Genomic DNA, 57,671 nt, shown 5'->3' with positions numbered 1-57,671 from the left:
GCGCTCTGTGGCTGCGGAGACTGTGTCCGAGGCTGCGGTTGCGGAGACTGTGTCCGAGGCTGCGGTTGCGGAGGTTGTGCCTGTGGCTGCGACTGAGGCTGAGGTTCCTCTGCTAATGACTGCTGTGATTCTGCTGGTGGTTGCGGCTGCTGCCCCCCCCCCGGATTTTCATTTCCTAAAACTGCCGTACTCGTCATCAGTAGCGTCCCGACTGATACGAGTCCAACAGACATTTTTGTCAGTTTATACTTGCAATGTGACATACTTCTTTATAATCCCCTTATATCTTTATTCTTAATAATTATATTATAAAGGAATTTCTTATTTTTTAAAGGTCTTCTCTTAGATTTAAACTAATAAAGAAGCCTCTCTGTAAAGAAAAGATTGACGCTTACAGTAGCGACTTATCTCCACAGTTACTCGCTTTCTTAGCGGATAATACACTCTCGTAACCCCTAAAAAAATAATATTAGTCATAACTCTATTTCTGATCATAAACTGATCTTAAGCCGATTCTATGACCTTGTTTATATATATATATATATAATGAGTCCGATTCAGGATCACTATGTGGTTTTGAGAAAAAATATAAAATGGAGTATCGCTTATGTTATTTAAAAAACATTCAACCATAATGATGAGCCTTTTTTCATGCAGACAAAAAGTCCCATATGACTTATCATGAAAAGCGACAAAACAACTCATTAGAAAGCATCATATGGAACACCTTAAGAATACCACAGAATTAATCGGAATTAAAGACAAAAATATAGCGTTAGACAACGTTTTTAAATGGGAAACGCACATTGAAGTCTATACAAGGCTGGATTATGAGCCTAAAGGGTGTCCGACTTGTGGTGGAAAACAGATAAAATACGACTTCCAAAAGCCGTCGAAAATCCCATTTCTTGAAATTAATGGCTTTCCTAGTCTGATCAGGCTTAAAAAACGTCGGTTTCAATGCAAAAGCTGTCGTAAGGTTACTGTTTCTGAAACCAATTTGGTGCGAAAGAACTGCCAAATCTCTGAGCCTCTTAGATTGAAGATCCCCTATTCCTTGAGTTCTCACTGCCATTATAATGTTATTTAACACGCCTATACCCCTAACTCCGTTTTGGCAGCCTAGCTTTATATGGTATAATGAGTAAGTATTAAAACTTAGGAGAAGAAAATCTTATGATGAATATGCAAAACATGATGAAGCAAGCTCAAAAATTGCAAAAGCAAATGGAGCAAAAGCAAGCGGATTTGGCTGCGATGCAATTTACGGGAAAATCAGCGCAAGACTTGGTCACTGCAACCTTTACTGGGGATAAGAAATTAGTCAGCATTGATTTTAAAGAAGCGGTTGTTGATCCAGAGGATATGGAAACGCTGCAAGATATGACCACACAAGCCATCAATGATGCACTTGCGCAGATTGAGGAGGCGACCAAGAAAACGCTCGGCGCTTTTGCTGGCAAATTACCATTTTAAGGAAATAAAAAACTAGTCTGATGCACATGTACTGACCCCCAAAAGTTAGATTTTTTCTGTCCAACTTTTGGGATGCAGTTCAACATTTCAGGCTAGTTTTTGCTTTACTAAAAATCTGGTTGTCTTTTTTGAGATCCATACAAAGGGGTCTCCTCTGCTAGCTTCTTTGGATTTTCCTGCATCCGCTGCAACGCTGCAAACTTTTCTGGCATCTATGGAAGCGCTGTCACACCCTGCCCCCCCTTGCAAGCGGCTCGGGACACGGTCTACCAATAATTTCTTGCTCTCCACACACAGGCAGGCAAGACTCGCTCAGCCCGCTTTTACCTTTTGGAGGGAAAATAGCTGCGCTTTTAATCAAAAAAGGCGCCCAAGACAGCAAAAGGATTATCAGTGGCAGCTTCTTCTTGCTGGGTGAGATAGGCTTTGTTGCCATCTAACTCTAAAAAAGTTTCATAGACACGCGCTGTCATCCTGGCATCTTCTAGGCTATTGTGGCCACGGCCTTTTATTCCTAAAAACTCGGCTACAGTGGTTAATTTTAAATTGGCAATGCCATTTAAGTCAGTGCTACGACGGTCAAAGGCTTCATCGTACAGGTCCACCTGGTATTGATCAGCGACATCTAAGCCATTTTCTGCCAAGATAGGTAGATCCGATTTGTGAGAATTATAACCAATCAAGGCTAGGTCCCCTACGAAGCGGCTAAAATCAGCAATAACCTGGTCAACCTTGGGAGCATGCGCAATCTTATCTGCTGTAATCCCTGTTAGGCCATTGATAAAACTCTGCAAAGGAACATCGGTATAAACAAAACTATCAAAGGCGGCTATTTCTTGATGATTATGGTATTTGACGGCCGATAGCTGAATGAGATGGCTTTGCTCCTTGACCGTATTGAATTCTAAATCAAAGGCAACATAATCAGATAATGTAATCATTTTTCTTCCTTATTCTTCAAAAAAATAAGGAACCAGGTACAAAGAAAAACCCGGCTCCTGTGATGTGTACAAGACAATAGTATCTGGCAGTTAGTGGCGAACTGGCTTTTGCCTCATTAAAGCCACCTACTGCTGCACCAAGTATGAGGAGGGGCCAAAACCTGCTGGCTTTTATCTAACTCCCTACACTTTATTCTTTAAGAAACGGCTCAAAAAGCGCTTCTTGCCAGTAGCTACGGCCTGAACTTCTTCCACCTGGTTACGGGCCTCGGTGGCCTCTGCCTTAGCTTCTTCTAATTCTAATTTGAGGGTTTCTTTATCCGCCATAGCTTTAGCGGTTAATTGCTGCTGCTGATCCAGTTGCTTGTCTTTTTCAGCAATTTGCACATCCTTAACCCGCATCTGCTCATCTTTAGCTGCTAGCTGTTGGTCCTTGGCCTTTAGCTGATTGTAAAGTCGGGTAATCTCCGTGTTTTTTTCGTCCACTAAGATTTCCAAAAGCTCGCGTTGCTTGGTTTCTTCACTAATAGGTTCGTCATCAAAGATGGTTTTTTTGTAGATTTCTTCCAACTTAATAAGGCCACTACGTTTAACCACAGTGACACCCTTATCGTTTTTATCAAGGTCTTCTTCTGGAAGTGATTTGACACGGTTATTAACCGCCTGGCGGCTAACCCCCAAGATCTCAGCTAGTTCGCTAACTGTCTTTTCAATTGCCATAATGCCCTCTTTATTCCTGGATATTCTTATTAAAAATAGTATCACAAACCCCTTATTCTGTCAATTTGGCCTTGTTTTCAGTTGAGGCTCGACGTATGAAAAAGCTCTCGCGGTGTTTTTGTACTCTAAAGCCATTTTGAAATTGGTCAAAAAGCTAGCTGGCGATCTTATCTAACCTCCTTTTTCCAAATCATTGTGGCAAATAGCCCCCTAGACGAACTAAAGCATACCTTGCTTACGCGACAACTCAAGACTTTCTTTTGAAAGGACATCACTTTCAAGAAAATATCATTATTTACTTCTTAAATGCTTCATAGAGCTGTCGATACAACGCTTTATTTTCTTTTTTCTGAGAATTAAATGCTTCTTTGCCGTAGTCAAAATTGGCTACTACAAATCCCTCATCAACATCAGAAAAAGTGATAACGTCTATTCCAATTAATTTGTTATGCTTAGCATCTTCTATCGTGCTATCTAAGTTATGGTTAAATTGTTTAACATCTTCTTCGCTAACTCCAAAACCCACAGCCGTTCCATCTGCAATGATGTTTGCAAAGACTTCTTTTGAAGAGGCGGCTTCTTTTACCTTTACTTGATATATGGCTTCTTTCGTTTCAAATTGCTTTACTTTATTCCATTTTTTGGTATCACTAGACGAAATAGTATAGACTGTTAGAGCTACGCTAGGTTTATTTGGATTTGCTTTTTTTATGACTTGTGTTCCAAATAAAAACACAGCGATTATTCCAGCAATTAATAGTAATGCTATATACATTTTCTTTTTCATATGTGACTTCCTATATCTTTCATATCAATGATAACATCCACTTTATTATAGACAGCTGGATCATGTGTTGCTATAATAACATAGTTATTTGCGGCTGTTTCACTCAATAATAACCTAATGATTTCTTCTCCAATCTCGCCATCCAAAGCCCCGGTGGGTTCATCTGCTAAAATAATGTGACGTGGCTTCATTAACATTCTTGCAATCGCTACACGCTGAGCCTGTCCTCCAGATAATTCATAGATTTTTTGATTTAAATAATCACTAGAAAGTCCTACTTTTTCAAGTGCCTCAGATATTACTTTTTTGTCTTTAGTGATGAGTCTTAAATTATCATATACTGTTTTGTTGTCTATTAAAGAATAATTCTGAAAGACATACCCAATGATATTTTTAAAGAAGGTTCTTTCTTTTATTTTCCAAATATCCTGTCCATCAACCAGAACTTTTCCACTGTTTATTTTTTCGAGTCTTCCGATAATGTTCAGTAGTGTACTCTTACCTGAACCAGAACCCCCAATCAAGGCATAGCTCTTTCCCGCTTCAAATGTTACATTCAAATTGGTCACTATCTCTTTTGAACCGAATGTTTTTGTAACCTGCAACAGTTCAATTGCCATTAGTCATCTCCTTTTAAAATGTGCGTGTATGTTTCAGATAATTTTCGAAAACTCATTAGTGTCGAAATGATTACAACGATTAAAGAAACAATGCCAATATACAATAACTCTATTTGTCCTGTCATCATAAATGTCAATAGGATAACCATTGTCATCGTCATTATAAAATATTTGAGGCTTGAGATAGCTATCCGTGTTTTTGAGAGGCCTAAAATGATTTTTTTCACATAGTCATTTTGCTTTGAAGAAATAAAGAGTTGAATATATTGGTAAATGAGTAGCAATACAAGACCGTAAATCATCTTCTGCAAGATTTTTGACAAGAAAATTTGGTGCTTTAAGGATTGAATATTCAGTTTTACAATTTGGTAAACGTCTACTGGATTGATTGAAAAATGCAACTTAACGCTCAAATCATTAATGCTCTTTATCGCTTTCGGGCTAAAAAGGGAGTTGTTTACGATATTGCTAGCCAAAGAAAAATCGTTGTTTGCGATCATTTATCAGTGTCTAGCACAACGACTATATTATCTGTACTGTCTGCTGCACTTGCCAAAGGTAACGGAGTTTTCGTTTTTCTAATAGTTGTCCCATTCTCATTGAAATAAAACAATTTTTTCCCATTAGGAATGATTTGCACTGCAAGGTTTTCTTTTGTATAGTTTGTGCCAGTAAATTGTTCTGCCACAACGGTATTTTCGATCGATTTCTTATTCTCTTTATATTTATGAGGAATATAGTTTGTTTCTTGTAAAAAAATCCCTGAAACAATTATGATAGTAGAAATAATGACAAGCCATATGACAAAAATGAGTTTATTTTTTGCCTTGTTTTTTATGATTTCAATAGGTTTTTCAACCTTAATAGTCAGCCAAAATAGAACAAAGCTAATCAGGTCAATGATTTGAAACAAAATCACATTCGTTAACAGCATCGAAAAGACTAACTTAGAACTGTAGGTGAACAAACCGCTACCCCAAAAATGACTATAAAAGATCATCAGTACAGCAACCATAACCAATTCAAGGGTAAACGAACTAACATAATCTTTTCTGAGATTGCATACAGGTAAGCCCAAAGACCGTCTTATCACCCCTTCTTTAATCTGTCTCATTCTAACAACAACTAAAACCACTAATAAGGTTAAGTAAAGTGATAGCATTAACAGTAACCTTAAAGTACCAGTGAACGGTAACATTCCTCCTATATACCAGGGATAAGCCATATATACCGTTTGCAATCCGGTAGCCTTAAGGAGCTTTAAACTCGTTGCATCAATTTTCCCTAAGGTATAGTACATCCCTGTTATCGGCACAGACTTTAGCTGGTCAGAGTTTGTATCAGCGACATTTAGATAAGCCACCTGACCCGAATCTTGAACGATGGGCTTATAAATGGCTACTTTTTTCATTTTTGAGAGGTTACTAATCGTTTTGTATATCTCGTTATTAGAAAGGTTACTTTTCCCTTGAATTGAAAAGGCACCATCAATTGGTAAAGGGACAGGTTTTTGCGTATCACTAATATTGATAGCACCTATTGCAGCAATTAAGCAAAAGAAGAATCCAATGGCACATAATTTAAATTTCATAAGCAACTTCCTATATTACAAAAGACCCTATAATCATCATTTATTGGGTCTTTAGTTTTCATACACCATTTTTAAAAATTAAGGCAATTACAATGTTCGCTTAATGTTCATGTCATCATACAGCGTTTTTATTAACATCGTGTCATATTTTATGCAATATTGCAAGACGGTTCATTAACGATAGATTGATGAAATTAAGCCTTTATCGAACTGTTTTTGTGCTCTAAAGCCATTTCTGAATTGGCAAAAAAGCGGGCTGGCCATCTCATCTAACCTACGTTCCAAATAGATGATTTCACAAGAGACAAGCTCTTAACCAAGCTAAAGGATCAGTCAGCTTACTAGCAGCAGTCATCGCACTTGCCTTTTTGCCCACGTTTACATTACTATTAAATCCCCTATCTTTATGCTAAAATAAGGCTATGACAAAATACGACACAATTATTATTGGTGGTGGTCCGGCTGGAATGATGGCCTGTATTGCAGCTAGTTCTTATGGCGATAAAACCCTCTTAATTGAAAAAAATCGCCGACTGGGTAAAAAATTAGCTGGTACTGGCGGTGGGCGCTGCAATGTGACCAATAGTGGCAGTCTTGAGGATCTCATTGCTGGTATTCCTGGTAATGGACGCTTTTTATACAGTGTCTTTTCCCAATTTGACAATCATGATATTATCGCTTTCTTTGAAGATAATGGCGTCCAACTCAAGGAAGAAGACCATGGACGGATGTTCCCGACAAGTGATAAATCCAAAACCATTATTGAAGCTTTGCAAAGCAAAATAACTGAGCTAAATGGCCAAGTCTTAACCAATAGTGAGGTCGTCTCTGTCAAAAAACAAGAGGACGACCTATTCTTAGTCAGAACAGCCAAGCAACGTTTTCACTGTTCAAAATTAATAGTGACCACAGGGGGCAAATCCTACCCCTCAACCGGCTCTACTGGCTTTGGGCACGACATCGCACGACACTTTAAACTAGAAGTAACTGAGCTAGAAGCTGCTGAAAGTCCCCTTTTGACTGATTTTCCCCACAAGGCGCTCCAGGGTATTTCCTTTACCGATGTCACCTTATCGTGCAAACAGCATCACATTACCCATGATTTGCTCTTTACCCATTTTGGCTTGTCTGGCCCTGCCGCCCTGCGTCTGTCATCCTTTGTCTCGGGCGGCGAAATCGCACAGCTGGACATGTTACCCCAGCTCTCCTATGATGACTTAGCAGCCTACCTGGTTAAACACCGTGACAAGTCAATCAAGAATGCTTTAAAAGGCTTGGTGCCAGAACGCGTTGCCGAATTCATTGCTTCAGCTTATCCCGACAAAGTCAAGCAGCTGACCAAACACCAAGAACGTGCCATCCAAGACAAGCTTAAGGCGCTAGCCATTCCGATTACGGGAAAGATGTCTCTGGCCAAGTCCTTTGTGACCAAAGGCGGCGTCAGCCTCAAGGAGATTAACCCCAAAACCCTAGAGAGCAAGCAAGTTCCTGGCTTATATTTTGCCGGTGAGGTGTTAGATATTAATGCCCATACTGGTGGCTTTAACATTACTGCTGCCCTTTGTTCAGGCTGGGTTGCAGGCTGCCCTCATGCTTAAACCTATTGAAAGAAAACTAGGCTAGGTTTTCTTTTTGTATCTGCAAGTCCATAGCAATGGCTAGCTTTTGCTTGCATTCTACGGCAAAAGGTGTATAATAAGGGTATGTTTACCTTAACCGGTTAATTACCAGTTAAGAAAACTAGGAGTCTTGATAACACTCCAAAGTGATGACATTATTAGAAGGAGAAACAAATGGCCAAAAAGTCAAAAATTGCAAAATACCAAAAGCAACTGCAATTGATCGAACAGTACGCTGACCTACGTCACGAACTTAAAGCCAAAGGGGACTATGAAGCATTACGCAAATTGCCACGTGATTCAAATCCCAATCGTCTTAAAAATCGTGACAGAATTGACGGCCGTCCACATGCTTACATGCGTAAGTTTGGGGTAAGCCGGATTAATTTCCGTGAGCTCGCTCATAAAGGACAGCTACCTGGCGTCACTAAAGCAAGCTGGTAACAACCCCTTTGACCTTTACCCATTCTTTTCAAAAGACTAGTAATTAGCAATCATCATCGCCAATTTCGTTATCATAAAATAGCCCGGTATGCCAAGATACCGGGCTATTTGCTGCTTAAGATTATTTTAGCTGGCTTGGGAATTAGGGCTGAAAATGAGCAAAGGTGAGGCTTGGTATGGCATTAAGGTTTAAATGCGCAAAATGACCTTGTTGATACTCAATCGCTGCGGCTAAAGCAATCATGCCAGCGTTATCCCCACACAGGCGAAGGGGCGGAATCACCACTTCTACCCCTTTTATCTCCTCAGCCAGGCGTTCACGTAATCCCTGATTAGCAGCTACACCACCAGCTACGACCAACATTTTTGCGGGATATTGTGCGAGAGCCTTTTTGATTTTGGCTAGAAGGACGTCTAACACAGCTGCCTGGAAAGAGGCACATAGATCGGGCACATTGAGCGTTTCACCTTTTTGCTGGGCCGTATGATGCACATTAATAAAGGCTGATTTGAGGCCTGAGAATGATAATTCTAAGTTATCGTCTTTTATCATAGCCCGGGGAAAATGGTAGTTATCCTGTCCTTGGTGGGCTAATTGGTCAATTTCACGACCAGCGGGATAGCTTAGACCCATGACCCGACCAACCTTATCATAGGCCTCACCGACAGCGTCATCACGTGTCTCACCCACAATCTGGTAGTTGCCTGGTTCTGTCACATAGACCAACTCTGTATGACCACCTGAAACCAAGAGGGCCAGCAAGGGATAGCTGAGCTCTTTTTGTTCTCGGGCAGCCATCAAATGCCCAGCCATATGGTTGACTGGAATAAGGGGAAGCTTGTTAGCCCAAGCAAAGGCCTTAGCGGCAGCAATTCCTACTAAGAGTGCTCCCACAAGACCTGGTCCGTAAGTCACAGCTACAGCGTCTAAATCTTTGGCCCTAATACCAGCTTGCTTGAGGGCATCATCAAAACAAGCTGTAATGACTTCAACGTGATGGCGACTGGCAACCTCAGGCACTACTCCACCAAAGCGTTTATGGCTTTCCACCTGGCTAGCAATAATATTACACAAGAGCTGATCGTCATTTTTCAAAATGGCCACACTGGTCTCATCACATGAACTTTCAACAGCTAAAATATATCTATCTTTCATCGTTTCCTTCTCGTTTCATGATTACCGCTGGCTCACTTGGGTCATGGTAGTAAGCTTTACGTTCTCCTATTGCCTCAAAGCCGATTGATTGGTACAAATGTTGGGCGATGTGATTGGACTTGCGTACTTCTAAATAGATAGGCTGTGAGTAAGAGCTTAGGTGCTTGAGCAGTCTCCTTGCGATGCCCTGGCCCTGGTAGGCTTTTTTGACAGCTAGATTGGTCAACTCAATCTCCCCGGCTAGCTGCTGTAAGCTCATAAAACCAACTAGCTGTTGGTGGTCATAAGCATAGAGAATATCAACCGTTTCAGCAGCCAGATCACTTTCTATTTGTTTTTTATTCCATGTTGCTTGCCCATTAGCATCCTTTAAGATCTGATAGAGGATTTCTGCTTGTTCTTCTATGGTTTTCATGGTCACACTCGCTTAATGTACTTGGCCTTTGGATCTGGTTGATGGTTTTTTAGCCAATTTTCCTCAGCTTCGACTTTTTTTAAGTAGTCTGGTACGAAGGCATGGGGATTCTCTGGTGGGAGCTTGCGGCCTTTTTTGCCGATTTCGTAAGCACTAGGCAGGCTGGCTCTTATCTGGGCGTGTGGCAGAGCCTTGCTAAGTTGCTCGGCAAACTCAGCCACCTCCCCAGTAAATGTAACCTGTGTTTCTTTTGCTAATTCTGCTAGCACTGCTTCAAGGGGGCGTGCTTATCTGGTCTGATGGCTTGCTGGTCACGATAAAAGCCAACATACACGTTATTGCGTCTAGCGTTAATCAAGGGTACAATCAAGCCCGGCTCGGTAATGGGAGCCGCTAGGGCATAGAGGCTTGAGACGCCGACCAGGTCAATACTTAAACTGTAAGCCAGCATTTTGGCCGTCGCCACCGCAACCCTTAAGCCGGTATAGGAACCCGGCCCCTTAGCCACCACAATCCGGTCTAAATCAGCCGGGGTCAAATCAACTGAGGCAACCAAATAATCAATAGCCGGCATCAAAGAAATGCTGTGGTTTTTTTTGATGTTTAACGTCACATCTGCTAGTAACTGATCGTCTTCTAATAAGGCCAAAGCCAAGGTTTTATTTGACGTATCAAAGGCAAGGATTTTCATGGGTTTTCTTATCATCTCCGGAATTTTCTATGGTTCATTATATCACAAAAAGAAGGAAAGCCCAAAAGGCTAGCTAAGGAATATTCTCTTAATGTTTTTACTTGAAGCTTATAATATGATATAATTAGGGTAATTATACAGAATCAAGGACAAAATCAACTACAAAAAAGTGCGAATAATCAGCTGTCGAACCACTCGTGGTTTTGACTGCTTTCTTGTTGTTTAGAATATTGATTCATTTAAGAAAGGAACTTAAGGACAAATGATTTACAAAATCTTTTATCAAGAAAACAAAGAGCGTAGCCCACGCCGGGAAAACACTAAAGTCATGTATCTTGATGTGGATGCTCAAACTGAGCTTGAAGGCCGCATCAAGACACGACGTCTTATTGAAGAACACAAAAACTACAATGTTGAATACATTGAACGTTTATCTGACAAGCACCTCGAATATGAAAAAACAGCAGGTGTTTTTGAACTTACGGAGCTATAATCTATGCCAAATATCGATATAAAACCTCATGAAGTTGGCGTCTATGCCATCGGTGGTCTTGGCGAAATCGGCAAAAACACTTATGGTATCGAGTATCAAGATGAGATTATCATTGTTGATGCTGGGATAAAATTCCCAGAAGACGATTTGCTAGGTATTGACTATGTGATCCCTGATTATTCTTACATCGTTGACAATGTTGATCGGGTTAAGGCTGTTGTGATTACACATGGCCATGAAGACCACATCGGGGGTATCCCATTTCTACTAAAGCAAGCCAATGTGCCTATTTATGCTGGACCACTTGCTCTTGCCCTCATTCGTGGAAAATTAGAAGAACATGGTCTCTTACGTGATGCCAAACTTTACGAAATTAACCATAATACTCAGTTAACTTTCAAAAATATGAAGGTTACCTTCTTTCGGACTACCCATTCCATCCCAGAACCACTAGGGATTGTCATCCATACGCCCCAAGGAAAGGTCGTGTGTACTGGCGACTTTAAATTTGACTTTACTCCGGTTGGCGAACCTGCAGATTTACAACGCATGGCTGCACTAGGAGAAGAAGGCGTCCTATGTCTGCTCTCAGATTCGACTAATGCTGAGATTCCTACCTTTACCAACTCTGAAAAAGTTGTTGGCCAGTCCATTATGAAAATCATTGAGGGCATCCATGGCCGCATTATCTTCGCCTCCTTTGCCTCCAACATTTTCCGCTTGCAACAAGCTGCCGAAGCTGCTGTGCGCACCGGACGCAAAATTGCCGTCTTTGGCCGCTCCATGGAAAAGGCCATCGTCAACGGTATTGAATTAGGCTACATCAAGGTCCCAGAGGGAACCTTCATCGAACCAAATGAAATCAAACATTACCACGCCAGTGACATCTTAATCATGTGTACGGGTAGCCAGGGTGAACCAATGGCTGCGCTAGCTCGGATTGCCAATGGAACCCACAGACAGGTCTCCTTGCAACCTGGCGACACTGTTATCTTCTCGTCTAGTCCTATCCCTGGTAACACCACCAGTGTCAACAAACTCATCAACACAATCCAAGAAGCTGGTGTTGATGTTATCCATGGCAAGGTTAACAACATCCACACATCTGGCCACGGTGGGCAGCAAGAACAAAAATTAATGCTTCGCCTCCTCAAGCCTAAATTCTTTATGCCAGTTCATGGGGAATATCGGATGCAAAAAGTCCATGCTGGACTAGGCGTTGACACTGGAATTCCTAAAGAAAATATCTTTATCCTTGAAAACGGCGATGTCTTAGCCTTAACCAGTGACTCAGCTCGGCGCGCCGGGCACTTCAATGCCCAAGATATTTACGTTGATGGTAATGGTATTGGTGACATCGGTACTGCTGTTCTGCGCGATCGCAGAGATTTGTCCCAAGACGGTGTGGTTCTAGCAGTAGCGACTGTTAACTTTGACACTCAGATGATTCTGGCTGGACCAGATATTCTGAGCCGTGGTTTCATCTATATGCGCGAATCAGGCGATCTTATCCGCGAAAGCCAGCGGATCTTATTCAACGCTATCCGCATTGCCCTCAAAAACAAGGATGCCAGCATTCAGTCCGTCAATGGCGCGATTGTCAATGCCTTACGTCCATTTTTATACGAAAAAACGGAACGCGAACCAATCATAATTCCAATGGTGCTTACACCTGACAAAGATTAATAGCAAAAACACAAAGGATGCCACCTGTACCATACAAGGGGCATCCTTTGTGTTTAGCCTAACTTAGTTTATCAATAGGTGGCTAGGATTCTCGCTACCTATCATTTGGGGGCTGTGCACAATTCGGTTGGGGAATTTTATAGGCTCTATCACTTCTGTCAAAGAGGAAAGACTTAAAAAACGAGTCTTTCCTCTTTTCTCATTACAATGTTATCTTTATGAAGATAATAATCCATTTGGTTGAACAGTAAAAAATCATTTTCAGAGTCTGTAACCAGGTGTTAATAAGCACTGATGTAACTGTCAAATCTTTGGTGTGACATTATTAGTCTTGAAATACCACGCTCACTCTAAGATAATAATGGCATTATCTCAGTTTGTTAGCTTAAACTGCCATTTACCTAAATCCTATCTGCAATCTCAGGGCTTATCTCTATTTTCTAGATAAATCACTAAAAAAAGAAGGATGGACGGGAGGGATAAAAGATTTACAGTATGCATTGATGTTGAAAAGTAATAAAAAAATAAAAAATTTAAGTAAGAAGATGATTCCTTTATTTTACTCTTCTTTGCACTGTCAAACATGATGTAAAAAGTGATTAATATATAAAGACCTGAAAAGATAATAAATACCATCTAGTTTGCCTTATATGCCAAGTAGGCCCCACCGGCAGTAAAACCAGCTACACATACACCCTTTAGTACTGGATGAGGTACTTTACAAAATTTAAATCCTGCTTTAAGTACTCCTAATCCACCTAATACAGCATTACCAGGTGCATTTCCTCCTGAGATTTCCTGAAATTCAGCTGCTGCTAGTTCTTTATATTGATATTGTTTCATTTTCTCCACTCCAAAAGTCATTTACAATCACAGATAATAGTATGTTTTAAATGTCTAAAATCCACCTGTAGCCCCTGTAACACCTGCCCAAAGTGTAATGGCTGCTAATGGCTGCCTTAGCACCAATATACCCACAAGGTACGCCGCATAGTGGAAAGCCAAGGCCTGCCCCTGCAGCCCCTGCTGCAATAGCACTATTGACAATTGTCTGCCAATTATTTTTACCGCCTTCAATTGCAGCAAGAGATTCCAAGTCTAAACGTTCAAATTGGGAAAGAGATAGTGTATCCATTTCCGTATGTCTCCAAAAAATCTATTAATTTGTCCAGTTGCAACTGGACAAGATTAGTATACAGTATTTTTTGCAGGAGATTCCTCAAATTCCTAAACGGTCATTTAAACGTCCTGAACGGGAAATGGTTTTGCATCAGTTCAAGGTCATTTAAAAAACCAATCTCCTGTTCAATTCAAGAAATTGGTTTCATAAAGTATTTTTCTATCCCACTATGAGGCTACAGCACCTAGAGTTTTTATTAGAGAATACGGGTTTTATAAGTCATGGCTTCTTCTTCGGTAGATAAGACAAAGTGCCCTGGTGTAATCTCACGCATTTCGCGTTCTTGGCCATCCAGCTCTTGGCTTGGGTCGTAAATGTCTGCTGTCCGCAGCCGCTCTTTTGCTGGATCAGGCTCTGGGATCGCTGAGAGTAAGCTCTTCGTATACGGATGAATCGGGTGATTATAGACATCTTCTGCGGTGCCAATTTCCAGCATCTTCCCCCAATGCATGACCCCAATGCGATCAGAAATGTATTTGACCATGGAAAGGTCATGCGCAATAAAGAGATAGGTTAAGCCACGTTCATGCTGCAATTTTTGCATCAAGTTAACCACCTGCGCCTGAATGGATACATCTAATGCTGAAATCGGTTCGTCCGCAATGATAAATCTTGGTTTAACCGCTAGGGCGCGAGCAATGCCAATCCGTTGGCGTTGACCACCGGAAAATTCATGTGGATAACGGGTAACATGGTCCTTATTCAAACCAACCAAGTCAAGTAATTCTTGGACTCGTGCTTCACGCTCAGCCTTATTCTTAGTTAATTTATGAATGTCCAAACCTTCAGCGACAATATCGCGAATTTTCATCCGACCATTTAAACTGGCTTGCGGATCTTGAAAAATCATCTGGGCATTTTTTCGAAAATCATGTAAGGCTTTGCCTTTTAAGTGAGAAATAGACTCGCCATTAAAAATGATTTCCCCCTCACTAATATCATACAATTTCAAAATAGCACGGCCCACAGTGGTCTTACCAGAGCCTGACTCTCCCACAAGGCCAAAGACTTCCCCTTCATAGATATCAAAACTAACATTATCAATAGCTTTGACTTCGTTTTTCTTGCCCTTATTAAAGGTTAGCGACACATTCTTTAGTTGGACTAATTTCTTGCCTTCATCACGCATTAAGCCTTTCTCCCTTCCATCTGTTGCCATTTGGCCCAACGGTCTTGGATGGGTAATGGCGGTGTTACTTTTGGTGCTCGCTCATCTAACAACCATGTGGCCGCAAAGTGGGTGTCACTCACTTGGTACATTGGTGGTTCTGCCTCATGGTCAATATCCAGAGCATAGGCATTTCGGGCAGCAAAAGCATCCCCTTTTGGAGGATTTAATAAATCCGGCGGAGTGCCAGGAATCGCTTGGAGGCTACCTCTTGCGGTATCGGTAGTAGGCATCGAATTTAAGAGTCCCCAGGTATAGGGGTGCTGAGGATTGTAAAAAACCTCATCAACAGTACCATATTCGACAATTTTACCAGCATACATGACTGCAACGCGATCAGCCACACCAGCCACCACACCAAGATCATGGGTAATAAAGATAATGGAAGAGGAAATTTTGGATTGAATGTCCTTCATCAATTTCAAAATTTGTGCCTGAATGGTCACATCAAGAGCTGTTGTTGGCTCATCAGCGATCAAGATGGCTGGGTTAGCAGCAAGGGCAATGGCAATCACGGCCCGCTGCCGCATGCCGCCTGACCATTGGTGCGGATAATCATTGACATGTTCTTGGGCATTTGGGATGCCGACTTGCTCCATTAAAGTGAGCGCCCGCTCTAGGGCTTCTTGCTTTGTGATGTTTTCATGGGTCAAAATAGCCTCGGCAATTTGCAGACCAATCTTCATTGTGGGATCTAAACTTGTCATCGGATCTTGGAAGATCATGGCAATCTCCTTGCCGCGAATCTTAACCCACTCTTCTTCCTTCAATTGGTCCAGATGTTGTCCCTTAAAGACAATCTCCCCAGAAATATGTGCATTTTTGGCATTGAGCCCCATCAAGGTCTTGGTGGTAACCGATTTTCCGGAACCAGATTCACCAACAATGGCCAGGGTTTCCCCTTTTTTCAAATCAAAATTAATATCACGAATGGCTTGGACATCTCCAGCATAGGTTTTAAAATCAACGTGGAGGTTTTTGACATTCAAAATCGTTTCACTAGACATCTGCTTTTCCTCCTAGTCATTGCTTGCTTTTGGGTCAAAAGCATCGCGTAAGCCATCGCCCAATAAAATAAAGGCAAGAGAAATAAAGACAAGTGCCAAGGCTGGCAATAGCACTTGATATGGATAATACTGGAGGTTTTCTTGGGCATCGGTGATTAGCGAGCCAAGCGAGGCCGTTGGGGGTTTCACCCCTAGATTAATGGCTGATAAGACAGCTTCATACATGATCGCACTTGGCACAGTCATCATAATTTGCACAATGATAACTCCAGAGATATTGGGCAAAATATGCTTAAAGGCAATTTTGAAATGACTTTCGCCCAAAGCCTGTGACGCTAAGACAAAGTCACGCTCACGGTAAGATAGGGTCAGATTACGCACCTGCCGGGCCATGGAGGTCCAACCAACAATCGCAATCGAAATAATGATGGAGACCACACCATTTCCTAGTAATAAACCTAGCATTGTCACAATAACCAGGTTAGGAATGGAGGAGATAACCTCGATAATCCGTTGCATGATGGTATCCACCTTACCTCCTGTAAAACCAGAGACCAAACCATAAGTCACGCCGATAACGAGGTCAATCAAGGTCGCAACAATGGCAATCAAGAGGGAAATTCGAATTCCTACGGTAATCCGCTTGCCCAGGCTGCGGCCCAGATTGTCAGTCCCAAGTAGGAATTTTTTATCTTCGGGCACACCCTGATCGGTATAGGCATCGTTAGCTTGGCTATTGCCGGCATAGACAATCTTTCCATTCCAAAATGGTAATTGGCCACTTAATTTTGGAGGTAAATTGCGGTAAACACTGACTTTAGCACTGTTAAAATTATTGGCATCTTGCTTTGAGACTACAAAAGCCGAACTCAGTGAAAAGACTAATAAGAAAGCTAAAAAAGTCATAGCCACCACGGCTAATTTATTTTGCTTTAAACGCCGCCAGGCATCCTGAAGAAAGGAGAGGGCTGGTTTTTGAATTTTTTCTTGGGTGGCAGCACTGCTAACACCGACTAACTTAAACTGCTGTTTTTCTTCTACCATAATACCCTCCTAGCCTAGGCGAACGCGGGGATCAGCCAAGCTAATCACAATATCTGTCAGCAAAATTGCGACCATCAGCATCACGGCGTAGACAATGGTCGTTCCCATAATAACGGGATAATCCTTTGTCGGAATGGACGTGACAAACTGTTGACCAATCCCTGGAATGGAAAAGATTTGCTCAATCAAGGCTGAGCCTGTTAAAATATTGGCTGCCATCGGACCAACCAGGGTCAAAACTGGAATCATCGAATTACGATAGGCATGCTTATTGGTCACCTGGCGCTTGGTCAAGCCTTTAGCGCGAGCTAATTGAATATAGTCCGTATTTAAGGTCTCAATCATTTCGCTTCTAAAAAAGCGGGTAACTTGGGCAAAGACAGGGATGGCCAGTGCCAAAGTTGGTAAGATGGTTTGTCCAAAACTTCCCCAGCCAGATAAGGGCACTAAGCCCCATTTAAAGCCAAAATAGTCCAATAAAAGTAAGCCAATAATAAAGGAAGGGACGGAAATCCCAAGAGTTGAAAGCACACTTAATACCGCATCAATCTTATTGTTTTTATTACGAGCAGAAACTGCTCCGACAAATAAGCCACAAATAATACCGACCACCAAAGCCTGAAGGCCCAAATGAACCGATACACCCAGTCTTTGGGCAATCAAGCGCGCAACGGGTTGATTGATGGACTGATAGCTAGTCCCAAAATCACCATGCAAAATATCTAATAGGTACTTGGCGTACTGCTGCCACAAGGGCTTATCCAAACCATATTGCTGGTTCATTAGGGCAATCATTTCATCGGTTAATTTGGGATTATTAAAGGGTGTCCCTGGCATGATTTGCATCAAGAAAAAAGAGAGGGTGATGACCACCCATAGTGTTATCAGTAGAATGGCAACACGTTTTAATAAATATCTAGTCATAAGAATCCTCTAACAAAAGCAAGAACTGGCTTGACAACCAATTCTTGCCGCATTACATTTTTAAGGGGTTACGAAAGCTTATTTTTTATAAGCATAAGTAAAGTCAACATTCAACCCAGTTGAGTTGCGCACTAAGCCTTTAATGCTTGGATTTTGCAAGCCTTCCGTTAAGCGGAAGTAGACTGGGTTATAAAGCGCATTGTCATAAAGGGCTTTTTCAGCAGCCTTGTAATCTTGAGCTGCCGCATCTGAATCTAAGGCATCGGTGGTCAATGCTTTTTCATAGGCAGCATCGTAAGCAGCATTGGTAAATTTGCCGTAGTTATAAGCAGATCCAGATTTAAAGAGGCCATAGAAGGTTGACCCTTCTGGGTAGTCACCACCCCAGAGCACAAGGGCGACTTCAAAGTTTTGAGTCTTAGTATCTTCAAGACGTTGCTTAAAGGGAACAAATTTTTCTTCTACGGATAAGCCAGGTAGGGCTTTTTCCCAAGTTTCCTTAATATAATCAACCGCTGCTTTAGCCACAGGGGTATCCGCATCAGCAGTTACGGTTAACTTCACAGAAGATTTGCCTAATTCAGCCAAGCCTTCTTTGAAGAGTTTAGTTGCTTCTGCCTTGTCATAGGTATAGCCTGGCGCGACATATTTTGTTAAATCACTGCCATCTTTTAGCTTAGCTAAACCAGTTGGCGCTAGAGCTGTCGCTGGTTTTGAACCCGTATCAACGGCCGCTGAGACAATTCCCTTGCGATCAGTCGCTAAATTCAGTGCTTGACGAATCTTAAGGTTATTTAAGGCTGCAACCTTGCCAGTTTGGTTATAAACCATATAAGAAGTTGTTGCCTCAGGTACTGCTACGACTGCCTTGTTAGCTTTATTGGCATTATAGATAGCAGAAGTCCCAGAGATATTGGCAAAGTCAAGCTTACCTTGCTTGTACATTTGCACAGCAGTATCTGGCTTTTTAACGGTTTGCACATGAATCGTTTTTGTCTTAACGTGCTTTGCATCCCAGTAGTCCTTGTTTTTAACTAACTTGAAAGAACCGCTCGTGCCATTCCAATCCTTAACCGTGTAGGGACCAGAGTAAACTTGCTTGTCTGAGCTAGTCCCGTAATCCTTGCCAACTTTTTTCACAAAGTCTGCTTTTTGGGGCATAAAGTTAGCAAAAGACAGCAAACTCTTGAATTGGGGGGAAGGTTTATCTAAGGTAAAGATCACCTTGTCACCGTCTGCTTTGACTCCCAGGCTGTCTAAGTCCTTGTTTTTGCCGGTATTAATGCTCTCAGCATTCTTTAAATGAGCTTCTGTTGCCAGGTAAGCATACTCAGAGGCTGTTTTGGGATCAACCATGCGTTGCCAACTATAGACAAAATCAGCAGCACTTAACGGACTCCCATCGGACCATTTGAGGCCATCACGTAAGGTTGCTGTATAGGTTAGGCCATCATCTGATACCGTAACATTTTTAGCTAGGTCGGGTTGCAGCTTGCCCTTATTATCAACGCGGAGTAGGTTACTTCCTGAATTGCCAATAGCTAAAGCAGAGTAGCTGTCAGTATTTTTTGACACGTCCAAGGTAATAATCTCAGTAGGTGTATACCAGTTAATCTCATCCTTATTGCCACTAGTTGCAGCCTTATTACCGCATGCCATCAAAGCAGCTACTGAAGCAAGGGTGGCTGTCCCCAATCCTACACGCTTCCATCTTAAAGTTTTTGAACCTGCCATATTAACTTTCCTCCTCGTATCCCTAAATCTAAGTTGTGAATTAAATTATATCACAATTCAAAAAAAATGAAAGTATTTTTTCTGAAAATTGTGATTTTATTTTTTATACATTGTTATAGTTTAGACCATGCTATATGAAAACTTTTTATTATCATAAAAAGAATATCTTATCACAACTGCTTGAATATAAGTATAAAAAAAGCTACGGAAGGTTCTTCCGTAGCCTATGAAATTCTAATAATTCTGTAGGTAGTTATCAATTTCCCACTGGGACACAAAGGTGGCATAAGAAGCCCACTCAATCCGCTTGGCTTCGACAAAATTGATGAAGATATGCTCACCAAGGGCACGTCTGACCACCTCGTCAGCCTGCAAAGCCTTAAGAGCATTGTGTAGCGTTGAAGGTAAATCAACAATACCTGCTGCCTGGCGCTCTTCTACCGTCATGGTATAGATATTGGCTTCGATTGGCTCTGGTGCCTCAATTTTTTGTTCAATACCGTCTAAGCCTGCCTCTAAAAGAACAGCTAAGGCTAAATAAGGATTGGCAGTTGGATCAACCGAACGCAATTCTAAACGTGTTCCTTGGCCCCGCGAAGCTGGTACTCGAATCAATGGTGAGCGGTTGCGCCCCGCCCAGGCCACATAGACTGGTGCTTCATAGCCAGGTACCAACCGCTTGTAAGAATTGACGGTTGGATTCATAATAGCAGTGTAATTATAAGCATGCTGCATGAGACCACCTAAGAAATAATAGGCGTCTTGTGACAATTGCATGCCGCGCGGATCATTGGGATCAAAAAAGGCATTCTTGTTGTCCTGATCAAAAAGTGACATATTACAATGCATGCCTGAGCCATTAATACCAAATTTGGGCTTGGCCATAAAGGTGGCATGTAAACCGTGTTCTCGTGCAATGGTTTTCACCACCAGCTTAAAAATCTGGATATTATCACAAGCTTTGAGCACATCAGCATATTTAAAGTCAATCTCGTGCTGCCCAACAGCTACTTCGTGGTGACTGGCTTCCACTTCAAAGCCCATTTTAGTGAGGACATTGACAATCTCTCTACGGGTGTTATCTGCTAAATCAGTGGGTGCCAGGTCAAAGTAGCCACCATGGTCATTGACTTCAAGGGTAGGCATATCTTTTTCGTTCATTTTAAAAAGGAAAAACTCTGGTTCTGGTCCTAAATTGAAAGACTTGTAGCCAACTTTCTCCATGTGTGCCAGGGCTTTCTTTAAATTACCACGGGGATCACCAGCAAAAGGCTCACCCTCAGCTGTATAAATATCACAGATTAGGCCTGCGACAGCACCATTTTCATCACCCCAGGGAAAAACAATCCAGGTATCAAGATCAGGATAGAGATACATGTCTGATTCATTGATTCGCACAAAACCTTCAATAGATGAGCCATCAAACATAGCCTTATTTGATAAGACCTTATCTAACTGTTCGTCCGTTGCTGGGATTTCGACATTTTTCATAATCCCCATAATATCGGTAAACATCAAGCGTAGGAATGTGACATTTTTTTCTTTGACTTGACGACGGATGTCTTCAGCTGTGATTGTCATTATAATCTCTCCTTAAAACTATTCTAGAAGCAAGGTCAAATACGAAAGTTTCCCAAGGTTTGCGCAGGAGTTGAAAAGCCTCCTTGGTTGCGGAGTTCTTCACGTAAAATCTGCCGAACTTCAGCATCACTCAAGGCCTTACCTTTGGCCGCTAGCTTTTTTTGACGCTTAGCATATTCCTGCTTAATGGCTGCAATCGTGTAGCCATCACTAATAAAATCTTTGATTTCTAGCAAACGGTCCATGTCATTTAATGAAAATAAACGGCGGTTTCCTTGTGTTCGTTCCGGTTTGATCAAGCCCTGCTCTTCATAATAGCGAATTTGCCGAGCTGATAAATCCGTCAACCGCATAACAGCACCAATGGAAAAGACGGCGATGGATCGCCTTAGTTCTCTTTCTTTCATGGCTAACTCCTTTTACCCTTTTATTATATACCTTGACTAAGGAATGTCAAGAAGCGATGTCAGATAATCTTACATGATCATAGCTTGCGCCATTTTTTGCGCAGCCATTCAAGATCCGTATTGACCAAAATGGCAATAAACACCCCACAAAACGTTTCAAAAATTCTGGCAAAAACAGACCAAAAGGTATCGTCAGTCGGCAGAGATAAGCAAATAATCAATAAAGCAGCAACAGCGCCAATAATCCCTGAGCGGTTATTAAAGGCGACATTAAACATGATTGTCAGCATAGTCAAAATAGGCACCGCAACCAAGGTCACCCAAAATTGATGATCAAAAGCCATCTGTAAGAGGTAATAAATAAAGGCAAAGCTACCGCCAATACTGTTGCCAAGAATCCTTGATGTCCCAAAGGAAATAGTTTGGTCAACCGTTTCACGCAAGCTAAAAACAGCTGTTAAGGCTCCAATTTGCAAACCTTGAAAACCAAGTAGATGAAAAATAAGGAGAACTAAAAAGACTGAAATCCCTGTTTTTAATGTTCGCATGCCCACTTTTAAATGCCGCGGATCAAAATGATAATTGTTCATGTTATGATTTCCTTCCACATATAGCTTTAGTGTAACATAATTTGCCGTCTGATGTGAGAAAAGCCCCCAAAGATTAGCAAATTGCTATCAAGCTTTTGCCCGATGTATCCTTACCTCTAGGCCTCTGGTTAGCACCCGCCCTATGGCTGGCCTATTCTTGGCGCTTGCTTGACTAAAACACTGGCAAAGCCCTTTGCTCATTGGGACAAGCAACAAGCCTAACTTGTCAGAGAAAAAAACTGTCAGAGAAAAAAACGTTGGATTGATTGATCCAACGTTTCGTCTTAGTCAAGCTTTTACGATTTGGCAAATCCCAAAGGTGGCTAGCTTATTTTTCTGTTAAGGCAGCAAGGCCTGGTAATTCTTTACCTTCTAGTAATTCCATGCTTGCGCCACCCCCAGTAGAAATCCATGAGAATTTGTCAGCACGGCCTAAATTAATCGCTGCAGCGGCAGAATCACCTCCACCGATGATTGATTTAACACCTGGTTGCTTGATGATAGCATCCATAACACCGATAGTTCCTTCTTGGAAGTCAGGGTTTTCAAAGACACCCATTGGGCCATTCCAGACAACTGTCTTAGCACCTTCAAGGACTTTTTCAAACTCAGCTACAGATTTTGGTCCAATATCCAAACCTTGGAAACCAGCGTCAATATCACGGCCTTCAGTCACACGAATTTCAGTGTAATCAGCAAAGCCATTTGCTTCTTTGCTGTCGATTGGTAAGACTAGACGGTCACCCGCTTTGTCCAATAAATCTTTAGCAACATCAACCTTATCTGCTTCAAGAAGGGAGTCACCAATGGCGTGACCCAAAGCTTTGTTAAAGGTATAAGTCATCCCACCACCTATGATAACCTTATCTGCTTTTTGAAGCAGATTGTCAATGACACCGATTTTATCTGAGACTTTAGCACCACCTAAAATCGCCACAAATGGACGTTCTGGTGTTTCAACTGCTTCTTTAATGTAAGCAATTTCGTTTTCAAGCAAGAAGCCAGCTACTGCTTTAGCAACATTTGCCGAAATACCTACGTTAGAAGCATGGGCACGGTGTGCTGTCCCAAAAGCATCATTTACAAAAAGATCATCACCTAATGAAGCCCAGTATTTACCTAACTCAGGATCATTTTTTGATTCTTTTTTGCCGTCCACATCTTCAAAGCGTGTGTTTTCAACGAGTAAAACCTGACCGTCTTCTAGAGCATCAATAGCAGCTTCTAACTCAGCACCACGGGTTACACCAGGGAAAACCACATCTTGGCCAAGTTTTTCAGATAAAGCTTTAGCAACAGGAGCAAGTGATTTACCTTCTTTATCTGCTTCTTCTTTGACACGACCTAGGTGTGAGAAAAGAATGGCACGTCCGCCGTTTTCTACAATGTATTTGATAGTAGGCAAAGCTGCAGTAATCCGATTATCGTTTGTGATCACGCCATCTTTCAATGGAACGTTAAAGTCAACACGAACGAGAACCTTTTTACCTTTTACATCAATGTCTTTTACAGTCATTTTAGCCATATAAAGAGACTCCTTATTTTTTCTATGTTTGATACCTACAATTATAACATAAAATTGCTTAAAATTCTTTAGAATGAAAGGAATAAATTAATTTTTTCACAATTTTTTTCAAAGCTGACTTGTGCTAAAACGCTCTAACTCTTCTCTTGCTCTTATCAGTGCAGTTGCGATTGCTTCGCTTGGGACCTGACCTGCCTAGGGCCAGCTGGAGACGATGAGGGAGTGAAAAAAGGCAGCGCTAAAGCACTGAAATGCGGCTCTATCATTTCTGTAGTGGGTAACGCCACTCTGGAGATGATGGGCCTCTTTTCATGCAGACAAAACGTTCTATATGACTTATAATGAAAAGCAGCGTCAAAACAACTCATTAGAAAGCATCATATGGAACAACTCTATCACATACTACAGAAGTAATCGGAATTAAAGATAAACATATCACATTAGATAACGTTTTTAAATGTGAGACGCACATTGAAGTCTATGTAAGGATTAGCTATTTAGCTAACCTGCTCTAGTTGCCAACATCGCAAAAAAAAGGAAGAAAAGCTCTTCCTTTTAATTTAACAGTCTCATTATTTAGCAATTTTTGCGAAATATTCAAGGGTACGAACAAGTTGTGATGTGTAAGACATTTCGTTGTCATACCATGAAACAGTTTTAACCAATTGAGTACCGTCAGCAGCTTCAGTAACTTCTGTTTGAGTAGCGTCAAATAATGAACCATATGACATACCTACAATATCAGAAGATACGATTTCATCAGTATTATAGCCGTATGAATCGTTAGCAGCAGCTTTCATTACTGCGTTAACTTCGTCAGCTGTTACTTTTTTGCCAAGTACAGATACAAGTTCAGTTAATGATCCAGTTGGTACTGGTACACGTTGTGCATGACCTTGTAATTTGCCGTTCAATTCAGGGATAACAAGTCCGATAGCTTTAGCAGCACCAGTTGAGTTAGGAACAATGTTTGCTGCAGCTGCGCGAGCACGACGGTAGTCACCTTTACGGTGTGGGCCATCAAGAACCATTTGGTCACCAGTGTAACCATGAACGGTAGTCATTGTACCAACTTTAAGTTCAAAGTTTTTGTTCAAAGCGTCTGCCATTGGTGCAAGACAGTTTGTTGTACATGAACCAGCTGAGATAACTGTTTCAGAACCATCAAGGATGTCATGGTTAGTATTGAAAACAACTGTTTTAACATCTGAGCCACCAGGTGCAGTGATCACAACTTTTTTAGCACCGCCAGCATGTAAGTGCTTTTCAGCAGCAGCTTTTGTTGCAAAGAAACCAGTTGCTTCAAGAACGATTTCAACACCATCGTTAGCCCAGTCAATTTGTTCTGGATCGCGTTCAGCAGAAACTTTAACGAATTTTCCGTTAACTTCAAAGCCACCGTCTTTAACTTCAACTGTACCGTCGAAACGTCCTTGAGTTGTATCATATTTCAACAAGTGCGCAAGCATTGCTGGATCAGTAAGGTCGTTGATGCGTGTTACTTCAACACCTTCTACGTTTTGGATACGACGGAATGCAAGACGACCGATACGACCGAATCCATTAATACCAACTTTAACTACCATTAGTGATTTCCTCCTTATGAAAATCAAAAGAATAATATTTAAGGGAGTGACTCCCTACCTATAATGTGAAAAGATTAACTTGGAGGTGCCTCCAAAATCTTTCAACATGATTATTATATAATGATTCCCACAAAAATGCAAATAAAATAGCTATTTTCATGGCTTAAGGACTGATGGAAATTTGATTGTTTAGACCTCCTTGCCAAGTGATGAGTGACCAGATGAAAATATAAAAAGAAAAGGAATTGATCGTTTCAATTCCTTTTCAAGGGGTGGGATTACTCACCACGGTTTTTCTTGATAATTTCTTCTTGGACAGACTTAGGAACATCTTCATAGTGGTCAAATACCATCATAAAGGTACCACGTCCTTGGGTAGCTGAACGAAGAACTGTCGCATAACCAAACATTTCAGCAAGTGGAACATAGGCACGAACGATTTGGCTGTTACCATGTGCTTCCATACCATCAACACGTCCACGACGAGCAGTCACGTGACCCATAACATCACCGAGGTTGTCTTCAGGTGCTGTAATAGTGACAAGCATCATTGGCTCAAGGATAGCTGGCTGTGCTGTTTTGGCAGCTTCTTTAAGTGCAAGTGAAGCAGCAATCTTAAAGGCCGTTTCAGATGAGTCAACATCGTGGTAAGAACCATCATATAGTTTTGCCTTCACATCAACGATTGGGTAACCAGCAAGGACACCGTTTGCCATGGATTCAACAAGTCCTTTTTCAACTGCTGGGATGAATTCACGTGGAACCACACCACCAACGATTGCATTTTCGAATTCGAAGCCTTTACCTTCTTCATTTGGTGTAAATTCAATCCAAACGTCACCAAATTGACCTTTACCACCGGATTGGCGCTTGAAGAAACCACGAGCCTGTGTCGAAGCACGGAAAGTTTCACGGTAAGATACTTGAGGAGCACCTACGTTTGCTTCCACTTTGAATTCACGACGCATACGGTCTACAAGGACATCAAGGTGAAGCTCACCCATACCAGCGATAACTGTTTCACCCGTTTCAACGTTGGTTTCAACGCGGAAGGTTGGGTCTTCTTCTGCTAGTTTTTGAAGCGCGATACCCATCTTGTCTTGGTCAGCTTTTGATTTAGGCTCAACCATCAATTGGATAACTGGTTCTGGTACTTCGATAGATTCAAGGATAACTTTTGCTTTTTCATCAGTTAATGAGTCACCAGTAGTTGTGTCTTTCAAACCAACGGCAGCAGCAATATCACCAGCATATACTGTTTCAATTTCTTGACGGCTGTTTGCGTGCATTTGAAGGATACGTCCAATACGTTCACGTTTGCCTTTAGAGGTGTTCATGACATAAGAACCGCTATTAAGAATACCTGAATAAACGCGGAAGAAGGTTAGACGACCTACAAATGGGTCTGTCATGATCTTAAAGGCAAGGGCAGCAAATGGTTCTTCATCAGATGCTGGACGTGTTTCTTCTGCATCAGTGTCAGGGTTAATACCTTTGATAGCAGGAATGTCAAGTGGGCTTGGTAAGTAGTCAATAACTGCATCAAGCATCATTTGAACACCCTTATTTTTGAAGGCAGAACCACACAATACTGGGAAGAATTCAACGTTGATGGTTGCTTGGCGGATAGCTGCTTTCAACTCATCTGTAGTAATTTCTTCGCCTTCTAGGTATTTCATCATGAGGTCTTCATCAGTTTCAGCAACAGCTTCTACTAATTTTTCACGGTATTCTTGAGCTTGTTCGAGGTATTCTTCAGGAATATCTTCTTCCAGAATGTCTGTACCAATATCATTGGTGTAGATTTCCGCTTTCATTTTGATTAAGTCAATAATACCACGGAAGTCATCTTCAGCACCAATTGGTAATTGGATTGGGTGAGCATTTGCTTGTAAACGGTCATGTAAGGTGCTTACTGAGTAAAGGAAGTCAGCACCGATTTTGTCCATTTTGTTTGCAAAAACAATCCGCGGAACCCCGTATTCAGTAGCTTGGCGCCATACGGTTTCAGTTTGTGGTTCTACCCCTGATTGAGCGTCAAGAACGGTTACTGCACCATCAAGTACGCGCAAAGAACGTTGTACTTCAATAGTGAAGTCCACGTGCCCTGGTGTGTCGATGATGTTAACACGGTGACCGTTCCATTGTGCAGTTGTTGCAGCAGAAGTGATTGTAATTCCACGTTCTTGCTCTTGCTCCATCCAGTCCATTTGGGAAGCGCCTTCGTGGGTTTCACCGATTTTATGGATTTTACCAGTGTAGTAAAGAATACGCTCAGTAGTTGTTGTTTTACCAGCATCAACGTGAGCCATGATACCGATGTTACGAGTTTTTGCTAGTGAAAATTCGCGAGCCATTAGGTTTTTTCTCCTATATCTTTTTTAATAAGTCTATTATAGCACTATTTGAGAAAAAACGGATAGGCAGGACCTACCCGTTATGCTAATTATTTATTGAGAAGAGTTTGTTGGTTTGATGCGGACATAACCAGTTACAGGTAAGTGTCGTACACCTTGTAATTGAACTCAGGCTAAACGCTGTGTGAAAAAGATAACCTTTCCTAGAGACAAAAGTCTCTTCGGCAAGTTTTCTATTTTCACTATGCATTCTATGCGTCTGCGTATCTTATAACTGAGTTTGAGATACAAGTCGCTGACAAAAAGATAATAGCTCCTAGAAGCTGAAGCTTCTGCGTCACTATTCCTATTTCGTCTAACATTTGTTTCCCGCTAAAATAGCCTATATTACCAACGGAAGTGAGCAAAGGCACGGTTAGCCTCAGCCATTTTGTGTGTGTCTTCACGTTTCTTAACAGATGCTCCTGTGTTGTTAGCAGCATCCATGATTTCTTTGGCAAGACGATCTTTCATTGTGTGTTCACCACGTGCGCGTGATGCATTTACCAACCAGCGAAGACCTAGTGTGGTCCGACGTTCTGGACGAACTTCGACTGGAACTTGGTAGTTTGACCCACCAACACGGCGAGCACGAACTTCAAGAACAGGCATGATGTTGTCCATCGCTGTTTCGAATACTTCAAGGGCATCATTGCCAGTAGCTTCTTTGATAGCTGCAAAGGCATCATAAACAATAGTAGCAGCTGTACCACGTTTTCCATCAAGCATAACACGGTTGATAAGACGTGTTACAATTTTTGAATGGTACAATGGATCTGGTAATACTTCGCGTTTTGGTGCTTGATTTTTACGACTCATTCTTTCTTATCTCCCCTCTATTACCCTTTTGGACGTTTAGCACCGTATTTAGAACGGCCTTGCTTACGGTCAGCAACACCTGCTGTATCAAGTGCTCCACGAACGATATGGTAACGTACCCCTGGAAGGTCTTTTACACGTCCACCACGAATAAGTACCACACTGTGTTCTTGCAAGTTGTGGCCAATTCCTGGGATGTAGGCTGTTACTTCGATAAGGTTGCTCAAGCGTACCCGGGCAAATTTACGAAGGGCAGAGTTAGGTTTTTTAGGTGTCATTGTACCCACACGTGTTGCAACACCGCGTTTTTGTGGTGCTGAAAGTTTTGTGTGAACTTTTTTATGACTGTTGTAGCCAATATTCAAAGCTGGTGAATCTGATTTTTCAATTTTAGATTTACGTGGTTTACGTACCAACTGGTTAATTGTAGGCATCTACATTCTCCTGTGTTTTTTTATTTTTGGTTGATATAGCACTCGGTGACAGCCTATATCCGGGTGTACTTTTGCAACTATTGTCAGCACGTCTCTGTACACTTTTGAGAGACCAAAAGTAAAAAGTACCGTCTTACATAATAACACAGACGGTACTTTTTGTCAAAGAAAACTATAGTTTTCTTTCATTCTCTTTGCGTAAGCTATAAGCCGCTAGTCCAACAGCAGATAACATCACAAGACCGGCTTTAATAGCTCGTTTGGTGCTCTCATCTGGTGAAGGCATAAGGCTGCCTTGGAAGATTGAACCTGGACCATAAGAGCTGATTGACCCCTTACGTCCTGATGAATCAACGCTTGGCGCTGCGTCAAGTGCAGCTGAGGCAGCAGCGACAATATCTCTAGACACCCGTCTCACTTGGTTAAGAACAGCATCAGATGCAAGCTGAGCAGCTGTTTCTTCGACCTTGGTCAAGGCCTGAGCCAATTGGGTACCTGTTGGCGCAGATGCGGTTGAAGCGTTGCGACTGCTATGGCTGACCTTGGCGTGTGTCAGCGCTGCAAGAGCCGCAGGAGTGACGCTAGGATACTGTCCTTTGGCAAAACCAGGAGCCGGAAGAGCCAAGGCTTGGAATTTTGGTAATGTAAGCGCATGGGCTTTTAAGAGCTCAAGATGGTTTTCAGTGGCCGCAATAGCAGCTGCTAGATTGGTTTTGTGCGCCACTAAGTTAGCTAATTTTCCTGTAGCTTGTGTCAATTGCCGTTGCACAGCTGATTGTTCTGCTTGGGCAGTGGCTAAGTGAGTCGCTGCAAGATGCTTGCGCTCAGCCTGACTAGGAGTTGCTAGGAGCTTGCTTAAATAGTGCTGTCTAGCAGTCAAGCGCGCTAATTCAGCCGAGGTTGCTTGCAAGCTGACATTGGTACTATTTAATTGGGCTTTGGCTTGGGCCACATAAGTTAATTCTTGGTCGCGTTGCGCTCTGTAGGCCTTTTGGTTTTGGAGTGCTTGAGCTAACTGAGCTTGTGAAACATCCTGCGACTGCGCTAGCCGTTGAACCTGGGCTGCCAAATGACTGGCTTCACCTTGGGCCGTCTGTAATTGGGCTTTTAAGCCGGCTATGGCTTGATAAGCGGCAACGACTGGTGCTTCTTTAGCGACATTTGCTAGACGCGTATTTAAAGAATTAATCTTTTGGCTGATGCTTGCAATGGTCGTATTAAGCGTATTGATGCGCGCTGAGTGGTTGACAGGTGCTACTACGCCAGCGATTTTTTGGCTAAAACGAGCGGCATTTTCAATATTTGATTGAGGAATCAAGAGAAAATGGGTGTTTAAGCCCTGTACTGTATCGGTGGAAAAACCAAGGTAAATAGGTTTAGTAGGATTTACCTTATCCGTTCTTAAAAGGTTAACCGTATGGCCAAAAGTATTGCCATAGGTGTAGTCTTCAAAGAACATGTAGCGTAAGCTATTGTAAATACTGCGCTTTAGGCCATTGACAGTGTAAACATCATCGAAGAAACCGATGCTTTCATACATGTTGTCATCATTGGCCCGCAAACCAACAGCCTGTGCTGAGGTTTCGATGATTGTCTTATCATGAGGGCCAATCCCTTTGTGGCCAGCGATGCCCGCAACACCGAATTGGAAGTTGGGACGGGTATTATTGTGAGTAGCTTTGTAGTTTTGGGTTAACTTCCGGGCAAACTCTTGGGAGCCTTCTGTGACAGCAACTGGCGGTAAACCTAGCTGAGTCCGGACTTGGTTGATCATTGCAGCAGCAAATTGGGCCAATTCATTTTGCACGTCTTGGCTTAGATTATCTGGATTAACCACCCGGTTGACATCACTTGCAATGTCCTTGTACTGGTTAATAGTCATGCCTTGCTTAGCGCCATTGATCAGTTGGGAGCTAAGTTGGTTGTAGGTGTTGAGGTAGCTTTGTGTCCCGATGTAACCACTGGCTGCTAATTTTTGAATAGCTGCTAAAGAATAAGAACTTGGTGCCACCAGCTGATTGTTACCAGCTACGTTGACCTGCTCAGTAGTTGCATGGGCTTTTAAGGCAGACAGTTCTGCTTGCTTACTAGACAAGGTTTGCTGGTTAAGAGCAAGCTCTTCTTTAAGTTGCACGGTGGTGCTTGCTACGGTCTTATCGAGGTCTGCTTGAGCTTTATTAAGGTTTGTGTTAATGGTTGCTACTGCTGTTTGCGCAGCGGCTGCTTGCTTGGTCAACTCTTCAGGTTTATTAAGCAAGGTCGTAAGTTCTGCAACTTGCTTGCTGGCGCTTTGTTCCATTTGGCTCAAACGCTCAGCGTTAGCGCTGTGTGTTTCTAAATCAGCAGCTTGGGCTTTAGCTGTTTGTTCTAAGTTTGCTGCCTGCGCTGTGGTTGCTTGTAGGTCTTGCTCAGTACTTGCTAAGCTTGCTTGCTCGCTTGCCACCATGGCTGCATATTCTTGTGGGCTAGCATTGGCAATCGTAAGAAGACTAGCGTTAGCTTTTTCTACCGCCTGATCTTTTTGGGCCAAGAGGGCTTTTGCGTCTGCTACGGTTTTTTGACCTGTCTCCACATCGCTGGTAGCTTTGTGGAGCTCTTCTTTTTGCGTTTCCAATTTTTTTGCTGTTGTGGCAATCTCTTGATTAGTTTTGTCAAGGGTTTCTGGCATTGCTGCGCTTGAATCAGTCGTTGTCGCCCTTGTTGTGGTATGTAAGTCCTCAGCTTTCACCTCATGTTCAACACCAACAGTGGTGCCCAAAAGAGCTAAGGTTGACGTTAAGGCAAGTGTTGTTTTAACTTGCTTTGACTTCGTGTTTTCTAATTCCATTTTTTCTCCTTAATTCAATTTCACTAATCAAAAATATTGCCGACTTCGACTGAAACGTGACTGTTTTTCACATCTATTTCAGAGACTCTCAGTAACGATTTATAGGTCATTTGTTCGCGTTCTTCCTGGCTGTTTTCGGCAAAGACAGCCACACCAACTAAGGTGCTGTCAAACTCTTCCAGGAGACTAATCATTCCTGAAATGGTGCCGCCGCCCTTTAAAAAGTCATCAACAATCAAGACCCGGCTATTGGGGCGCAAGCTCCGCTTAGATAAAAACATTTTTTCAATGCGATCACTTGAAGCACTGGCATAGTTGACCGACACAGTTGAGCCTTCCGTGATTTTAAGGTCGCGGCGAACAATCACAAAAGGGACATTCAAGATGTTGGCAACCGCATTGGCCAAGGGCACGCCCTTAGTGGCCACTGTCATAACAGCGTCAATTTTTTGACCCTTAAAGGCGTTAGCAATAATGCGGCCGATATTTTGTAAGATCTTCGGGGTACTTAGCAAGTCTGATAAATAGATGTAGCCGCCAGGCAAAATACGACTGCTTTGTGATAAGCTTTCACAGAGTTCCTCAACAATGGCTTTTGCTTCTGCTTTAGCAATGGTTGGCGTAAAAATAACCCCACCGCTTGCGCCAGTTAAGGTTTCAATCTCACCAATATTTGCTTCTTCAAAGGCTTTTTTGATGATAGCAATATCCTCAGAAATGGATGATTTTGCGGATTCGTATTTTTGTGCAAAGGTATTTAGGCTGGTCAACTTATAAGGATTGTTAATCAAGTAATTTGAGATGACCACCATCCGCTCGCTGCGTCTTAACTTCATATTTTCCCCATTATTATAGTCTTTCTACCATTATACCACACATTTAGCAAAAAAACGAACGTTAAGAAAATTAACGTTCGTTTACAGAGAGATTTCAGTCACATAAAATCTTAATATTTGGGTTTATAAAAAGAACGGTTATCCATCGCAAATATCCGATTTGTCATCTCGCCTTCATCCACAAGTTTTAAGGCCGTGGTCATCATCATCATACTGGCATCAATATTATCAATCATATGGAGAATTTCGGCCTCCATAATCCGCGGCCGCACTGGACTCCCATATTCTAATTGGCCATGATGACTCAAGATCAGATGACGAAGGACGGTGACTTCTTCTTTGGTGTCGCTGATGTTGAGCTCTGCAATAACTTTGGTAATCTCCTCATTAATCAAGGAAATATGGCCAATCAAGTTTCCTCGAACCGTGTACTCTGTATTTTCTGGGCCGGTTAATTCTAGGACCTTGGCCAAGTCATGTAACATAATCCCAGCATAAAGCAGGCTCTTATCCAACTCCGGATAAATATCCCCAATGCTATCAGCCAAGCGGACCATGGTCGCAGTATGATAGGCTAAGCCAGACTCAAAAGCATGATGGTTGGTCTTAGCGGCTGGGTAGGAATAAAAAGCCTGGTCATATTTACGATAGAGCGCTCGGACAATCCGTTGCCAGGTGGCATTCTCAATTTTGAATAACATGCCTTCTAGGTAGTCCCGAACTTCCGTAACAGAAACTGGGGCTTTTTCTTTAAAAGCTTTAGGATCGTTAGGTTCTCCCTGTCTGGGATGGCGAAGAGTGATCTGATTAACCTGAGGTGTTCCATTATAGACTTCGCGCCGCCCCTTCATATGCACCACCTTACCTGCTGTAAATTCCTCGACATTGTAGGTTTGAGCGTCCCAGAGATTACCAGAAATTTCTCCTGTATCATCCTGAAAAATAAAGGCAATATAGTCTTTGCCTGCCCGGGTCTTACGAACTTCCGCCGATTTGATGAGAAAAAAGCCCTCAAATGGATGATCCTTTTTCATTTGATTAATCTTCATATGGCTCGCCTCCTTCTTTTGGTATATTTAATAGCGAAGCTGTCTCACTATCTTGGTATGATTCAACTGTATTTAGAGCCTTAATGATGGCGTTGGTCCGCGTTGCGATTAATTGGTCTAAGGTAGTATTGGCTGTGTTGATTTGCTTTTGAGCTTTAAGCAGAATGCCTCCAAATTTTGCAAATTCTACCTTGACATTGCCTAAAATCTTGCTAATATCGTCTGCATTTTTTTGAATCGTTAGTGTTTTAAAGCCGACCGATAGAGAATTTAGCAGAGCCGACAAGGTAGCAGGACCTGCGACCACGATTTGCTCATCACGGCGCAAGCTATCAAAAAAGGCCGGATTACGGACAACCTCGCCATAGAGGCCTTCTGTTGGGAGAAACATGATCCCAAAATTCGTAGTCTCTGGTGGTCTGAGGTACTTGGTCTGAATATCCTTGGCAAAACGCTTGATGGCATTGAGCAAGGCCTTGCGAGAGGCCTCGATCTGCTCCTTATCACCAGATTCATAGGCATCTTCTAAGCGATAATAGTCTTGCAAGGGAAACTTCGAATCAATTGGTAGATAGACGGTCTCATCATTAGCCAAACCGGGCAGCTTGATGGCGTATTCAACGCGTTCACTGGAGCCCTTAATCGTTGGCACCTCTTTTTCATACTGATTAACCGTCAAAATATCTTCGAGAATTTGTCCCAATTGCAATTCACCCATAATCCCACGGGTCTTGGTATTGGAGAGAACCTTGTTAAGGGTTCCAACATCACGCGCCACGCTGCGCATTTCACCCAAGCCCTGGTTCACACTCTCTAGTTGCTTAGAAACAGTCTCAAAAGAGGCATGCAGGCGATTTTTCAAGGTTGCTTCGAGCTTTTCTTCAACGGTGTGGCGCATGGCCTCTAGGCGTACCTCGTTAGAGGTCTGCATGTCCTTAACCGAGACTGCTAGCCGCTGACTCATTTGGTCCAAGCGCTGGTCGGTTCGTTCACGATTTTCGCTTAAGTTGTGATTCAAAACAGTCTTTAAACCGTCTAATTGCTGATAAACGGCTGCCTGCTGCTGGCCGATTTGTTGGGAAATGTCCAACAACTGCTGCTTGCTCATGCTCTCTATTTGATAGGTTAACTGGTCAGATAACCGATCACTAAAATCGGCGAGCTCACTTGTCAAAGATGCTTGCAAAGCTTTGATCTCACGATATTGCAAGGCAAGAGCAAGGGCTAAACCGATGAAAAGGATGACTAAAACAATCTCCACATTAGCTCCTATCTTTACTTTCAATCACAATCAGGTAACCTGACTCAAGGCTTACCTCGATTGGTTTGCCTATAAAGGCATTGCTGGAATAATTCTTGCGTTTAAAATAAGTGTCTCTGGTTAATTCGTATTTAGCCCCAATAATGCTGAATTGCTGAGCTTCTTCTGGCAAAAAAGACACATAGTCAAAACCAGGCGTCGCTATAATCTGGTGCTTTCCAGCTGGCAGGTAACGAACTAAATTGCTGGCATCCCGTAAGCAGATTTGCTGCATAAAGGGCGCAAGTTCTGGATAGCTGGGCAAAAAGATATTAGACAAAAAATGATCAAGCCGCCCACCAAAAGCACCATAAAGAGTGGCCTGACAGTGGGGGAAGCGGCTAAAAACCGCCTTGAGAGCTAATTCCGTATCTGTGTCGTCTTTTTCTGGTGCGGCCACCAGCAGTTCGCGGGCTTGGGATCGAATAAGTGCTAATTCTGCCGCTGAGACAGAGTCAAAATCGCCTACAGCCAAATCCAGCGGCAGCTTTTGGGCCAGCAAAAAGAGGCTGCCACGATCAATCCCCACAAAATAATCATGCTTGCGATCATAGTAGGAGAGCTCACCGCCAGCAAATAGGGCCACCTTAGTCATGAAGGGCATCCCGCAAGGTTTCAACTTGGGCCACTAAGTCTTGGGCTTTAAACAAATAAGATCCCGCGACAAAGACATTGGCGCCAGCTTGGGCACAGGCAACTATGGTCTGATTATCAATCCCACCATCTACTTCAATATCAAAATCCAAGTTCTTTTGCTCACGCCAGGCCGCAACCTTTCGGACCTTGTCCAAACAAGATGCAATAAAGGCTTGGCCGCCAAAGCCTGGATTAACCGTCATAATCAAGACCTGATCCACCAAATCTAGCAAGGGCTCTAAGGCACTAGCTGGTGTTCCTGGATTGATTACGACCCCAGCTTTCATGCCGGCGGCCTTGATCTTTTGTAGCGCACCGTGGATGTGCTGAGTGCTTTCTAGGTGAATTGTCATCATATCAGCGCCTGCCTGGGCAAAAGCAGACACATAACGTTCGGGATTAACCACCATCAAATGGCAATCAAAGACCAGCTTGCTATGCTTACGCATACTAGCTACAACGTCAGCTCCAAAACTAATATTTGGCACAAACTGGCCATCCATAATGTCAATATGAACATACTCAGCACTGGTCTTTTCAATGCGCTTTAGCTCCGTGGCAAAATTAGCATAGTCAGCAGCCAAGATGGATGGGGCGATTTTTAGTGTACTCATGTTTCAACCTACTTTCTTTTGATGACTTTTTTATAAGTTTCCCGGCGATTTTCGATCTCACTTAAAAACTGCAAGTAATGATCGAAACGTCCAGCCCAAATCTGGCCGGCTTGGACTGCGTCTTTAACCGCGCAGGCCGGCTCATGTGTATGTGTACAGGTACGGAATTTACACCCATGACTATAGTTTTGAATCTCAGGAAAGGCTTCGCTTAGGTCCTTGGCATTATCAACCTCATAGTCAATGGAAGAAAAGCCCGGCGTATCAGCGATTTTACCCTCATAGGCATCGTAAAAGCTGACGACTCGTGTCGTGTGCTTGCCCCGGCCAAGGCTATCAGAAATCTCCGCTGTTGCCAGGTCTAGTTCTGGCGAAATTTGATTAAGCAGGGTTGATTTCCCTACTCCGGTTTGCCCCATAAAAACAGTGATTTGGTCCTTAAGCAATGGCAGTAGCTCCTCCAAATTCATGATAAAGGGATAGCCAATAGCCTGGTATACTTTTGCAAGCTTGAGCATTTCTGCCTGATCCTCCAAGAGATCCATCTTAGAGATATAAATGACCGGCCGCATCTGCTTATGCTCCAGCAACACCAAGAAACGATCCAAAAGGTTGCTACTAAAATCCGGTTCTTTGGCTGACATGATAACGACAGCCTGATCAATATTGACAATTGGCGGTCGGACCAGACTGTTTTTGCGCTCATGAATAGCTAAAATATAGCCTTCTGACTGCTCCTTAGCTGAAAAATCAACCCAATCCCCAACATAGGGCGTCTGGCCTTTCTTTCGAAAATTGCCCCGTGCTCTGGTCTGATAGAGCTGACCCTTAGCCTCTACATAATAAAAGCCTGCCAAGGCTTTGATAATTCTCCCTTGCAAATGAACTCCTCTACACACATGAAATTATCTTTATTATATCACATGTCCGGGCATGTTTGGACTTTTAGCGGCTGCGAGCTTAGCATTTTAAGCAAAAAAAGCAAGCCAAGTCGAGCAGCAGCTTGTGTTAAAGCCGCAGGCTTCTTTGCTTGCTTTTGTGGTGCCAAAGTCTGGCACTTACTGGCTTACTTTTTTGAGCTGGCTCGTGCCAGGCACCTACTGGTCGGCTTTTTTGCGAGCAGCTGTACTATTGATCACATACAGCATCTTGACTGTGGCAATAACCACCAGTAAATTGCTATTGAAAAAGGTATCAAAAAGCGGCGTCTTAGTCACCAGTCGATCAAAGGCCGTTATGATCAGGATAATCGCAAATACAATGAGATTGCCGCGCCTCTCCATCTGCCCTTTCCACTCCTGTAAAATCTGCGACCAAGTCAAGGACCGCTGTGCATTTTTGCTCATCAGCAGATAAACGATCAGATACAGCAGGGCTGTGAGCATTACCATAACGGCCTCTTGCCAGAAATGCAGCCGAAAAAACAAGCCTAAGAGGGCCGTGATTACTAAAGAGCCTGCTACAATCAGCAGTGAACGTTTCTTATGTACCATCGCTATCTCCAAATCTCACATATGTTTTTCTAATATTTATCTTATTATATTATAAACCGTTCATCTTCGCAAGACCACAACTTAGCAAGAGGTGCTGACTCAGCAGTTCATTGGAACTTTTATGATATTTTCTGAAACTTTATCATTGACTTTCTTCTAAAAAGAGCTAAAATATAGCAAGTATCATTTAGAATGGAGGGTCGATATGAGTACTACAAAAACTATTGATATTCACGGTAGACCATACAATCGTAGTGCCATGGTGATGTTGCTCTTAATTGCAACTTTCGCTGGCGTGTTAAATCAAACCAGTTTAGGGACAGCTATCCCTACGCTCATGAAGAGTTTTGATATTAACCTTGCTACAGCACAACAAGCCACAACCTGGTTTTTACTAGCCAACGGGATTATGATTCCTGTCTCTGCTTACTTAACCACTCGTTTTTCGACCAAATGGTTATATGTATCAGCCTATGCTATTTTAATTGCAGGGCTTTTAATGACCACCTTTGCACCCAGGGACAATTGGAATATCTTCTTAATTGGCCGGATTATTCAGGCTTGTGCGGTCGGGATAACCATGCCCTTAATGCAGGTGGTTATGGTCAATATTTTCCCTGCCGAGCAACGCGGTGCAGCCATGGGGCTAAATGGCCTTGTCGTAGGGCTTGCGCCAGCTATTGGTCCAACCTTTGCCGGTTGGATTTTAAAGCAAGACTTCCACTTATGGGGCTATGATCTGACTTGGCGCGCCATTTTTATTATGCCCTTAATCATTCTTATCTTAGCCTTTTTAGCATCGCCTTTTATTGTTAAAGATGTGGTGCCTAATCATCCGATGAGCCTAGATGTGTTATCTCTCATCCTTTCGATCATTGGTTTTGGTAGCTTTTTGTGGGGCTTCACCAATGTTGCTAGCGATGGCTGGGGCAATTGGGAAACGGTTATTTTTCCTATCTTGATTGGCATAGTAGTGATTGCTTTATTCATCTGGCGGCAACTCCTTTTGGAAACACCTTTTTTGGATGTGCGGGTCTTTAAGGTCAAGCAGTTCTCTGTCACCACTGCTGCTATTGCCCTATCGATGATGGCCATGATGGGGGTGGAAATGATGCTGCCACTGTATCTGCAAAATGTCCATGGCCTATCTGCCCTTGATTCTGGCCTTGTACTCTTGCCAGGTGCTTTAATGATGGGGATTATTAGCCCTATTGCTGGCCGTGTTTATGACCGCGTCGGCGCTAGACGCATGGCTCTTATCGGCTTTTTAGTCTTAGGCATCGGTACGGTACCCTTTATCTACCTGACAGCGACAACCCCAGACCATTTCATCACCTTGTTATATGCGGTGCGGATGTTTGGAATTGCTATGATTATGATGCCACTCACTGCTTCGGCCATGAGTGCTCTGCCACCACACGAAGCCGCCCATGGTACGGCCGCCAATAATACGGCGCGGCAAATTGCCTCAGCAATTGTGGTGGCCTTGCTCTCTAGTGTCACCCAAAATATTATCACCAATCATAAGCCTGCTAAGGCACTTCTAACTACTAATCCGCTTAGCTATACCCAAAAAATGCTGGATGCCAGCCTGATGGGTTTTCACACCTCCTTTGCCCTTGGACTTGGCTTTGCAATCATTGGTTTTGTTATTGCCCTTTTATTACGAAAAGGCAAGGTTATTGAAGTCGAAAAGGAGCTCTAATATGATTATTGTGATTATTGCCTTAGCAACTATTCTAACGTTTGTCACCTGGATGTTGCTGGATAAGCCAGCGTTACGCTATCCCTTGGGGATTTTCTCTCTAGCCTTCTTAGCCTTTAGTGTCTATCTGTTGACGGACCATTTTGTCAATCACACTGGCATGAGGGTGCAAACGACCCAGACCCACAAGCCCATTTATAGCGCAGCTGATCCCAAGGCTAACTTCGGTGTGGTCATCCAAGAACCTATCGGCACCAAGTCCAAACACCATGTGATGGTCTACCGAGATCAGCCAACTGATAAAGCTCCGCGTGCGCACTTTATTCCTAATAAAAAGAAAATCAGCCAAGCTGCTAAGCAAGAGACCACCTATCGGTATGGCGATACTAAAGACGCCATGCTCACGACACGGACCAAGCGCTATCGCTTTGACTCTGACTGGGTTAAGTGGCTCTATGGTTTTGGTGGAGAGGACGGGCAATTGGTCAGCACCAAATATGTGGTCACGCTCCCAAAGAAAACCTGGTTGGTCTTAAGCAAGGACCAAGCCAAGCAATTGCAAGCTGCCTTGCCGCAACTGAAGGCCAACCTGGCCAAACAAGCTAAGCTGGATCCTCGATTTGCGATGAAGCTGCAGGAACTAGCCGCAAAAGAGCCGGACAAGCTGGCTGAACTCCAGGTGCAAAAAATCCGAGACGTTTTAGGTATTCACACGGATTAAAAGCTTGAGATGAGGCAGCAGCTCTGATGCAAAAAACACCAATCCTAAAAACAAGAGGGTCACCAGTTGGTGACCCTCTTGTTTGCGATTAGACACAGACATTGTGTCAGTAGTCGCTTGTCTTAAAATAGGATGTCGTTTGTTTCTCTTTTAGTTCTGTAAGCCAGCACACCTGCGGTTGTCATGATCGTGAGCGCAGCTGCTGTGAAGAACGGGTTGTGCGCTTCACCGGTAGCTGGGAGCTGCTGGCTCGTGTTGGCGTGTGCAGGCAGCTGAGCTAGGTTGCCAGCTGGTGCGGCTTGCGGCGTCCGGCTCGGGATGACCACCTTGTGGTCAGCTTGGTTCCTTTGTGGGGCCATACCAGCATGCTGCGAGCCGCGTGGGGCTTGTGGTGCTTGACCTGGTTGCTGCGGACGTTGTGGCGCCACTTGCGGTGTGTGCTTAGGAGCAGCCTGGTCTTCCTTGCGTCCTTGTTCCGGACGTTGAGGTTGTGGTTGCACCTCTGGTTGTTTTGGTTGGTCTGGCAATTGTGGTTGGCCTGGTTGCTCAGGCAGGTCTGGCTTTTCTGGCGTCACCTCTGGCTGATGTGGGGCTGGGGCCTGAGGAGTAGCTTGCGGCCCTTGCTCACCACGGGGGCCGGCCTCGCCGCGTTCGCCTTGCTCACCTTTTTCGCCACGCGGGCCTTGAGCGCCGTCGTGGCCGTCTTTACCATCATGGCCATCATGACCGGCGGGACCTTGGGGGCCAGCTATACCTTGCTCACCGCGAGGGCCTTGTAAACCAGTGTCACCCTTGTCGCCTTTTTCGCCACGCGGGCCTTGAACACCGTCTTTGCCGTCATGGCCATCATGACCAGCAGGACCTTGGGGGCCAGCTACACCTTGTTCACCTTGAGGACCTTGTAAACCGCGTTCGCCCGGTTCACCTTTTGGACCCCGGGCTCCGTCTTTGCCGTCATGGCCATCATGACCGGCGGGACCTTGGGGGCCAGCTATACCTTGTTCACCGCGAGGCCCTTGTAAACCAGTGTCGCCCTTGTCGCCTTTTTCACCGCGAGGACCTTGAGCTCCGTCTTTGCCGTCATGGCCATCATGACCAGCAGGACCTTGGGGGCCAGCTACACCTTGTTCACCTTGAGGACCACGTTCGCCGCGAGCACCAGTTGCACCTGGCTTACCTTGTTCACCTTGAGGACCACGTTCGCCGCGAGCACCTGCTGCACCAGTTAAGCCACGCTCACCACGCGCTCCTTGCGGCCCAGCCGGCCCCATCGGTCCTGGAGGTCCAGGGGTTGTTTCTACATTTTGAATCCCTTCGTCAATCGCCTTATATAGGGTATTTGATTGATCAAGATATTCCAAAAAGAATTTCCGAAGCTGATCCAAATAATTAGCAATACTCACCCCAGTATAAGAACTTCTATCCTCATTCCATCGCAAAACGGTTATATGCTCAGGAAATTTGCTTCTTTGTCCATAAACATTATTCACTTGCTCAGTCAATGAAACCGTTTTCGCCTTTACACTACCCCCCCCCCCGAGGGTCAACAAAAGGGCGGCTGAGGTTAAGCCATAACGGCAAACCAGCCGGTTGAGACGCTTGGTGCGTATCTTTTTCACGATTTTTTCTCTCTTTCTTTTCCTTATAATTTAGAAATAAACGATAATCACTAAGGCATTTCTACGCCAAATAGTATAAAGAGTTTTGGAGAGGTTTTAAAGGTCGACTTTGCAAGTTGGCCTTGCTTTTTGGGCTGGGCATTAGGGCTTGCTGGCGCTAGGCTTGGCAAGCTTTTCAGCCGTTTTTGGTCAGACTATCGGGCGACCTGACTGATTTTTCAGGTCGGTTTTTTGGTGATTTGTATTTCCGTGACACAGCTAAGGCGCTAGCAGCAAGGCAACTAGCCCACACCTAGAGGCCTTGCTGCTTTAAGGCATCCGCCAAGCGAGCAAAATCAGCCAGGCTTAATGCTTCGCCACGGATGGTCGGGCTGATCTGGGCAGTTTCTAAAGCCTGGGTCAAGCGCTGTTTGGTAACTGCTGTCTTGCCAAAATGACTGGTGAGATTGTTCCAGAGGGTTTTGCGCCTATAGGCAAAGCTAGCCTTACTCACTCGAAATAAGAAGTCTTCGTCTTGCACTGATACTAAGGGCTCTTTTCGACGTGTCATCTTTAAGATAGCCGAATCAACATTCGGGGCCGGGACAAAAACAGTCCGTGGGACAATAAAGGCAACCTTGGCTTCCATATAATACTGAACAGCAATAGAGAGGCTGCCATAGGCCTTGGTATTAGGCTTGGCCGAGATTCTATCTGCGACTTCGCGTTGCATCATAACCACAAACTCTTGAAAAGGGATTTTGCTTTCAATCAGATGCATGAGGATGGGCGTGGTGATATAGTAGGGGAGATTGGCTACTACCTTGATCGGCAGGTCAGGGTTTTTAAATTGCTGGATCTGCTGGTGCAGGTCGGCTTTTAAGATGTCCTGGTTAATGACCTGAACATTCTCAAAATCCCGCAAGGTATCCGCCAAAATCGGAACTAATCGCTCATCAATCTCAAAGGCCATGACCTCAGCTGCTTTTTCTGCTAAAAACTCGGTTAGAGCGCCAATCCCAGGACCAATTTCAATGACATTGACTGCTGGGGTAATCTGAGCGGTATCGACAATTTTTTGCAAAATATTAGTATCGGTTAAAAAATTTTGACCAAAGGATTTCTTAAAGGTAAAGCCGTGCCGGTCAAGGATGGCACGGGTTACCTTAGCGTCAGCTATTCTCATGTATCTTGTCCTACTTTTTTGTTTTCTCTATTGTAGCATAAAATGACGCCTATATTTTGATGATTACTAATAATCTTATGCCACTTGTCCTTAGTTATAATTCGAAGCGTCCTCTATTTGACAGTTTTCGTTTTACTGGAAACAAAAATATATAGACAACTTATATAAAAAGGTATGGGGGCCTTTGTTAGTTTCATACAAAAACCCCTTTCACTGGATTAGTTCAGTAAAAGGGGGCATATCTACAGCCAAGGTAACGGTATGCTTTTTCTTTAGACTCTAAGTGGGATAATCAGCCATGGCTGCTGCTAGTTGAGCCTGACTGATGCCAAATAGCTCCAGGCGTTTGAGCAGCTGCTTGCCATTGCAATAACCAATGCGCAGGGCTTGGCCGAGATACTCACGGCGCTGTCTGCTGTCAGAACCTAGCAAAAGCCCGTATCTAATCAAGTCAGCCTTGGTAATGTCAAAGTCGTTTTGGTCAGCATAGGAGCGAGTGACCTTGGTCAGGGCCTTATTGAGATCCGCAAAGCTCGCATGCTCAACGCCTAAGGAACGTCCTTTGGTTTTAGAAGCAGGCGCAGCTTCGTCAGGGCTTAAGAAAGCATGACGAGCTGTGGGTATAGCGGCCATGATGATTTTACGAATGCGCTCACCATTATAGTCAGGGTCGGTAAAGACAATCACCCCGCGCAGCTGATTAAGGCGCTCAATCCGCTCCAAATCAGTGTCGGTGATGGCTGAGCCGCGGGTTTCGTAAGTATCCACTTCAAAATAACGGCGTAAATTTGCGGTGTCGTCTTTGCCTTCAACGACAAGGACTTCTTGGATTTTGATTTTATCAGTCAAGTTGAAATACCCTCATGGCATTGTGATAGGTCGCGTCAGCCACCACTTCGTCTGGTAGTCCTCGCAGCTCAGCAATCTTTTCTACAACATACCGGCTATAGGCTGTGCGATTTGTACGGCCCCGCATCGGAACAGGAGCAAGGTAGGGCGCGTCCGTTTCGACCAAGACCTTATCTAATGGCAGGTGCTTGGCGGTTTCTTGGACATCTGTTGCTTTTTTGAAGGTGACCACGCCAGAAAAAGAGATTAACATGCCAAGCTCTGCTAGTTTGACAGCCATATCCAGTGGTCCTGAGTAAGAATGCATGATGCCTCCTTCAGGTCCGACACCGACTTCCTTTAACACCTGATAGGTATCAGCTAGGGCATCGCGCGTGTGCACAACAAAGGGCAGGTGATGGTCCTTGGCCAGCTGGATTTGCCGCTTAAAGACCGCGATTTGCACGGCTTTTGGCTCGGTCATCCAATGGTAATCCAGGCCAATCTCGCCAAGGGCGATGACCTTGTCCTCATTTAGATGCGCAACAATCTGGTCTTCAACGGCTTGGGTGTAAGAGCCGGCTTCTGTGGGATGCCAGCCAATGGTGGCGTAGATTTCTGGGTAGTGCTTAGCCAGGCTTAGGGCCTGCTCAATCGTGGCGTGATCAAAGCCAACCACATTATGGCGGGTGACCGCCATTTCTTTGGCTAGGGCCAGCTCCTGCTCGGTGTTTCCAATAAAGGGTTCTGTATTTAAGTGGGTATGCGTATCAAAGATTTGCATGATTTTGTCTCCTTGCTGTGGGCCATCTTAGTTCATTATACCACAAACAGTCAAATTCGGCCCTGGGCTTTTAGGACAATCAGCTGAGCTAAACCTCGGCCACCAGTAGCGGCAAAAGCAAGCTGAGTGCCTCCCTAGCTTATCTCACTAAGAGCGCTCCAAATAAAGCCACATCTGACAAAGACGACACCACAAGGCAGCCAAAAAGCTAAAGAAAACGCCCAGCTTAGAGGTTTAAGGTCAGCTAATAATCACTGACTAATTTAAAGACGCGGTCTTTGCGCCCTGTGAGGTAATGCACTATATTCTCAGTGGAAATCCGTTGCAGATCCCGCAAGGATGAGGTGGAGTAAAAGGCAGCATGGGGTGTAATTAAGACATTTTCACGGCCGACCAAGGGATGCTGAGCCAAATCAGGCGTCTCATCCTTTAAGACATCCAAAGCGGCCCCCTTTAAGCGCCCTTGGTCCAAAGCAGCAATCACATCAGCCTCTACCACACAGGCACCTCGTCCCATATTGATAAAATAAGGTTGCTTGAGCATCTGTTTAAAGGCTTTTTGATCAAAATAACCATAATTAGTCTCATTGAGGTTCATATGATTAGTAATAATATCTGCCTGGGCAAAAAGGGCTTCCTTACTAACCATCGTCACAGCCAGATCTGCTGGTAGGTGGGTGAAGGGGTCACAAGCAAGCACCTTGAGTCCCAAACCTAAAGCCTTGCGGGCTACGGTTTTACCAATCTTTCCTAGGCCACAAATACCAAGGGTCATGTCCGAGAGACGTTGATTGGGTTTAGCATAGTCATAAGACCAGTGATAATGGCAATCAATCGCTGTCTGGTAGCTTTTAAGATTCTTCACCAAAGCCATCATAGTTGCAATGGTAAATTCAGCTACATCTTTGGTACAGTACTCACCAACAGGACAGACACCAATATGGCGCGCATTGGCTGCTGCTAAGTCTACATTATCATAACCAGTCGCATTGATTGAAACCACCTGCAATTGCAAGGCATGATCCAGCGTCTCAGCATCAATGGGGGTAAAGGCGGTTAAGATGGCCTGGGCATCCTTGATAACCTCATAAAACTCCTCTTTGTCATCATGGTAGGGATAAACCACAATCTCTGTATTTGCTCCTAGGCCCTTGGTTAAGATCTCTCTTTCATAGTCGTGATTAGGCATCATGGAATCAGGGTAATCAGCAATAACAACTTTCATATGGTCACAACCTTTATCTATTCATTGCTACGTTCAACAGGATAGGTCATGCAGTGAGGTCCGCCTCCAGCTTTTAAGATTTGTTGCAAAGGCAGCTTGATGACTTCTACGCCAGCTGCTTCCATTGCTTCATTGACCGATTGATTATTGGCAATGCCTAAGACCTTATGATTGCCTAGGGCCTGAACATTACAGCCATGCTTTTCAATCAGGGCTGCTGGTACATCAATAATTGTGAAATCCCGCCGTTTTAGCATATTAATAAACCAAAAAGGCAAAACACTGGTAGCGGCGATACAGATCTTTGGAGCTACAATATTAAAGCACATATCCAGATGCAAATGTTCTGGAGCGACTGGTACTCCGACCACGGTGTAACCAAATTTTTGCAATTGCTCGCGCAGATTATCGACACCAGCTTGGTCGGTACGGTCAACTTGACCAAAAGCTAGGGTGTGTTCATCAAGCATCCAAAAATCGCCACCCTCAAAGCAGCCAGCATTGCAGCGAGCAATAATTGGCACACCTAGTTCCTTTAGTTTGGCTTCGTACCTTTGGGTTTCTTTTTGCCGGGCTGGATGGCGAAAGCGCCCAATAATGGCTCCTTCTTTGACCATGGCACCAAAGTCACGGGCAAAGGTTTGCACTTCTAATTCAGCTTCTGGTTCCATCTCAATGACCTCAACACCATTGGCTTTATAAGCATCAATTAAAGTCTGCCACTCTTTAACCATGAGGTCGTTTTGTTCGGTTTCGCCTTTTTCCATCCAGCTTTTGGTGATTTCATTGATGGCATTGAATTTATAGTATTTAGGCGAACAGACGATGACTTTTTTTAGGGTGTTGGTAGCATTACGAACGTAGACAGTTTCACTCATTTTAATCTCCTTTTACATGATAAAGACAGCTATGGCTAAGAGTGCCGTTAAAACCAAAAGATAGGCTAAGGCATATTTCCAAATAGCTTTTAGCCAAGACCCGTAACCAACATGGACTGCTTGTGTACAGGTCATCACGATAATCGATGTGGGCGCAAGCAATTTCACAAAACCTAGCGCAAAATTATAAATCACAACCATGGTGGCTTCTGAAACCCCGGCAAAAAGGCCAAGCGGTGCCATAATTGAAATAGTCGCTGCAGCTAAGCCTGTTGAGCTTGGAATAAAGGTCGCTAGGATAATATAGACAAGAAAGCACACAAGGACAAAGACTAGGGGTGGTAAAGACCCTAAGGTTTTTTCGGTCGCATTGAGCACAGTGGCGGTGATGCTACCATTGGTCATGAGCACTTGAATTCCTCTAGCCAAGGGGACAATAAAGGCTGTAGAAACCAAGGCGGCTGCTCCTTTGATAAAGATAGTGATGGTTTTATCAATAGAATAACCCATGATGAAACCGGTCAATATGGTCATCACTATTAATAAGCCATTAATTTCATTAAAGTACCACTTTCCAAATGGAACCAAGTTCGATCCAAGCACTGTACTTAGTAAGCTATTATGGTTAGCCCATTTAGTAATGCTCTCAAAGAAAGTCCAATGGGGATTGAGCGAGGTCCAAGGCACCAAGGACAAAATCATAATCACAAAGGTCAAAATAAAAATCGTAAAAACCTTTTTTTGTTTGCTATCTAGCTGCTTATCTTGGTTATCAAGGGCTGTAAATTCCTCTAGGTCTTTTTGATGTCTGAAATATTGAACAGACTTTTGTGGATGTGCTTTGACTTGTTTAGCATAAAGGCAAATCATAGCCGAGCAAGCTGATAATAAGATAATGAAGGTAAAGGCCCGAAAAAGGATACCCTCACCTGGACTAATACCGGCAATTCCTGAGGCAATCCCAGTGGAGAACGGGTTGACAATGGAAGCGGCACAACCGGCCTGGGTCCCAAAAATGACAATCATTAAAGCGACAATGGTGTCTAGACCTAGCGATAGAATAATCGGCAAAAACATCAAGAGGTAAACAAAGCCTTCTTCGTAGGCGCCTTGTACGGTTCCAAAAATCCCCATCAAAAAGGTCAAGACGGTAATTAAGGTATAGTAATTACTCTGGTACTTTTTGGCGATATTTTTAAGGGCAATTGTAATGGCTCCTGTGGCATCCATCATCTCCAAAAAACTTCCAAAGAGCATGACATTTAAGGAAATCGTGATGGCTCCAGAAACCTTATCATTACCAATCATCCCAATAATCGGCGCCATGATCACATCCCACAAACCCTGACGGTTGGCTGCGATTTGGTGATACGAATTGGCAATGGCCTTGCCAGATTGGTCATAGGTGTACTTGCCACCTGGTATGATCCATGTCAACAGGGCAACAAAGAGTAATACAAAGAAAATGATGACGTAAGTATTGGGCGACTTAAATTTTTTCTTTTCTTGCACTTCCATATATTTTCCACCTCAGTCGGTATCTCATTCCCATTAATCAAGCCTAGTTGGCTACAGCCGCCAAGATGGCCTTGATTGAATGCATGCGATTTTCGCCCTCATCAAAAATCACTGATTGCGCACATTCCATGACCTCATCGGTCACTTCTTCTCCTCTATGAGCCGGTAAACAGTGCATAAAGATGGCATCAGGCTTGGCCTTTTTCATAGCATCCATAGTAATTTGGTAGGGTTTAAAGATCTTTTTGAGAAAAGCAATCTCTTCATCACTTTGCCCCATGCTATATTGCGACATACCATAGACAATATCTGCACCGTGCAAAGCGGCATCAAAATCTTGGGTAAATTCAATGGTTGCTCCGCTTTCTTTGGCGCGTCTTTTGGTTTCTGCTAGGATGGTCTGGTCCGGTTCGATACCTTCTGGGCAAGCAATTGACAGGTCCATTCCCAGGGTGGCACAAAACAGCATGGTTGTATAGGCAACATTGTACAGATTGCCGGAATAACACATTTTAAGCCCCTGGTAGTGCCCTTTCTTTTCTTTGATCGTCATTAAGTCTGCAATGCCTTGGGTTGGGTGTTCCAAGGCTGTTAAGCCATTGATAACAGGGTTTTGCATCCACGCAGCGCATTCTTCAACGATTTCATGTCCGAAGGTGCGGATAAAGAGACCGTCAAAATAGCGGTCTAAGATACGCGCAGTATCTTTTAAAGGTTCACCACGGGTCATCTGCATTTCGTCTGGCCGAAGATAAACAACTTTGACCCCTAAATCAGCTGCAGCCCGTTCAAAGGCATTGCGGGTGCGGGTGCTGTTCTTTTCAAATAAGGCTGCCCAGACTTGGCCCTTCAAATATTCATGCGGTTCTTTCATCGTCCATTTTCTCTTGAAATCCAAGCCTAGGTCCGTGATAAATTCAATTTCTTCACGGGTCATATCCTTGAAGGCTAAATAATCTTTTCCTTTAAAACGATTTCTCATCTGCGGATCTCCTTTTTTTATGATGGCTTTATTATAGCTTAGGCAACCAGAGAAAGGGAATTGTGTTATCATATAAAAGTAAAGCGCTTTAATCATCAGTTCATACAAAGGAGACACACATGAGTACAAAGATCAGAGTTGCTTCTCTTTTAGCCTTGCCCATTTTTCAGCAAGCCACTCATTTTACCACGCCAGAAGGGCTCGAAAATGAGTTGCAATCAGTTAATATTATGGATGTCTCAGACATTGACAATTGGCTAATGGGGGCAGAGCTCTTAATCATTGGTAAATTTATGACCAGTCATTTCACCAAAACCTTCATCGAATCTTTAAAGCACCACCGCGTTGGGGCCATTGTTTCTAAAAAGAAATACCGACCTTATCTATCTGATGACAAGATTGATCTTCTTCGCTATTATCAGATCCCGCTGTTTTTGATTGATAACCATCATTCCTGGAGTGATGTCATTATTGCCTTTCAGGAGGCTGAAATTGCTCATAGCACCAAAAGTTTGATTGAATCCGAGCACTTTATTAAGCAGGTCATTCATTATTTTTCGGATACCCATAGTATTAACAACCTCTGTCAGATTGTTTATGAGACCACTAATTTATCAACAGCCATCTTAAGCAAGCAAATGGCATTGATTGATGCTAGTGATGACTGGTCGTGGGAAGCTTATTTTGAGCAGTTCAGCCCTGACAATATCGGGCGCTTCTCACCCATTGGTGTTGACCTAAACCAACAAACTATTGAGGGTTTTTGTTATCGCAGTCTCTTTCTTACCAAGCTCAATTGCCACCTCTTTTTTCTCCCTTGTTACCAGCAAAATCATTTACAGTTTTACCTGGTGCTACGGACAGATGCTAAGACAGAGTGGCTGGAGGCGACTGTATTGTCAAAGTTAGCAAATATTCAATCCATCTATCTATTAAAAGCTGTTTTAGAGACGGAATTTCAAAAGAATACTAACTATTTTAAAAACATCATCTTTGATGACATGCTTAAAATGACCAAACCTGATCTGGACAGTTTAAGCAAATATAGCTTGAGCCTTGGTAAAAATATACAGCAGGACTTACAGATCCTTCTGGTGTCAGATTTGTTAGAAAACTCTGATGTGCTAGCCTTTGAAACCCTTTTTAATGACTTGGTTAACTACCTTCAGGCCTCCTCTTTAGCCACTCATAATCTGCATTTCTTCTCCCGCAACCAGCAGCTGATTGTCCTATTTGGCCCAGATGCTGATCTCCTTTCTCACCTAGATGAGTGGACACGCTTGATGCGAACTTTCCTTGGTCACCACCATTTTTATCTGGGCATTAGCTCAGTCAAGCCTTATTGGCAATTACGGCGGGCCTTAGACGAAGCCAAGCAGGCCATTCGCTTTTCCAAATCTAACCAACAATCACATCATCTTCAGTTTTACCAGGATATTGGCATTTTAAAACTGTTGACGGATGATTATGGGGCAGTCAACCATCTCTTTGTAGCTGAATTATTCGAGCAGTTCCTCCACCCCCTCCTCCAATATGACCAAAAAAATCATACCCAGCTCTATCCTACTGTAACAGTCTTTTTTGATAATCATTTTTCCTACACTAAGACCAGTCAAAAACTTTATATCCATGTAAATACCTTGCGAGCTCGCCTAGCCAAAGTCGAATCTATTTTGGCCATTAGTCTCAAAAACACTGATCAATTGATGAATTTACACCTGGCGCTGCGCCTTTATCAACACCAACTCCTCCATACCACAAGTCAAAACTAAGCTAGCGAGCAAAAGAACACCCCATCAACAAGGCAGCAAGCTCCCCAAACACAAAAAAAGCTAAACCACACTGAAAAACTCCTCTTTAACGTTTTAGTGAACCTTGTCGTGTCACTATTACTTGTCAGTGAAAAAGGAGTTTAATTGGGTTTAGCTTTTTATAGTGATGCTTTAGCTGCCAATGCTAGCTGGTCATTACGCGAATAACTAGCAGACTAAGCACTAGCTAGAGCTAGCTGTTAGCTTTGTAGAGCTGGTAAAGTTTTATAAGGTCTAAAAGCTCTGCCTAGCAAGTCCAGACTAAGCTAATGCTACTAGCAGCTGCACTTTTTCTAGCTTGTACTCAGTTAAAGGCATTATTGGTTCGCCTGAGCAAACATTTCTGCCATGGCTATTAATTTTTCTGGCGAATCGTTACGGTCCATATGCACTTCAATGAAATGCATATGTGCTGGGTCGGCTGTTACCTGATCCATCACAGTTTGAAGCTCTCGGCTAGTGGTCACATCATAGGTGATAACGTGCCCTTTATCTCCAAATGCTTTTGGCAAGGCTTTGTAGTCCCACATGAAAATATCGTTATAAGGGGCTTGCATGCCATGAATTAGGCGCTCCACAGTGTAGCCATCATTATTAATCATAAAAATAATAGGATTGAGCTTTAGACGGATCATTGTCGCCATTTCTTGAACAGTTAGCTGTAGTGAACCATCGCCAATCAGCAATATATTGCGGCGCTTTGGATCAGCCACCTGGGTCCCAAGAAGCGATGGTAAGGTATAGCCAATAGAGCCCCATAAGGGTTGCCCGACAAAGCGACTGCCTTTTGGTAAGCGCAGATCATAGGCACCAAAAAAGGAAGTCCCCTGCTCGGCCAAGAGCACATCGCCTGCTTGGAGGAAGTTTTGCATGAGCTTAAAATAGTCTTTTTGTGTCAAGGGTTGATCACTAAGTTCTACGATTGGACTTGCTGCTGGTTTGATTGCTGGAAAGGCGGCTTGGTTTTCATAATCAATCGTCAAAAGACCATCCATCAAATCGACCAAGCTAACATCATGCGAGACCAAATCTCCGGCTTTAAAGTCTCTTTGATTGATTAAAATAAGGTCATTTAAATCAAACTGATAGGAAAAGCCCGTAGTAGCTGAGTCGGTTAATTTGGCTCCTATGTTAAGGATACAATCAGAACCATCCACATAGTTGCGAATGCTATCTTCAGCAACTCGCCCATCATAAATTCCTATATAGTAGGGATTTTCCTCATTGAATGCTGATTTCCCTAAAGAGAGCTGAGCAAGAGGAATTTTTGTTTTATTAACAAAGGCTTCGAGTTGCTCCTGTAGCTGGTAGGCAGTGATTTCATGGCCAGCTATAATAACTGGACGCTTAGCTGTAGCTAAAGCTTGTTGGATCGCGTCAAGATAAGCAGTCACAGGCTGGCTTTGATGTTGATAAGCTACTGGTGCTCTTTTAATTTCAATCGTGCTCATCGCTACATCAATCGGTAAATGAATATGCACCGGCCGGCGTTCTCTAAGGGCGGTATTAATGACTCTGGGAATTTCGTCTTGGGCATTGTCAGTGGTGATATAGGCAGTGGTTGCCGTAATGTGCTCATAAATCTTTTGGTAATTATCAAAATGACCTTCGCCAAGAGAATGGTGAACATAGCGCTTTTGCGCTTCTGCTTGTCGTGTAGGCGCACCTGTAATTTCCACAACAGGCACTCGCTCAGCATAGCTTCCTGCAATACCATTAACCGCACTTAGTTCCCCAACACCAAAGGTAGTAACCATAGCTGCCAGGCCATGCAAACGGGCATAACCATCAGCTGCGTAACTGGCATTGAGTTCGTTGGTATTACCGACCCACTCTATCTGTTTATCTGCGATGATGTCATCTAAGAAGGCTAGGTTAAAATCCCCAGGGACCCCAAAAATACGCTCAAGGCCATTGACCCGTAAACAATCAAGCAAATACTGTCCGACACGTTTTTTCATCTTATCACTCCTTTTTCTTACTATAGTACTTATCATAAACCTCTTGGAAAAATAAGTCAATATTATTGACCTTTTTAGCTGAGCAATTCTCACCGATAATATAATTTAGTATAATAAGAAAAGGAAAATGAAGGAGAGACATTTATGGCCCACGATGATTACGAACACATGCTATTTTATTTTGCTTACCAAACCTTTATCAAAACCGCTGATGATTTGATCAAGCAGCACCAACTGAATCGGCAGCATCACCGTTTTTTATTTTTTATCTGTCAAAAACCAGGTAGCACCGTGAGTGAATTGCTAACTATTCTTGAAATTTCCAAGCAAGGTTCCCACAAAACCTTAAAAACCCTTAAAGAAAAACAGTTGATTTATGAAGAAAGCGCCGACTTTGATCGCCGTCATAAGCAACTCTTTCCCACTGATAAAGGCTTGGAGCTGATTGCTATTTTAAATCAAGCGCAAAAAGCACTACTAAAAAACGCCATCCAGAAAGAAGGCGATAAGTGGACAGCAGTAATGGAAGAGCTAGCGCGGCCGCGAGCTGGTTACTACCTGGCTGAAGCACTAAAAAAAGACCGGTGAATTTAGCTGTTGGGGCAAAGCCCTGATACTATAATCGGTCTTGCCGTTAAGTACCAGTCAAAAGCTTACTGGGCAAAGAGCAGCGACAAACCCTGATGATAGAAACAGTCTTGCCGTGAAATGGTAGCATCTCATCTGTGGGCTGGCTTAGCTGAGTTGACAAAAAATAAAGTGTTGTTTTTGCATGCACTTTTATAATTTACCAGGCTTTAAATATAAGGCAACCATCTATCATTGCCACATATCTTGAAAGTGTTTTGTATCTTAACGCTGAATATACTTGACAAATGGTAGAAAAAAGAGCACCTTTTTTGCTTTGCTAGCTGCTTGAGGGCGAGGGCCTTTTAGCCCTACGAAGAAGTCAGTTTTTGGGACTTAGGTCGTAAGAAAGCTTCGCTGGTCACACTCTAATGATGATTTCTAGCTCAAAAAAGGGTCGTAAAGCAAACTGACCCACCCTTGGCTTGGGCTTTTTTGGGCTCAAGCACATTTGGCAAAGGTTGACAATGCACAAAAAAACCAAAAGTCTCGAGCACTCTTGGCTTTGTTAGGTTCTTTTTTCTTATCATTAAGCTGATAAGACTTTACGTCCTTTGCGGCGACGGCTAGCAAGTACGCGACGGCCGTTTTTAGTTGACATACGATGACGGAATCCGTGCTTACGTTGACGACGGATCTTACTTGGTTGATAAGTACGTTTCACAGTGAATACCTCCTCATAGATTTTGTATTCGTTTAGCCGGCTATTGTGATCAGTTACTAAACATACTATATTAGTCTATACTATATCCTAGGCCTTGTCAAGAATTATTTCATATCTGGTTTGTGTCTATTTTTTTGAGAATAATCATCAAGCCTATAAATCAAGAGATTTCTCTGTTGAATTTTTTCAAAAAAAATACCGAAACAAAGGTTTCCTTGCTTCAGTCTTGACTTTATTGGCTTTTTTGTGTTACAATAACTTCAGACTGATTAAGCAAAGTGTAGATTTGTCTTAATCGGTGGAGTAGAAGTTACCCGCTTCTGCTCCTTTTTTGATTTTCTATAATGATATTATAACAAAATTGTCAGAAAAATGCAAACAAAAACAACTTAAAAAAGCCTTAAAATCCAAAAAATTTTAAAGTTTTTAATACTTAAATTTTTGGCGGTCAAGAGAAGTAAATTTCCCAGCACGTTGAAAAATTTTGCGTGACTTAAATATCGTTTGTTCCTTCGCTTCTCGGAGATAACCAACGCTTAAACGTTGATTTTGATAGTATTCATACTCTTTTCGCCAATTACCAAAAAATAGATCATCAACAAGATTAATTCTATCTAGAATAATTAATCTCGACATTGTATAAGCACCTTTTAATGACCAATACATTCCCCTGTGTTTCATCCGATAGGTTATTTTTCGATGCTGACTCTCCATGACACCTATTCCTTTGGCTGATAAATTTCTTAATTTAGCAGGCTTTGTATATTTGAAATTATTAAGAATTTTTCGGCGAAAATTAAAATAATTATAGTATTCTTCATCATCTCCATCAGCAATTAAAGACTCTACGGTGTCAAGAACGGTTTTCATCAATTCCCTTTTATGGCTATTGATTGCCTGAAAAGCTAGTTCTTTTAACTCGGCTGGATATTTTTTAAAAAATATTTTTATCTTTTCGTTTAGATGATAAGCATCCCAAAAGTGCTCGTGTATTTTAATGCCAAGCGCTTTTTTAATTTCTTGAAAAACTTTTGAAGTATAGCCTTTACCATTATCAGAATTAGTGATTAATATCGTCTCATCTGTAATCTCGTAATGATTATACAAATAGTCTAGTAATTCTTCTTTTGCCTTTTCATAATTTGTGTGAATTATCTCATGCTTATTTTCCAAAACATAACGATTTTTAGCAATTTTTTTAGAACCTGTGTGAAGAAGAAAGTGTGCTAAATCAACATTTCTTTTGTCACCTCTAGCAGAATCTGATGATTTCACCATCACGCCATCGCCTTCAATATAAAGGATTTTTGGATTAATTTTCTTGGTCGGTTCTTCCTCTAGCCAAAAGCGAAATTTTTCTTTTTCAGATAGCAATTCCCCAGCTCGCTTAACGGCTTTTAAAACAGTATCCTTAGTAATCTCAAGATGATAAAACTCTTTAACAAAATGACACACTTGACGATATGACATTACTGTAGCCATTTTAGCTACATGGCAAACCAATTCAGGAGAAAAACGCATGTACTTTTTGAGTCCTAGCCATTCATCAACAGGACAACGTGTTTTATTTCCTTTTCGCCAGCGTGACCTAGAAAATGTTACTTCCCCAAAAGTAAAAGCTACGGTTCTCTCTGTTTGATTAATACGTTTGTATCCAGCTATCCGCATTGCTGAGGCAATATTTGCATCATACGTTTCAACTCTTTTTAAAAAGTCATATTTACGTTTATCTTCTAATTCAACAACAAAACTCTTTTCATCAAATCTCATACCTGTCATACAGATATTTTACCTAATTTTGGATAAACTATCACAAAAAAACTCCTCATGGAAATGAAGAGCTTTTAAATAAAACTATATTTATATTTGTGTTTATAATTATAGTTATATATATAATGGTTCTGTTGCAAAGTTTTAAATAAAGAATAAAATCCCTTACGGTATCTATGATTTAAGCTGGGATTCCCAATAATACCTTGATTTCAGTACAGACCGAAAACCCGAAGAGAGTGCCTTCTTTTCGGGTTTTCTTATATAATCCTCGAATGGCTTCCATGCCTTTAATCGTGGTAGAGGCAGTGCGTAAACTTCGATAGAATTTATTGCGTCTCTTTACTGGACGATGGTCTTGTTCAATCAAATTATTCAGGTATTTAATGGTACGATGTTCTGTCCCTTGATAAAAGCCGTATTCTTTTAGTTTCTTAAAGGCACTTGTAATAGAGGGGGCTTTATCTGTGACTACAACCTTCGGTTCATCAAACTGCTTCACTAACCGCTTAAGAAAAGCATAGGCTGCTTGTGTGTCCCGTTTTTTACGTAACCAAATATCCAAGGTTAAACCATCTGCATCGATGGCTCGATACAAATAATGCCATTTTCCTTTAATTTTGATGTACGTTTCATCCATTTTCCATGAATAAAAGGATTTTTTATTTTTCTTTTTCCAAATTTGATAGAGTAGTTTGCCATATTCTTGCACCCAACGATAAATCGTCGTATGAGAAACGTTAATGCCACGATCATATAAGATTTCTTGAACTTCACGATAGCTAAGGTTATAACGAAGATAGTAGCCCACGGCTACAATAATCACATCCTGCTGAAATTGCTTTCCTTTAAAATGATTCATCGTCATTCCTCCTGCTATCTTTTTCTATTATTCTACCTTATTTGATAGTAGATTTAAAACTTTGCAACAGAACCCATTGCACTAATATAACCATGGGGATGCCCAGTCTGATAATTGGCAGTAACAATTCCGTGCTCTGTATCTTTCATTATTTGTTCCACACGTTTAATATCACGTAAAATTAAATCCACATGATACCCATTTATAAATAACCATCCGCCGCCATTAATCCAATCACCCCACGCTCCGGGAGGCACAACAAGGTTGTTTCTATTTTTATCATCCAATTCTGTAGCAATTTGATTAATCGCTGTCAGGTCAAATGAGTCTGAATTGTAATAGATTCCGATATCTATATCAGAATTTTCTGTATGGGTGCCTCTTGCACGTGAGCCCCCTAATACGATGCCTTCTATAAAAGGCAAAGATGATAATTTCTCTGTTACTATTTGAATAACATTACCTACCATATAAACATCCTCCTTTATTCGTTAGATATTTTTATTTCTTCTCCATCTGGTAAAATAAATGCCTGCACAAACTTGACACCTAGCACATCAGCAATGGCCTTCAACTCATCCAAGGTTACTGTTTCTCGTTGTAATTTTTTATTGAAATTCTGTGGAGTCTGGCCAATACGTCTAGCAAGTTCGGAAACACTTATATTCATTTGCTCACACAGTTCTTTAATCATTTCTGCCGTAGTCATACAGCACCTCCAAGTTTATGCTAAGAATAACATAAACCATTTGGTTGATAAAT

51 protein-coding genes and 5 pseudogenes (1 of these 56 cut by a window edge) are annotated in these 57,671 nt (G+C 42.7%); 10 read left to right on the top strand and 46 right to left on the bottom strand.

The window, feature by feature from the left end; genetic code table 11:
* Positions 1 to 197, bottom strand: the beginning of a protein-coding gene (locus tag K5J94_RS03450; RefSeq protein WP_221913529.1) for a serum opacification factor. Its footprint begins 2,557 nt before the window's first position; the window shows 197 of its 2,754 coding nt (coding positions 1-197); it begins with the start codon at positions 195 to 197; its stop codon lies off the left edge, out of view.
* 521 nt (positions 198 to 718) lie between these two features.
* Between K5J94_RS03450 and K5J94_RS03445 the strand changes: the two are divergent.
* Together K5J94_RS03445 and K5J94_RS03440 are read left to right on the top strand one after the other, a co-directional pair.
* Positions 719 to 1,048, top strand: a pseudogene (locus tag K5J94_RS03445) (transposase family protein); the annotation flags it as partial.
* A gap of 128 nt (positions 1,049 to 1,176) precedes the next feature.
* Positions 1,177 to 1,476: a YbaB/EbfC family nucleoid-associated protein gene (locus tag K5J94_RS03440; protein WP_159545368.1), complete on the top strand. Its 300-nt coding sequence runs from the start codon at positions 1,177 to 1,179 to the stop codon at positions 1,474 to 1,476.
* A gap of 353 nt (positions 1,477 to 1,829) precedes the next feature.
* Here the strand turns inward: K5J94_RS03440 and K5J94_RS03435 are convergent, their stop codons facing one another.
* From K5J94_RS03435 to K5J94_RS03415, 5 genes and pseudogenes are all read right to left on the bottom strand, one after another.
* Positions 1,830 to 2,417, bottom strand: coding sequence for a 3'-5' exonuclease (locus K5J94_RS03435; RefSeq protein ID WP_221913527.1), 588 nt, complete (start codon positions 2,415 to 2,417; stop codon positions 1,830 to 1,832).
* A 183-nt stretch (positions 2,418 to 2,600) separates the two neighbouring features.
* On the bottom strand, positions 2,601 to 3,137 hold the full coding sequence (locus tag K5J94_RS03430) for a DUF536 domain-containing protein (protein WP_159545364.1): 537 nt from the start codon (positions 3,135 to 3,137) through the stop codon (positions 2,601 to 2,603).
* Between the two features lie 295 nt (positions 3,138 to 3,432).
* The gene (locus K5J94_RS03425; protein ID WP_159548568.1) at positions 3,433 to 3,924 is read right to left on the bottom strand and encodes a hypothetical protein; all 492 of its coding nucleotides are present in this window, start codon (positions 3,922 to 3,924) and stop codon (positions 3,433 to 3,435) included.
* Positions 3,921 to 4,544 (bottom strand): ATP-binding cassette domain-containing protein, encoded by a 624-nt coding sequence (locus tag K5J94_RS03420; protein ID WP_221913526.1) that lies wholly within the window; start codon positions 4,542 to 4,544, stop codon positions 3,921 to 3,923. Before K5J94_RS03420 ends, K5J94_RS03425 begins: the two co-directional genes overlap by 4 nt.
* Positions 4,544 to 6,135 (bottom strand): annotated as a pseudogene (locus K5J94_RS03415) (hypothetical protein). The gene K5J94_RS03420 and the pseudogene K5J94_RS03415 overlap by 1 nt, the downstream one beginning before the upstream one ends.
* A 422-nt stretch (positions 6,136 to 6,557) precedes the next feature.
* Between K5J94_RS03415 and K5J94_RS03410 the strand changes: the two are divergent.
* Positions 6,558 to 7,733: a BaiN/RdsA family NAD(P)/FAD-dependent oxidoreductase gene (locus K5J94_RS03410; RefSeq protein WP_221913524.1), complete on the top strand. Its 1,176-nt coding sequence runs from the start codon at positions 6,558 to 6,560 to the stop codon at positions 7,731 to 7,733.
* Positions 7,734 to 7,928: 195 nt separating this feature from the next.
* Positions 7,929 to 8,198: a 30S ribosomal protein S14 gene (rpsN, locus tag K5J94_RS03405; RefSeq protein ID WP_159543201.1), complete on the top strand. Its 270-nt coding sequence runs from the start codon at positions 7,929 to 7,931 to the stop codon at positions 8,196 to 8,198.
* A gap of 142 nt (positions 8,199 to 8,340) precedes the next feature.
* On the opposite strand, the gene tsaD is transcribed toward rpsN, so the two are convergent.
* The 3 genes and pseudogenes from tsaD to tsaB form a co-directional block, all read right to left on the bottom strand.
* Entirely contained in the window at positions 8,341 to 9,354 is a 1,014-nt protein-coding gene (gene tsaD, locus K5J94_RS03400; protein WP_159564998.1) for a tRNA (adenosine(37)-N6)-threonylcarbamoyltransferase complex transferase subunit TsaD, read from the bottom strand.
* A complete protein-coding gene (gene rimI, locus K5J94_RS03395) occupies positions 9,344 to 9,769 on the bottom strand; it encodes a ribosomal protein S18-alanine N-acetyltransferase (RefSeq protein WP_159548556.1) in 426 nt (141 codons plus the stop codon). The genes tsaD and rimI overlap by 11 nt, the downstream gene beginning before the upstream one ends.
* Positions 9,770 to 9,771: 2 nt before the next feature.
* Positions 9,772 to 10,460: pseudogene (gene tsaB / locus K5J94_RS03390) on the bottom strand (tRNA (adenosine(37)-N6)-threonylcarbamoyltransferase complex dimerization subunit type 1 TsaB).
* A gap of 262 nt (positions 10,461 to 10,722) precedes the next feature.
* Between tsaB and K5J94_RS03385 the strand changes: the two are divergent.
* Both K5J94_RS03385 and rnjA read left to right on the top strand, forming a co-directional pair.
* Positions 10,723 to 10,953, top strand: a complete 231-nt coding sequence (locus tag K5J94_RS03385; protein WP_159543207.1) for an RNA polymerase epsilon subunit — start codon at positions 10,723 to 10,725, stop codon at positions 10,951 to 10,953.
* Between the two features lie 3 nt (positions 10,954 to 10,956).
* Positions 10,957 to 12,639, top strand: coding sequence for a ribonuclease J1 (gene rnjA, locus K5J94_RS03380; protein WP_159564996.1), 1,683 nt, complete (start codon positions 10,957 to 10,959; stop codon positions 12,637 to 12,639).
* A 636-nt stretch (positions 12,640 to 13,275) separates the two neighbouring features.
* Here rnjA and K5J94_RS03375 read toward each other — a convergent pair.
* The 23 genes and pseudogenes from K5J94_RS03375 to K5J94_RS03265 all read right to left on the bottom strand — a co-directional run bounded on the left by K5J94_RS03375 (position 13,276) and on the right by K5J94_RS03265 (position 37,789).
* Positions 13,276 to 13,482 carry a bacteriocin gene (locus K5J94_RS03375; protein ID WP_221913522.1) on the bottom strand — a complete coding sequence of 69 codons (207 nt, stop codon included), beginning with the start codon at positions 13,480 to 13,482 and terminating at the stop codon, positions 13,276 to 13,278.
* Positions 13,483 to 13,536: 54 nt separating this feature from the next.
* Positions 13,537 to 13,774: pseudogene (locus tag K5J94_RS03370) on the bottom strand (Blp family class II bacteriocin).
* A gap of 241 nt (positions 13,775 to 14,015) precedes the next feature.
* Positions 14,016 to 14,948 carry an ABC transporter ATP-binding protein gene (locus K5J94_RS03365; RefSeq protein ID WP_159565000.1) on the bottom strand — a complete coding sequence of 311 codons (933 nt, stop codon included), beginning with the start codon at positions 14,946 to 14,948 and terminating at the stop codon, positions 14,016 to 14,018.
* On the bottom strand, positions 14,948 to 15,994 hold the full coding sequence (locus tag K5J94_RS03360) for an ABC transporter ATP-binding protein (protein WP_159564990.1): 1,047 nt from the start codon (positions 15,992 to 15,994) through the stop codon (positions 14,948 to 14,950). Before K5J94_RS03360 ends, K5J94_RS03365 begins: the two co-directional genes overlap by 1 nt.
* Positions 15,995 to 16,006: 12 nt before the next feature.
* On the bottom strand, positions 16,007 to 17,038 hold the full coding sequence (locus K5J94_RS03355; RefSeq protein WP_159543234.1) for an ABC transporter permease: 1,032 nt from the start codon (positions 17,036 to 17,038) through the stop codon (positions 16,007 to 16,009).
* Positions 17,039 to 17,047: 9 nt separating this feature from the next.
* A complete protein-coding gene (locus K5J94_RS03350; RefSeq protein WP_159543236.1) occupies positions 17,048 to 17,962 on the bottom strand; it encodes an ABC transporter permease in 915 nt (304 codons plus the stop codon).
* Between the two features lie 78 nt (positions 17,963 to 18,040).
* Positions 18,041 to 19,696, bottom strand: a complete 1,656-nt coding sequence (locus tag K5J94_RS03345; RefSeq protein ID WP_159543238.1) for a peptide ABC transporter substrate-binding protein — start codon at positions 19,694 to 19,696, stop codon at positions 18,041 to 18,043.
* A 234-nt stretch (positions 19,697 to 19,930) separates the two neighbouring features.
* A complete protein-coding gene (locus K5J94_RS03340) occupies positions 19,931 to 21,277 on the bottom strand; it encodes a glutamine synthetase family protein (RefSeq protein ID WP_221913519.1) in 1,347 nt (448 codons plus the stop codon).
* Positions 21,278 to 21,312: 35 nt separating this feature from the next.
* On the bottom strand, positions 21,313 to 21,684 hold the full coding sequence (locus K5J94_RS03335) for a MerR family transcriptional regulator (RefSeq protein WP_159548541.1): 372 nt from the start codon (positions 21,682 to 21,684) through the stop codon (positions 21,313 to 21,315).
* A gap of 77 nt (positions 21,685 to 21,761) precedes the next feature.
* The gene (locus K5J94_RS03330; RefSeq protein WP_159564986.1) at positions 21,762 to 22,274 is read right to left on the bottom strand and encodes an FUSC family protein; all 513 of its coding nucleotides are present in this window, start codon (positions 22,272 to 22,274) and stop codon (positions 21,762 to 21,764) included.
* 328 nt (positions 22,275 to 22,602) lie between these two features.
* Positions 22,603 to 23,799 (bottom strand): phosphoglycerate kinase, encoded by a 1,197-nt coding sequence (locus K5J94_RS03325; RefSeq protein WP_159564984.1) that lies wholly within the window; start codon positions 23,797 to 23,799, stop codon positions 22,603 to 22,605.
* Positions 23,800 to 24,371: 572 nt separating this feature from the next.
* On the bottom strand, positions 24,372 to 25,385 hold the full coding sequence (gene gap, locus K5J94_RS03320) for a type I glyceraldehyde-3-phosphate dehydrogenase (protein ID WP_159543247.1): 1,014 nt from the start codon (positions 25,383 to 25,385) through the stop codon (positions 24,372 to 24,374).
* Between the two features lie 278 nt (positions 25,386 to 25,663).
* Positions 25,664 to 27,742, bottom strand: a complete 2,079-nt coding sequence (fusA, locus tag K5J94_RS03315; RefSeq protein WP_159543249.1) for an elongation factor G — start codon at positions 27,740 to 27,742, stop codon at positions 25,664 to 25,666.
* A 387-nt stretch (positions 27,743 to 28,129) separates the two neighbouring features.
* Positions 28,130 to 28,600: a 30S ribosomal protein S7 gene (gene rpsG, locus K5J94_RS03310; RefSeq protein WP_159543251.1), complete on the bottom strand. Its 471-nt coding sequence runs from the start codon at positions 28,598 to 28,600 to the stop codon at positions 28,130 to 28,132.
* A gap of 20 nt (positions 28,601 to 28,620) precedes the next feature.
* Positions 28,621 to 29,034: a 30S ribosomal protein S12 gene (gene rpsL / locus K5J94_RS03305; RefSeq protein ID WP_159543253.1), complete on the bottom strand. Its 414-nt coding sequence runs from the start codon at positions 29,032 to 29,034 to the stop codon at positions 28,621 to 28,623.
* 172 nt (positions 29,035 to 29,206) lie between these two features.
* Positions 29,207 to 31,861 (bottom strand): SEC10/PgrA surface exclusion domain-containing protein, encoded by a 2,655-nt coding sequence (locus K5J94_RS03300; protein WP_221913517.1) that lies wholly within the window; start codon positions 31,859 to 31,861, stop codon positions 29,207 to 29,209.
* Between the two features lie 23 nt (positions 31,862 to 31,884).
* The gene (purR, locus tag K5J94_RS03295; RefSeq protein WP_159564384.1) at positions 31,885 to 32,697 is read right to left on the bottom strand and encodes a pur operon repressor; all 813 of its coding nucleotides are present in this window, start codon (positions 32,695 to 32,697) and stop codon (positions 31,885 to 31,887) included.
* Between the two features lie 110 nt (positions 32,698 to 32,807).
* A complete protein-coding gene (locus tag K5J94_RS03290) occupies positions 32,808 to 33,746 on the bottom strand; it encodes a 3'-5' exoribonuclease YhaM family protein (RefSeq protein ID WP_221913515.1) in 939 nt (312 codons plus the stop codon).
* On the bottom strand, positions 33,736 to 34,941 hold the full coding sequence (locus tag K5J94_RS03285; RefSeq protein ID WP_408022839.1) for a DNA recombination protein RmuC: 1,206 nt from the start codon (positions 34,939 to 34,941) through the stop codon (positions 33,736 to 33,738). The genes K5J94_RS03290 and K5J94_RS03285 overlap by 11 nt, the downstream gene beginning before the upstream one ends.
* Before the next feature lie 67 nt (positions 34,942 to 35,008).
* Entirely contained in the window at positions 35,009 to 35,641 is a 633-nt protein-coding gene (locus K5J94_RS03280) for a thiamine diphosphokinase (protein ID WP_221913511.1), read from the bottom strand.
* The gene (rpe, locus tag K5J94_RS03275; protein ID WP_159548529.1) at positions 35,634 to 36,296 is read right to left on the bottom strand and encodes a ribulose-phosphate 3-epimerase; all 663 of its coding nucleotides are present in this window, start codon (positions 36,294 to 36,296) and stop codon (positions 35,634 to 35,636) included. Before rpe ends, K5J94_RS03280 begins: the two co-directional genes overlap by 8 nt.
* 8 nt (positions 36,297 to 36,304) lie before the next feature.
* On the bottom strand, positions 36,305 to 37,177 hold the full coding sequence (rsgA, locus tag K5J94_RS03270) for a ribosome small subunit-dependent GTPase A (RefSeq protein ID WP_221913509.1): 873 nt from the start codon (positions 37,175 to 37,177) through the stop codon (positions 36,305 to 36,307).
* Positions 37,178 to 37,393: 216 nt separating this feature from the next.
* Positions 37,394 to 37,789, bottom strand: a complete 396-nt coding sequence (locus K5J94_RS03265) for a hypothetical protein (protein WP_221913507.1) — start codon at positions 37,787 to 37,789, stop codon at positions 37,394 to 37,396.
* 205 nt (positions 37,790 to 37,994) lie between these two features.
* On the opposite strand from K5J94_RS03265, the gene K5J94_RS03260 reads away from it, so the two are divergent.
* Together K5J94_RS03260 and K5J94_RS03255 are read left to right on the top strand one after the other, a co-directional pair.
* Entirely contained in the window at positions 37,995 to 39,494 is a 1,500-nt protein-coding gene (locus K5J94_RS03260) for an MDR family MFS transporter (RefSeq protein WP_221913505.1), read from the top strand.
* Position 39,495: 1 nt separating this feature from the next.
* Positions 39,496 to 40,215 carry a DUF4811 domain-containing protein gene (locus tag K5J94_RS03255; RefSeq protein WP_221913504.1) on the top strand — a complete coding sequence of 240 codons (720 nt, stop codon included), beginning with the start codon at positions 39,496 to 39,498 and terminating at the stop codon, positions 40,213 to 40,215.
* Between the two features lie 122 nt (positions 40,216 to 40,337).
* Here K5J94_RS03255 and K5J94_RS09605 read toward each other — a convergent pair whose 3' ends face one another.
* The 8 genes from K5J94_RS09605 to argF form a co-directional block, all read right to left on the bottom strand.
* Complete coding sequence (locus K5J94_RS09605) at positions 40,338 to 41,834, bottom strand: LPXTG cell wall anchor domain-containing protein (protein ID WP_269437387.1); 1,497 nt, start codon at positions 41,832 to 41,834, stop codon at positions 40,338 to 40,340.
* A 292-nt stretch (positions 41,835 to 42,126) separates the two neighbouring features.
* Positions 42,127 to 42,999, bottom strand: coding sequence for a 16S rRNA (adenine(1518)-N(6)/adenine(1519)-N(6))-dimethyltransferase RsmA (rsmA, locus tag K5J94_RS03245; protein ID WP_159543274.1), 873 nt, complete (start codon positions 42,997 to 42,999; stop codon positions 42,127 to 42,129).
* A gap of 279 nt (positions 43,000 to 43,278) precedes the next feature.
* Complete coding sequence (gene rnmV / locus K5J94_RS03240) at positions 43,279 to 43,848, bottom strand: ribonuclease M5 (protein WP_221913502.1); 570 nt, start codon at positions 43,846 to 43,848, stop codon at positions 43,279 to 43,281.
* On the bottom strand, positions 43,841 to 44,614 hold the full coding sequence (locus K5J94_RS03235) for a TatD family hydrolase (RefSeq protein WP_159548592.1): 774 nt from the start codon (positions 44,612 to 44,614) through the stop codon (positions 43,841 to 43,843). Before K5J94_RS03235 ends, rnmV begins: the two co-directional genes overlap by 8 nt.
* A gap of 241 nt (positions 44,615 to 44,855) precedes the next feature.
* On the bottom strand, positions 44,856 to 45,836 hold the full coding sequence (locus tag K5J94_RS03230) for an NAD(P)-dependent oxidoreductase (RefSeq protein ID WP_159564406.1): 981 nt from the start codon (positions 45,834 to 45,836) through the stop codon (positions 44,856 to 44,858).
* 17 nt (positions 45,837 to 45,853) lie between these two features.
* Positions 45,854 to 46,714, bottom strand: coding sequence for a dimethylarginine dimethylaminohydrolase family protein (locus K5J94_RS03225; protein ID WP_159543496.1), 861 nt, complete (start codon positions 46,712 to 46,714; stop codon positions 45,854 to 45,856).
* A 12-nt stretch (positions 46,715 to 46,726) separates the two neighbouring features.
* Positions 46,727 to 48,232: a YfcC family protein gene (locus K5J94_RS03220; protein ID WP_159543280.1), complete on the bottom strand. Its 1,506-nt coding sequence runs from the start codon at positions 48,230 to 48,232 to the stop codon at positions 46,727 to 46,729.
* A 43-nt stretch (positions 48,233 to 48,275) separates the two neighbouring features.
* Complete coding sequence (gene argF, locus K5J94_RS03215) at positions 48,276 to 49,214, bottom strand: ornithine carbamoyltransferase (RefSeq protein WP_159543282.1); 939 nt, start codon at positions 49,212 to 49,214, stop codon at positions 48,276 to 48,278.
* Between the two features lie 119 nt (positions 49,215 to 49,333).
* Between argF and K5J94_RS09495 the strand changes: the two genes are divergently transcribed.
* Entirely contained in the window at positions 49,334 to 50,986 is a 1,653-nt protein-coding gene (locus K5J94_RS09495; RefSeq protein WP_231700371.1) for a helix-turn-helix domain-containing protein, read from the top strand.
* A 356-nt stretch (positions 50,987 to 51,342) separates the two neighbouring features.
* Here K5J94_RS09495 and K5J94_RS03200 read toward each other — a convergent pair whose 3' ends face one another.
* Entirely contained in the window at positions 51,343 to 52,986 is a 1,644-nt protein-coding gene (locus K5J94_RS03200) for an alpha-keto acid decarboxylase family protein (protein ID WP_159564408.1), read from the bottom strand.
* Between the two features lie 144 nt (positions 52,987 to 53,130).
* On the opposite strand from K5J94_RS03200, the gene K5J94_RS03195 reads away from it, so the two are divergent.
* Positions 53,131 to 53,574 (top strand): MarR family winged helix-turn-helix transcriptional regulator, encoded by a 444-nt coding sequence (locus K5J94_RS03195; RefSeq protein WP_159543286.1) that lies wholly within the window; start codon positions 53,131 to 53,133, stop codon positions 53,572 to 53,574.
* A gap of 568 nt (positions 53,575 to 54,142) precedes the next feature.
* Here the strand turns inward: K5J94_RS03195 and rpmH are convergent.
* The 5 genes and pseudogenes from rpmH to K5J94_RS03170 form a co-directional block, all read right to left on the bottom strand.
* On the bottom strand, positions 54,143 to 54,277 hold the full coding sequence (gene rpmH, locus K5J94_RS03190) for a 50S ribosomal protein L34 (RefSeq protein WP_000831903.1): 135 nt from the start codon (positions 54,275 to 54,277) through the stop codon (positions 54,143 to 54,145).
* Between the two features lie 426 nt (positions 54,278 to 54,703).
* Entirely contained in the window at positions 54,704 to 56,056 is a 1,353-nt protein-coding gene (locus K5J94_RS03185) for an ISLre2 family transposase (RefSeq protein ID WP_074626891.1), read from the bottom strand.
* Positions 56,057 to 56,228: 172 nt separating this feature from the next.
* Positions 56,229 to 56,909 carry an IS6-like element IS1216 family transposase gene (locus K5J94_RS03180; protein WP_001015311.1) on the bottom strand — a complete coding sequence of 227 codons (681 nt, stop codon included), beginning with the start codon at positions 56,907 to 56,909 and terminating at the stop codon, positions 56,229 to 56,231.
* A gap of 74 nt (positions 56,910 to 56,983) precedes the next feature.
* A pseudogene (locus tag K5J94_RS03175) lies at positions 56,984 to 57,379 on the bottom strand (nucleotidyltransferase domain-containing protein); the annotation flags it as partial.
* 14 nt (positions 57,380 to 57,393) lie between these two features.
* Positions 57,394 to 57,618, bottom strand: a complete 225-nt coding sequence (locus tag K5J94_RS03170) for a helix-turn-helix domain-containing protein (protein ID WP_000205227.1) — start codon at positions 57,616 to 57,618, stop codon at positions 57,394 to 57,396.
* Between the last annotated feature and the right edge of the window lie 53 nt (positions 57,619 to 57,671).

The organism is Streptococcus halichoeri (assembly GCF_019774635.1).
Classification (GTDB): Bacteria; Bacillota; Bacilli; order Lactobacillales; family Streptococcaceae; genus Streptococcus; species Streptococcus halichoeri.
Note: the sequence above shows the minus strand (reverse complement) of the source record. Positions and strands in the feature narration are given on the sequence as shown.

Coding starts and splice junctions, on each gene's coding strand:
- K5J94_RS03375 (WP_221913522.1), bottom strand. CDS start 13,482: ATGAAACAATATCAATATAAAGAACTAGCAGCAGCTGAATTTCAGGAA.
- K5J94_RS03425 (WP_159548568.1), bottom strand. CDS start 3,924: ATGAAAAAGAAAATGTATATAGCATTACTATTAATTGCTGGAATAATC.
- K5J94_RS03255 (WP_221913504.1), top strand. CDS start 39,496: ATGATTATTGTGATTATTGCCTTAGCAACTATTCTAACGTTTGTCACC.
- K5J94_RS03280 (WP_221913511.1), bottom strand. CDS start 35,641: ATGACTAAGGTGGCCCTATTTGCTGGCGGTGAGCTCTCCTACTATGAT.
- K5J94_RS03260 (WP_221913505.1), top strand. CDS start 37,995: ATGAGTACTACAAAAACTATTGATATTCACGGTAGACCATACAATCGT.
- K5J94_RS03335 (WP_159548541.1), bottom strand. CDS start 21,684: ATGAAAGAAAGAGAACTAAGGCGATCCATCGCCGTCTTTTCCATTGGT.
- K5J94_RS03170 (WP_000205227.1), bottom strand. CDS start 57,618: ATGACTACGGCAGAAATGATTAAAGAACTGTGTGAGCAAATGAATATA.
- rpsG (WP_159543251.1), bottom strand. CDS start 28,600: ATGAGTCGTAAAAATCAAGCACCAAAACGCGAAGTATTACCAGATCCA.
- purR (WP_159564384.1), bottom strand. CDS start 32,697: ATGAAGTTAAGACGCAGCGAGCGGATGGTGGTCATCTCAAATTACTTG.
- rnjA (WP_159564996.1), top strand. CDS start 10,957: ATGCCAAATATCGATATAAAACCTCATGAAGTTGGCGTCTATGCCATC.
- K5J94_RS03365 (WP_159565000.1), bottom strand. CDS start 14,948: ATGCGTGATGAAGGCAAGAAATTAGTCCAACTAAAGAATGTGTCGCTA.
- K5J94_RS03330 (WP_159564986.1), bottom strand. CDS start 22,274: ATGAACAATTATCATTTTGATCCGCGGCATTTAAAAGTGGGCATGCGA.
- K5J94_RS03385 (WP_159543207.1), top strand. CDS start 10,723: ATGATTTACAAAATCTTTTATCAAGAAAACAAAGAGCGTAGCCCACGC.
- gap (WP_159543247.1), bottom strand. CDS start 25,385: ATGGTAGTTAAAGTTGGTATTAATGGATTCGGTCGTATCGGTCGTCTT.
- argF (WP_159543282.1), bottom strand. CDS start 49,214: ATGAGAAATCGTTTTAAAGGAAAAGATTATTTAGCCTTCAAGGATATG.
- tsaD (WP_159564998.1), bottom strand. CDS start 9,354: ATGAAAGATAGATATATTTTAGCTGTTGAAAGTTCATGTGATGAGACC.
- K5J94_RS03345 (WP_159543238.1), bottom strand. CDS start 19,696: ATGGCAGGTTCAAAAACTTTAAGATGGAAGCGTGTAGGATTGGGGACA.
- K5J94_RS03355 (WP_159543234.1), bottom strand. CDS start 17,038: ATGGTAGAAGAAAAACAGCAGTTTAAGTTAGTCGGTGTTAGCAGTGCT.
- K5J94_RS03430 (WP_159545364.1), bottom strand. CDS start 3,137: ATGGCAATTGAAAAGACAGTTAGCGAACTAGCTGAGATCTTGGGGGTT.
- rpsL (WP_159543253.1), bottom strand. CDS start 29,034: ATGCCTACAATTAACCAGTTGGTACGTAAACCACGTAAATCTAAAATT.
- K5J94_RS03300 (WP_221913517.1), bottom strand. CDS start 31,861: ATGGAATTAGAAAACACGAAGTCAAAGCAAGTTAAAACAACACTTGCC.
- K5J94_RS03350 (WP_159543236.1), bottom strand. CDS start 17,962: ATGACTAGATATTTATTAAAACGTGTTGCCATTCTACTGATAACACTA.
- rpsN (WP_159543201.1), top strand. CDS start 7,929: ATGGCCAAAAAGTCAAAAATTGCAAAATACCAAAAGCAACTGCAATTG.
- K5J94_RS03340 (WP_221913519.1), bottom strand. CDS start 21,277: ATGACAATCACAGCTGAAGACATCCGTCGTCAAGTCAAAGAAAAAAAT.
- fusA (WP_159543249.1), bottom strand. CDS start 27,742: ATGGCTCGCGAATTTTCACTAGCAAAAACTCGTAACATCGGTATCATG.
- rsmA (WP_159543274.1), bottom strand. CDS start 42,999: ATGAGAATAGCTGACGCTAAGGTAACCCGTGCCATCCTTGACCGGCAC.
- K5J94_RS03290 (WP_221913515.1), bottom strand. CDS start 33,746: ATGAAGATTAATCAAATGAAAAAGGATCATCCATTTGAGGGCTTTTTT.
- K5J94_RS03435 (WP_221913527.1), bottom strand. CDS start 2,417: ATGATTACATTATCTGATTATGTTGCCTTTGATTTAGAATTCAATACG.
- K5J94_RS09495 (WP_231700371.1), top strand. CDS start 49,334: ATGAGTACAAAGATCAGAGTTGCTTCTCTTTTAGCCTTGCCCATTTTT.
- K5J94_RS03220 (WP_159543280.1), bottom strand. CDS start 48,232: ATGGAAGTGCAAGAAAAGAAAAAATTTAAGTCGCCCAATACTTACGTC.
- K5J94_RS03195 (WP_159543286.1), top strand. CDS start 53,131: ATGGCCCACGATGATTACGAACACATGCTATTTTATTTTGCTTACCAA.
- K5J94_RS03325 (WP_159564984.1), bottom strand. CDS start 23,799: ATGGCTAAAATGACTGTAAAAGACATTGATGTAAAAGGTAAAAAGGTT.
- K5J94_RS03225 (WP_159543496.1), bottom strand. CDS start 46,714: ATGAGTGAAACTGTCTACGTTCGTAATGCTACCAACACCCTAAAAAAA.
- K5J94_RS03180 (WP_001015311.1), bottom strand. CDS start 56,909: ATGAATCATTTTAAAGGAAAGCAATTTCAGCAGGATGTGATTATTGTA.
- K5J94_RS03360 (WP_159564990.1), bottom strand. CDS start 15,994: ATGTCTAGTGAAACGATTTTGAATGTCAAAAACCTCCACGTTGATTTT.
- rimI (WP_159548556.1), bottom strand. CDS start 9,769: ATGAAAACCATAGAAGAACAAGCAGAAATCCTCTATCAGATCTTAAAG.
- K5J94_RS03200 (WP_159564408.1), bottom strand. CDS start 52,986: ATGAAAAAACGTGTCGGACAGTATTTGCTTGATTGTTTACGGGTCAAT.
- K5J94_RS03410 (WP_221913524.1), top strand. CDS start 6,558: ATGACAAAATACGACACAATTATTATTGGTGGTGGTCCGGCTGGAATG.
- K5J94_RS03420 (WP_221913526.1), bottom strand. CDS start 4,544: ATGGCAATTGAACTGTTGCAGGTTACAAAAACATTCGGTTCAAAAGAG.
- K5J94_RS03230 (WP_159564406.1), bottom strand. CDS start 45,836: ATGAAAGTTGTTATTGCTGATTACCCTGATTCCATGATGCCTAATCAC.
- rpe (WP_159548529.1), bottom strand. CDS start 36,296: ATGAGTACACTAAAAATCGCCCCATCCATCTTGGCTGCTGACTATGCT.
- K5J94_RS03185 (WP_074626891.1), bottom strand. CDS start 56,056: ATGACAGGTATGAGATTTGATGAAAAGAGTTTTGTTGTTGAATTAGAA.
- K5J94_RS03440 (WP_159545368.1), top strand. CDS start 1,177: ATGATGAATATGCAAAACATGATGAAGCAAGCTCAAAAATTGCAAAAG.
- K5J94_RS03265 (WP_221913507.1), bottom strand. CDS start 37,789: ATGGTACATAAGAAACGTTCACTGCTGATTGTAGCAGGCTCTTTAGTA.